This window comes from Microbulbifer agarilyticus (assembly GCF_020171345.1).
GTDB lineage: Bacteria > Pseudomonadota > Gammaproteobacteria > Pseudomonadales > Cellvibrionaceae > Microbulbifer > Microbulbifer agarilyticus_D.
Window position 1 is genome coordinate 57,672 of sequence record NZ_JAIUZM010000005.1, and the last position, 57,671, is coordinate 115,342.

The 57,671-nt window shown below is 55.6% G+C and carries 42 protein-coding genes (2 of these 42 cut by a window edge); 19 read left to right on the forward strand and 23 right to left on the reverse strand.

The window, feature by feature from the left end; translation table 11 throughout:
* The 3 genes from LCM31_RS15090 to LCM31_RS15100 form a co-directional block, all read left to right on the forward strand.
* On the forward strand, window positions 1–653 hold the final stretch of the coding sequence (locus tag LCM31_RS15090; protein WP_224871456.1) for an alpha-amylase family glycosyl hydrolase. It extends 1,105 nt beyond the left edge of the window; the window shows 653 of its 1,758 coding nt (coding positions 1,106–1,758); its start codon lies beyond the left edge, outside the window; the stop codon is at window positions 651–653.
* A gap of 343 nt (window positions 654–996) precedes the next feature.
* Window positions 997–6,654, forward strand: coding sequence for a PQQ-dependent sugar dehydrogenase (locus LCM31_RS15095; protein WP_224871458.1), 5,658 nt, complete (start codon window positions 997–999; stop codon window positions 6,652–6,654).
* Between the two features lie 18 nt (window positions 6,655–6,672).
* On the forward strand, window positions 6,673–8,115 hold the full coding sequence (locus LCM31_RS15100) for a DUF1552 domain-containing protein (RefSeq protein ID WP_224871460.1): 1,443 nt from the start codon (window positions 6,673–6,675) through the stop codon (window positions 8,113–8,115).
* Window positions 8,116–8,194: 79 nt separating this feature from the next.
* On the opposite strand, the gene LCM31_RS15105 is transcribed toward LCM31_RS15100, so the two are convergent.
* From LCM31_RS15105 to LCM31_RS15125, 5 genes are all read right to left on the reverse strand, one after another.
* Window positions 8,195–9,031, reverse strand: coding sequence for a DUF3014 domain-containing protein (locus LCM31_RS15105; RefSeq protein WP_224871461.1), 837 nt, complete (start codon window positions 9,029–9,031; stop codon window positions 8,195–8,197).
* A 207-nt stretch (window positions 9,032–9,238) separates the two neighbouring features.
* Window positions 9,239–11,155 carry an alpha-amylase family glycosyl hydrolase gene (locus LCM31_RS15110; protein WP_224871463.1) on the reverse strand — a complete coding sequence of 639 codons (1,917 nt, stop codon included), beginning with the start codon at window positions 11,153–11,155 and terminating at the stop codon, window positions 9,239–9,241.
* Between the two features lie 22 nt (window positions 11,156–11,177).
* Window positions 11,178–13,637: a glycoside hydrolase family 31 protein gene (locus LCM31_RS15115; RefSeq protein WP_224871465.1), complete on the reverse strand. Its 2,460-nt coding sequence runs from the start codon at window positions 13,635–13,637 to the stop codon at window positions 11,178–11,180.
* Between the two features lie 41 nt (window positions 13,638–13,678).
* Window positions 13,679–15,580 carry a glycoside hydrolase family 13 protein gene (locus LCM31_RS15120; protein WP_224871467.1) on the reverse strand — a complete coding sequence of 634 codons (1,902 nt, stop codon included), beginning with the start codon at window positions 15,578–15,580 and terminating at the stop codon, window positions 13,679–13,681.
* A gap of 220 nt (window positions 15,581–15,800) precedes the next feature.
* Window positions 15,801–17,726 (reverse strand): amidohydrolase, encoded by a 1,926-nt coding sequence (locus tag LCM31_RS15125; RefSeq protein ID WP_224871469.1) that lies wholly within the window; start codon window positions 17,724–17,726, stop codon window positions 15,801–15,803.
* Between the two features lie 307 nt (window positions 17,727–18,033).
* On the opposite strand from LCM31_RS15125, the gene LCM31_RS15130 reads away from it, so the two are divergent.
* Window positions 18,034–20,880 (forward strand): alpha-amylase family glycosyl hydrolase, encoded by a 2,847-nt coding sequence (locus LCM31_RS15130; RefSeq protein WP_404804562.1) that lies wholly within the window; start codon window positions 18,034–18,036, stop codon window positions 20,878–20,880.
* Window positions 20,881–20,991: 111 nt separating this feature from the next.
* On the opposite strand, the gene LCM31_RS15135 is transcribed toward LCM31_RS15130, so the two are convergent.
* Window positions 20,992–21,159, reverse strand: coding sequence for a DUF2986 domain-containing protein (locus LCM31_RS15135; protein WP_224871473.1), 168 nt, complete (start codon window positions 21,157–21,159; stop codon window positions 20,992–20,994).
* A gap of 166 nt (window positions 21,160–21,325) precedes the next feature.
* On the opposite strand from LCM31_RS15135, the gene LCM31_RS15140 reads away from it, so the two are divergent.
* Window positions 21,326–22,030 (forward strand): spermine/spermidine synthase domain-containing protein, encoded by a 705-nt coding sequence (locus LCM31_RS15140; protein WP_224871475.1) that lies wholly within the window; start codon window positions 21,326–21,328, stop codon window positions 22,028–22,030.
* Between the two features lie 28 nt (window positions 22,031–22,058).
* On the opposite strand, the gene LCM31_RS15145 is transcribed toward LCM31_RS15140, so the two are convergent.
* The 13 genes from LCM31_RS15145 to LCM31_RS15205 all read right to left on the reverse strand — a co-directional run bounded on the left by LCM31_RS15145 (window position 22,059) and on the right by LCM31_RS15205 (window position 30,454).
* Window positions 22,059–22,646, reverse strand: coding sequence for a DJ-1/PfpI family protein (locus LCM31_RS15145; RefSeq protein ID WP_224871477.1), 588 nt, complete (start codon window positions 22,644–22,646; stop codon window positions 22,059–22,061).
* 26 nt (window positions 22,647–22,672) lie between these two features.
* Entirely contained in the window at window positions 22,673–23,071 is a 399-nt protein-coding gene (locus tag LCM31_RS15150) for a hypothetical protein (RefSeq protein ID WP_224871479.1), read from the reverse strand.
* 41 nt (window positions 23,072–23,112) lie between these two features.
* Window positions 23,113–23,562 (reverse strand): hypothetical protein, encoded by a 450-nt coding sequence (locus tag LCM31_RS15155; RefSeq protein ID WP_224871482.1) that lies wholly within the window; start codon window positions 23,560–23,562, stop codon window positions 23,113–23,115.
* Window positions 23,563–23,609: 47 nt separating this feature from the next.
* Window positions 23,610–24,053: an FAD-binding oxidoreductase gene (locus LCM31_RS15160; RefSeq protein ID WP_224871484.1), complete on the reverse strand. Its 444-nt coding sequence runs from the start codon at window positions 24,051–24,053 to the stop codon at window positions 23,610–23,612.
* A 66-nt stretch (window positions 24,054–24,119) separates the two neighbouring features.
* Window positions 24,120–24,458, reverse strand: a complete 339-nt coding sequence (locus LCM31_RS15165; RefSeq protein ID WP_224871486.1) for a cupin domain-containing protein — start codon at window positions 24,456–24,458, stop codon at window positions 24,120–24,122.
* Window positions 24,459–24,494: 36 nt separating this feature from the next.
* Window positions 24,495–25,139, reverse strand: a complete 645-nt coding sequence (locus LCM31_RS15170) for a hypothetical protein (protein ID WP_224871487.1) — start codon at window positions 25,137–25,139, stop codon at window positions 24,495–24,497.
* 98 nt (window positions 25,140–25,237) lie between these two features.
* Window positions 25,238–25,912 (reverse strand): penicillin-insensitive murein endopeptidase, encoded by a 675-nt coding sequence (locus tag LCM31_RS15175; RefSeq protein ID WP_224871489.1) that lies wholly within the window; start codon window positions 25,910–25,912, stop codon window positions 25,238–25,240.
* A gap of 72 nt (window positions 25,913–25,984) precedes the next feature.
* Window positions 25,985–26,668: a nucleoside 2-deoxyribosyltransferase gene (locus tag LCM31_RS15180; protein ID WP_224871490.1), complete on the reverse strand. Its 684-nt coding sequence runs from the start codon at window positions 26,666–26,668 to the stop codon at window positions 25,985–25,987.
* A complete protein-coding gene (locus LCM31_RS15185) occupies window positions 26,665–27,105 on the reverse strand; it encodes a hypothetical protein (protein WP_224871491.1) in 441 nt (146 codons plus the stop codon). The genes LCM31_RS15180 and LCM31_RS15185 overlap by 4 nt, the downstream gene beginning before the upstream one ends.
* 82 nt (window positions 27,106–27,187) lie before the next feature.
* Window positions 27,188–27,706 carry a DUF4145 domain-containing protein gene (locus LCM31_RS15190; protein ID WP_224871492.1) on the reverse strand — a complete coding sequence of 173 codons (519 nt, stop codon included), beginning with the start codon at window positions 27,704–27,706 and terminating at the stop codon, window positions 27,188–27,190.
* A 136-nt stretch (window positions 27,707–27,842) separates the two neighbouring features.
* A complete protein-coding gene (locus tag LCM31_RS15195; RefSeq protein ID WP_224871493.1) occupies window positions 27,843–28,649 on the reverse strand; it encodes a hypothetical protein in 807 nt (268 codons plus the stop codon).
* Window positions 28,650–28,757: 108 nt separating this feature from the next.
* On the reverse strand, window positions 28,758–30,116 hold the full coding sequence (locus LCM31_RS15200; RefSeq protein ID WP_224871494.1) for a type II toxin-antitoxin system HipA family toxin: 1,359 nt from the start codon (window positions 30,114–30,116) through the stop codon (window positions 28,758–28,760).
* Window positions 30,110–30,454, reverse strand: a complete 345-nt coding sequence (locus tag LCM31_RS15205; protein ID WP_010130193.1) for a helix-turn-helix transcriptional regulator — start codon at window positions 30,452–30,454, stop codon at window positions 30,110–30,112. The genes LCM31_RS15200 and LCM31_RS15205 overlap by 7 nt, the downstream gene beginning before the upstream one ends.
* Window positions 30,455–30,808: 354 nt before the next feature.
* On the opposite strand from LCM31_RS15205, the gene LCM31_RS15210 reads away from it, so the two are divergent.
* From LCM31_RS15210 to LCM31_RS15245, 8 genes are all read left to right on the forward strand, one after another.
* Window positions 30,809–32,296 carry an MFS transporter gene (locus LCM31_RS15210; protein WP_222250756.1) on the forward strand — a complete coding sequence of 496 codons (1,488 nt, stop codon included), beginning with the start codon at window positions 30,809–30,811 and terminating at the stop codon, window positions 32,294–32,296.
* 210 nt (window positions 32,297–32,506) lie between these two features.
* Window positions 32,507–34,489, forward strand: coding sequence for an alpha/beta hydrolase family protein (locus LCM31_RS15215; protein WP_224871496.1), 1,983 nt, complete (start codon window positions 32,507–32,509; stop codon window positions 34,487–34,489).
* Window positions 34,490–34,557: 68 nt separating this feature from the next.
* Complete coding sequence (locus LCM31_RS15220) at window positions 34,558–35,937, forward strand: alanine/glycine:cation symporter family protein (protein ID WP_224871498.1); 1,380 nt, start codon at window positions 34,558–34,560, stop codon at window positions 35,935–35,937.
* A 293-nt stretch (window positions 35,938–36,230) separates the two neighbouring features.
* Complete coding sequence (locus LCM31_RS15225) at window positions 36,231–36,836, forward strand: bactofilin family protein (RefSeq protein WP_224871500.1); 606 nt, start codon at window positions 36,231–36,233, stop codon at window positions 36,834–36,836.
* 81 nt (window positions 36,837–36,917) lie between these two features.
* Window positions 36,918–38,129, forward strand: a complete 1,212-nt coding sequence (locus LCM31_RS15230) for a hypothetical protein (protein ID WP_224871502.1) — start codon at window positions 36,918–36,920, stop codon at window positions 38,127–38,129.
* A gap of 67 nt (window positions 38,130–38,196) precedes the next feature.
* Window positions 38,197–39,555, forward strand: a complete 1,359-nt coding sequence (locus tag LCM31_RS15235; protein WP_224871504.1) for a hypothetical protein — start codon at window positions 38,197–38,199, stop codon at window positions 39,553–39,555.
* Window positions 39,555–40,277 (forward strand): OmpA/MotB family protein, encoded by a 723-nt coding sequence (locus tag LCM31_RS15240; RefSeq protein WP_224871506.1) that lies wholly within the window; start codon window positions 39,555–39,557, stop codon window positions 40,275–40,277. The genes LCM31_RS15235 and LCM31_RS15240 overlap by 1 nt, the downstream gene beginning before the upstream one ends.
* Complete coding sequence (locus LCM31_RS15245) at window positions 40,277–41,365, forward strand: hypothetical protein (RefSeq protein ID WP_224871508.1); 1,089 nt, start codon at window positions 40,277–40,279, stop codon at window positions 41,363–41,365. The genes LCM31_RS15240 and LCM31_RS15245 overlap by 1 nt, the downstream gene beginning before the upstream one ends.
* A gap of 55 nt (window positions 41,366–41,420) precedes the next feature.
* On the opposite strand, the gene LCM31_RS15250 is transcribed toward LCM31_RS15245, so the two are convergent.
* Window positions 41,421–42,056 carry a L,D-transpeptidase gene (locus LCM31_RS15250; RefSeq protein WP_224871510.1) on the reverse strand — a complete coding sequence of 212 codons (636 nt, stop codon included), beginning with the start codon at window positions 42,054–42,056 and terminating at the stop codon, window positions 41,421–41,423.
* Window positions 42,057–42,616: 560 nt separating this feature from the next.
* On the reverse strand, window positions 42,617–44,275 hold the full coding sequence (locus tag LCM31_RS15255; protein ID WP_224871512.1) for an alpha-amylase family glycosyl hydrolase: 1,659 nt from the start codon (window positions 44,273–44,275) through the stop codon (window positions 42,617–42,619).
* A gap of 307 nt (window positions 44,276–44,582) precedes the next feature.
* Here LCM31_RS15255 and LCM31_RS15260 point away from each other — a divergent pair, with 307 nt between their 5' ends.
* Together LCM31_RS15260 and LCM31_RS15265 are read left to right on the forward strand one after the other, a co-directional pair.
* Window positions 44,583–45,770 (forward strand): hypothetical protein, encoded by a 1,188-nt coding sequence (locus LCM31_RS15260; protein ID WP_224871514.1) that lies wholly within the window; start codon window positions 44,583–44,585, stop codon window positions 45,768–45,770.
* A gap of 314 nt (window positions 45,771–46,084) precedes the next feature.
* On the forward strand, window positions 46,085–46,687 hold the full coding sequence (locus tag LCM31_RS15265; RefSeq protein WP_224871516.1) for a hypothetical protein: 603 nt from the start codon (window positions 46,085–46,087) through the stop codon (window positions 46,685–46,687).
* Between the two features lie 58 nt (window positions 46,688–46,745).
* Here the strand turns inward: LCM31_RS15265 and malT are convergent, their stop codons facing one another.
* Both malT and LCM31_RS15275 read right to left on the reverse strand, forming a co-directional pair.
* Complete coding sequence (gene malT, locus LCM31_RS15270) at window positions 46,746–49,472, reverse strand: HTH-type transcriptional regulator MalT (protein ID WP_224871519.1); 2,727 nt, start codon at window positions 49,470–49,472, stop codon at window positions 46,746–46,748.
* A gap of 160 nt (window positions 49,473–49,632) precedes the next feature.
* The gene (locus LCM31_RS15275; RefSeq protein ID WP_318247453.1) at window positions 49,633–51,435 is read right to left on the reverse strand and encodes a glycoside hydrolase family 9 protein; all 1,803 of its coding nucleotides are present in this window, start codon (window positions 51,433–51,435) and stop codon (window positions 49,633–49,635) included.
* Between the two features lie 352 nt (window positions 51,436–51,787).
* Between LCM31_RS15275 and LCM31_RS15280 the strand changes: the two genes are divergently transcribed.
* The 4 genes from LCM31_RS15280 to LCM31_RS15295 all read left to right on the forward strand — a co-directional run.
* The gene (locus LCM31_RS15280; RefSeq protein ID WP_224871521.1) at window positions 51,788–54,811 is read left to right on the forward strand and encodes a TonB-dependent receptor; all 3,024 of its coding nucleotides are present in this window, start codon (window positions 51,788–51,790) and stop codon (window positions 54,809–54,811) included.
* 164 nt (window positions 54,812–54,975) lie between these two features.
* Window positions 54,976–55,710, forward strand: a complete 735-nt coding sequence (locus LCM31_RS15285) for a SapC family protein (protein ID WP_224871523.1) — start codon at window positions 54,976–54,978, stop codon at window positions 55,708–55,710.
* On the forward strand, window positions 55,697–56,776 hold the full coding sequence (locus LCM31_RS15290) for a cupin-like domain-containing protein (RefSeq protein ID WP_224871526.1): 1,080 nt from the start codon (window positions 55,697–55,699) through the stop codon (window positions 56,774–56,776). The genes LCM31_RS15285 and LCM31_RS15290 overlap by 14 nt, the downstream gene beginning before the upstream one ends.
* A gap of 9 nt (window positions 56,777–56,785) precedes the next feature.
* On the forward strand, window positions 56,786–57,671 hold the 5' portion of the coding sequence (locus LCM31_RS15295; RefSeq protein WP_224871528.1) for a tryptophan halogenase family protein. The gene runs 635 nt beyond the window's last position; only the first 886 of its 1,521 coding nucleotides appear in the window; the start codon lies at window positions 56,786–56,788; its stop codon lies beyond the right edge, outside the window.

The following is a 57,671-nucleotide window of genomic DNA, read 5'->3' on the forward strand; positions in this document are numbered from 1 at the left end:
TCAACATGGGCTTCGCAGCCCACGCTTCCCAGGATATGGAAAACATCTTCAGCGACTACTCCAGCATTCTGCACGGTGGTGAGCTAGATGGTGTTGCCGTGTTGAACTACCTCGGTTCCCACGATGATCACCACTCGTTCGACCGCGAGCGTAAGCAAGTGAAAAGCGCGGCGCTGAAACTGATGCTGGCACCGGGTGGTGCGCAGATTTACTACGGTGATGAAATTGCCCGCCCAATGATTGATGAACAGGCCTATGGCGATGCATCCATGCGCGTGCCGATGGACTGGGACAGCATTCAGCAGAGCGAAACCAGCGAGATTCTGAGTCACTGGAAAAAGCTCGGTCAGTTCCGTCAGTCGCATATGGCGGTAGGTGCTGGTGTGCACAAGCAGCTGAACGAAGCCCCTTATATTTTCTCGCGTACTCTGGAGCGTGATGGCGCCGAGAGCGATCGAGTCCTGGTTGCCATCGATATGCCTGCAGGTGCGAAGAGCGTTGCAGCTGGTGGCGTATTTGCCGAAGGCGCAGTGGTAAAAGACTACTACTCTGGCAGTGAAGCGGTTGTTGAAAATGGCGAGCTGAAGTTTGATACCGCATTCGACATTCTGCTGCTTGGCGAAAGTAAATCCAGCCAGGTGAGCGTGCGCTAATTTTTGAGTAACGAAATTTCGAAGATGTTTTTCGAGTCCACATTTATCCTTGTGTGACCCAACCCTCTCTTTCTCGTCGAAAGGTTTGCCGATATCAAAGTTCTGATATCGGCTTTTTTTTGCCTGCCATTTATGCAAGTTGTGCATGTCTTCACAATTTTGGCGGGGCGTATGACTACGCCCCGGGGGGGAGGAGGTACGCCTCTGTAAAAAAGGAGTAACGTAAAAGCTCGCCCCAAAAAGGGGCGCGAAAAGCATGCTGAGAGGTCGTCAGCAAAATAATAAAAACCGCATGTATAAACATGACGGTCGTCCGGATAAAAATAACTCCCGGAGCACAGCGATGATTTCTACCCCGAAAAAAGCCGGAGTGTCACACTCCGTTGCTGATGTTTGCCTGCGTGTTTTTTTTGCGCTGGCACTACTCCTCCCGTTGAGCGCGAGCGCGCAAACCTGGTCTGAAGCCTGGTTCCGCGGCACCCCGAATAACTGGGGCACCACGGCGATGGAATACGATGCCGGTGAAGGTGTCTGGTTCACCGAACAGACGTTCGATGACGCCAACCCGCGCTTCAAGATCAGCCACTATCAGAACTGGGACGAAGCCTACCCAGCGAATGACTATCAAGTTGCTAATGGTCGCTATCGCATCACGTTTAATGATGCCAGCAAAGCGATCACCGTCACCGAGGTGGTCGAGCCTCCGCCCGGGGATTCCCCCACAAGTATCTGCTTCGATAATCCGGACAATTATGCCCAGCCGCATATTTATTTCTGGAACCCACAGCCGGGCGGTAGCCTGAACAATCTGCCGGGCTGGCCCGGCAATGTGATGACGGCATCGGGTGAATATTTCTGCTACGACTTTGAGCCTCATCTGAATGGCGGTGTGATGCCCGACTCACTGAGTGTTATTTTTAATAACAACGGTGCACCGCAAACTGCAGACCTCACCTACGATGGCAACCCCTGCTACATTCAGAACCAGTGGATGACTGCGGGTGCCTGTGGACTGGATTCAGAGCCGGTAGTCGATCTGCCACCTACCACGCGCCCATTGCTGGAACAGCCGCTGAATTTCCCGATTTCCGGTAATGTCACCGGCGGTAGCTACCGTTTCGAAATCGCCTACCCGAATCTTCAGGGTCAGTTTATGTCCCCGGTGATGGTGATTTCCGATGGCATTAACGATTCCATGTACGTGGTAGATAAATCCGGGTCCATTTTCATTTTCCCGAACCGGGAAGATGTGGCGCCCGGCGAAGTGAACACCCTGTTGAATATCGACAACGAGGTGCGCAACTACCACGAGCAGGGCCTGCTCAGCATGGCGTTCGATCCCAACTACGCCAGCAACGGATATATTTATATTTACTACATCCACGGCACCGACGATAACGAACGCGCCCCGGATGGCAGTTACGGCGACGCGATCCTCGCGCGCTGGACGGTAGATAACCCCAGCAACCCGACCCAGGTGGTTGCCAACTCCAATGTGGAAATCCTGCGTATCCCGCAGCGTGGTCCGGACCACAAGGGTGGCATGATGCAGTTCCACCCCGAGGACAATAACCTCTACCTCGGTGTTGGTGACGGTGCCTATGGCCACAGTGCCACCATGAGTTACCCGGAAGACCCCCGCACCAATAACGGTGCACAGGAAACCGATAACCTTCTCGGTACTTTTATCCGCATTAAACCGCTGGCACAGCCGGTGGACGGCAAGTACTACGAAATTCCCGCAGATAATCCGTTTGTAGGCGTACCCGGATTCCGCGAAGAAATCTGGTCTTATGGCCACCGCAACCCGTGGCGCTGGAGCTTCGATACCGAGGCCCCGTACACCCTGTGGGAAACCGAAGTGGGTCAGGCGGGCTTCGAAGAGGTCAACCTGATCGAAAAAGGGAAGAACTACGGCTGGCCGGTGTGTGAAGGCACCAACAACCGTGGTGACCTCGGTGGTGACCCCGCGAAAAACTGCAGTACCGATTTCGAACCGCCGCGCGATGGCTACGCTCACCCCACCGGTTACTCCATTATCGGCGGCGTGGTATATCGCGGAAATTCGCTGCCGGGCCTGAGCGGCCGATTTGTCTTCGGTGACTACGTTACCAAGCGCATCTGGTCGATCGTCGACGGCGAAGCCAAGGAGCTAATTAGCGAAGCTTTCCCAGAAAATATCGCCTCGTTCGGTACCGACCTGAGTGGTGAGACTTTGTTAGTCTCCACTTACGGTGTGGAGTACGGCGGCCAATCGACGATCTACAAAGTTGTCGATGACGATGCGCAAAGTGCGGTGATCCCGGCAAAACTTTCTGCCACCGGATTGTTCGCCGATGTGCAAAACCTGGTGCCGGTTACTGGCGTACTGGAATACGATCTGAACACCGATGGCTGGTTTGACGGCTCCGATACCCGTCACTTCATCGCCCTGCCGAACGACAGCCAGATCACATTCGACGGTACCAATAACTGGAACCTGCCGATCGGCTCGGTACTGGTAAAACACCAGAGCATTGCTACCGCAGATAACCCGGCCAAGCCCTTTACCACTTCTGTGCTGTTTCGGCAGGACACCGGTAATTGGCAGGCCGCAAACTATTATTGGAACAGCGACGGTAGCGACGCTGATCTGGTTACCGAATCACTCACAGTGATGGACGGCGGTATCGAGAACCGTCAGAGGGCCGTGCAGTCTGCCGCCGACTGCGGATCCTGTCACATCGGAAGTGGCAGTCGCGAGCCCCTGGCGGTACATACTCGTCAGCTGAACAAAAACTTCCAGTACGGCGAAGGTGCTGAAACCATCGCTAACCAGCTGGATGTGTTCAACAATATCGCACTGTTTACGCAGAATATTGGTGGTGTCGATACCCATGGCAGCTTTGTTGATGCGGAAGATACCAACGCCGATCTGGACGAGCGTGCGCGCGTCTATCTCGACACCAACTGTTCGCACTGTCACGCCAGCGGCTTTATGGATCTGCAGTACGACACGCCGTTGGACGAAATGCGTCTGGTAAACGTGGAAACCACTGGTGGTGCCGCACGCCTGCGTCCGTTCGATCATGCCAGCAGTCTGGTCTACATCTATCAGACCACCGATAACAACCGCATGCCTAAGGGCACCCTGTATACCAACCCGGTGGCAGAGGCCCTGTTCCGTAACTGGATCGACAGCGTCAACGCGCAGCAGGTTGGTATCGTGGTGCGCGCCGATGACAACCGCCTTAATGCGGGCGATGCGTTGAACGTTGATGTGCTGGCACTGTACGACAACGGCTTTACCGTACCGGTGGATGTCGCTCCGAGTGTGACTTCAAGCAATTCGTCGATCGTAACAGTCGAGTCGGTGAACCAAAGCGCTATCGTGTTGCGTGCTGGGACCACTGAAAATGGCACCGCGACGATTACCGTGCAGCAGGGTGGATTTACCGAAACCCTGAATGTCGAAGTCACGGGTATTGAAGTCAGCATTACCAAACTGGAAATCGCCCCGGGCAATGTCGCCCTGGATAGCAGTCGCCAGCTGGTTGCCTATGGCGTGCGTGCCGACGGTACGCGCGCAAATGTATACGGGCAGGTTGTTTGGTCCGTGACCAGCGGCCCGGCGACGATTGATCAAAGTGGTCTGGTAACCCGTAATGCGCAAGGCGCGGTTACGGTGCAAGCCGTGTTGGGTGAGTTAACCGCGGCGGCCACTCTGGAAGAGGGCTTCAACGGTATTGCTGTCCGTTACGACAACCCGGAAGATTGGGATCAGGTATTCGTTCATCTGTGGGTAACTGTAAATGGCCAGGACCAGGCGCTCACTCAGTGGCCTGGGCTGTTGATGTCCGGTCCCGATACCGAAGGTTGGTGGAGCCATTCAGTAGACGAAGCTGATCTGGAAAATGGTGAAGTCAATCTGGTGTTCAACAGTGGCAACGGTCAGCAGACCGGTGACCAGCGCAACATCAATGAGTCCTCCAGTTTCGTCGGCGGTGCCTGGGAACCTTGGGTTCCGGAAGCGCCGGTGGGTGGCGACACCTCACGTGTCTCAGTGATTGGCGGAACCACGGCTGATGGCGAGCGGGATTATGCAATCGGCAGTGTGATTACCGTGAATGCAGATGCGGCTCCTTTGGGCACCGAATTCGGTGGCTGGAGTGGCGATGCGACGCCTTACATCGTCGGTGATCCTTCGCAGCCTCAGGTGCAATTGTTGATTCCGCAACACGACCTGTCGCTGGTGGCACTCTTCCCGAGCAGTAATAACGACTACCAGGCCGGGCAGAATTTCTACGCGGCACAGTGTGCTAACTGTCATGGCGATCAGGGTCAGGGTGATGTTGCACCGGCTCTGGCTGGTACCGGCAGCAATTGGGATCTCAATGTGCTCACGCAGTACATCGAAGACTTTATGCCGATGGACGCCACCGCCAGTTGTGCGGGCGACGAGCCTGGTGCCTGTGCTTATGAAACGGCTCGCCTGATTGTGGACGAAGCCTGGAGCACGAGTAATTGTTCCGGCAACGACTGCGATGGCAGTAACCTCGATGCGCGTAACATGCGTCTGCTGACCCGTGAGGAATACCTCAACAGCGTCAGCGACGTCTTCGGTATCGCCTTCGATGAGTCTGTGATGGGACCGGTGCCGGCAGATGGCTTGTTCCGCAACTTCGACACTGCCTCCTTCCTCACGGCCGGCAACGACCGCACCCTGGGGTACGAGCAGGTTTCAGAACAGGTTGCCGACATGGCGGTTTCCCAGTTCGGCTTTAACAGCTTGATTGATGGCTGTGGCGATAACCGCTGTGTGGTCGACACACTTGGCTTCCGCCTGTTCCGTCGTCCGCTGACGACTCAGGAAATTGATCGTTACACCGGCTTGTACACCAGTGAGGACGATGGCCGTCTGGTCGTCCAGGCCATGCTGATGTCGCCGCATTTTATGTACCGTTCCGAGCTGGGTGAACTGGATAGTGCGACCGGGCTGTATCGCCTTAACAACTACGAAATCGCGACCCTGCTTTCCTACACCTTCTGGGTAACCGCGCCAGATGACACCCTGTTGCTGGCTGCGAGCGATGCAAACTTTGATGTGGCCGCACAGGTAGACCGTCTGCTGGCGGACCCGCGTGCGGAACGCGGACTGCGCCGCTTTATCTCCGGTTGGCTGATCAACAACCAGTATCCTTTCCCGGCGATCAGCAGTGCAGATCTGATTTCGGCATTCAAAGAAGAGACCGTCGGCTTCGTGCTGGAAAATATTCGCGGTAACAACGCATTCAGTGAGTTGCTCTCTGCGAATTACACCTGGGCGAACGGTGAACTGGCCGCGCACTACGGGTTGGAAAATACCAATGGTGACTGGTCTATTCGCAACTTCCCCAACGGTGACGCGCGCAGTGGTACTGGCCTGCTGGGTCACGGCAGCTTCCTCGCTTCCCGTACCAGCACGGTAAACCCGGCGCCGATCAAGCGTGGTGTTTATGTGCGCGAAGTGCTGATGTGTCAGGAGTTCCCGCCACCTGCGGCAGCCGACTTCAACGTAGTGTTTGAAGACAGCGACAGCAACCGGGAAGCCACCGCGCGGCATACCTCGGATCCGGCCTGTGCTGCCTGTCACCAGTTTATTGACGGTGTTGGCTTCGGCTTCGAGCGTTTCGGTAGTGATGCCCTGTATCGCACCATCGAAACCATCGGTACCGGTGAGCAGCGCGAAATTGACGATAGCGGCAGTATTAAGAGCCTGTACAGCGCGGCTACGGTGCTAGACCCGGCGAGCGAAAGCTACGACTTCTACTCGATACCGGAGCTGGCATCGCTGATTGCCAGCAGTGATCAGGGCGAAGCCTGCTTTGCACGTCAGTTCTACCGCTACGTGGTTGGGCGCGAAGAGGGCACAAGTGATGACCTGATTATCCACGCGGTCAGTGAAGACCTGCGCAATGGCGGTGGCATGCGTGACATGTTGCGTACGCTGGTTCTGTCTGACGCCTTCACTCTGCGTCGCTAAATTCGGGAGATAAAAACAATGAAACTGCTGAATAAACTTGGTTTTGCTTCCGTAAAGGAATCCACCAGCCAGTCGCGCCGCAAGTTCCTGCGCAACCTGGCACAGGCCGGTATGCTGTTGCCGGTGGCCAGTAGCATGCTCGGGCAGCGGGTATTTGCGAATACCGGCTCTGCGCAGCGCGTGCTGTTCCTCTACTATCCCAACGGTGTGGTGCCCTACAACTGGGTGCCACAACAGGGCCCGGGCACCATTAGTGGCAGCCAGGAACTGAGCTTTGGCTTGGGGCCGCTGTCTTCCTGGCACGATCGCATGATTGTGCTGCAGAACATGACACTGGATATCGGTAGCGGTGCCGGAGCCCACTACAACGATATGCGCGGCATTCTCACCGGTAACAATGAAATCAGTCGCGAAAGCGCCAGTATCGATCACTTGATTGCGGAGCAGTTGGGCAGCGAGGGTGTATTGAGCCTCGGCGTGCGTACCGGCGGCCGCTCCGACATCATGATCTCCAAGCCGCGCGGTTACGATAGCGGCGCCCGCCCGATTCCGAATAACGACCCGGCGGATGCCGCGCAGAAACTTGCCGTTGGTATTAGCGGTGGCGGCGGCAGTTCTGGTGGTAGTAGCTCTGGCGGCAGCAGCGGCGACAAACAGGCCTATTACGAAGCGATTCTCAACGACTTCGACGGCCTTGCCGAAGTTACTCTCGACAGCGCCCGTCGCGACAAACTCACACTGCATGAAAATGCACTGAAGCGTTTGCGGGATCTCGCCGGCAACCAGGTAGGCGAGTGCAGCTTCAACACCAATGTGATGAGCGACCCGTATGCCAGTTCCTCGAGCCAGCTAACACCCACCGAATGGCAAATGTTCCCGCATTTGGCGCGCGCGCAAATCGATAACATTGTGGGTGCTTTCTCCTGTGGCCTAAATCGGGTCGCCACCCTGCAGCTATCCAAAGGGGATGAGAACGGCAACCTGGTGAACTATTCGTTCGATGAGTGCTGGCAGATGTCGCAGGACGCCATTAGCCAGGGGATTCAGCACAGCTCTGATAGTGGTACCGTGGGTTCCATTACCCGCTGGTACAACGAATTCGCCAGCCACAGTGCCTCGCATCGCCCGGGCGATGTGCCGCACACCGCACAGGTGCGCTGGTATCACAGTCTGCTCGCCTACACCTTGCAGCAGCTCGAAAACAGCGGCTTACTGGATGACACCCTGGTGGTGATGTTCTCAGAAGTTGGTGATGGCTCGAAGCACGGGGGTGCAGCGGGTGCGGTGACCCTTGCCGGCGGTGCCGGTGGCGCCCTGCAAATGGGCCGGATCATCAATTGTGGCGACGGGGTCAACAACGGCCAGCGGATTTACGGCACGCATCAGCTGTTTGGTGATGTGGCCCGCTATATGGGGGTAACCAGTTTGCCGGAAAGCCACTGGTCTGGTGGGGTTGTGTAACCGCTTCGATCAGTCCAACACAAAAAAGCCCCGAATCTTCGGGGCTTTTTTATCTGCTTTGCGGAAAGGTTGTAGCGAACTACTGCTGCTCGGAAGGCATGTTTTCCAGTGCGCTTTTTAGTTCGGTCAGTTTTTCTTTCACTCGTGCCGCGTTGTCCGGCCCAATGCGAATCATCAGTTTGTGCAGGCCAGGCATCTTTTCCATTTTCTCGTCTTCGAATTTGTAATACACCGTGGGGCGGACCAGCTTAACCGGGCCGTCGACTTCCGGTGCGGCCAGTGCCTGATCGATGGCAGCGAGTAGCGCTGCGTGGAAGTTTTTGTTCTTGAGGCCGAGTTCACCATACGCCTGCTTCAGGCGTGGGTACCAGAACTGATACAGGTTTACCGCGGTGTCGGTATCCACCATGGCGAACAGGCGTACCGGTGCGTCGTAGCGCTGGTAGTTTTCCTGCGACAGTACATAAACCTTTTGTCCGTCCGGGCGGATCTCCAGTTCTTTTACTGCAATTTTTCCGTCCACGTTTTTAAACGGACGGTTCTTGTGCATTAGGTCGCCCTTGGTTGCCGTGTTTACGGCAGCTACCCATTTGCGCACCACTTCATCGGGCACAATCCAGCGGGCGAGTGTGCCATCGGCGGAGAGACTGACCAGATCGTTGGCGGCCTCTTTGTCGCTATCGTTCAGCGCGGGCAGTTTGCGCGGTTCTTCCTTGGGTGGGGTGGGTTCCGGCGCGGGGGGGATTACGGGTTCCGGCTCTTCCAGCTCAACTTTGGGCTGAACTTCGGGTACCGCCTCGGGCACGGCCACCGGTGTTTCGGGTCGGTTGGCTTCTTTAATCACAAACCAGTAAATACCGGCAATGACTGCTGCCGCTACCAGCACGGCAACCAGCCACTCTTTGATTCCACCCATATGACAATCCTCCCTTTAAAACGCCGTGCACCAAATTTGGCGCCCAAAAATCAGTGTAAACCACTGACTGTGAAGTCTAAGACAGTATCAGGTTGGAAAGGTTTCGGATACGGGAGCGTGTGGCAGGTAGGGACGAGGGGTGGGAAGAAAGTGCGGGGCGCGCAGAGGCGCCCCGCCCAGTATCATAGCGAGTATCAGAGCTAGAGATCAGTGCTCGAGCTTGAGGATCTGACCGGACAGCGCAGGCGCAGTCAGGGCGACGGAAGCGCTGAGGTCATCGGCGACCACCAGTTCCGTGCTACCTTCCTGCAACTGGTTGGTAAGGGTGTACTTACCCGGAGCCAGCTGCCACCGCTTGATCAGGTCAGATGGCACAGCCAGGTCCACCGCGCTGTCGCTACCGGCGAAGTTAGCAACCACCAGCAGGCGATCGTCACCGGCCCAGCGCGCAAAGCTGTACAGCTTGTCGGAGTAGTTTTCACCCTGCGCGCGGTTGTGGCGGTGCAGGTCCAGGTATTCACCAGAGAGTGCCGCACTCTGGCTACTGAAAGTCAGCAGCTCGCGGTAGAAGTCGCGCAGGGACTGTTCGCCGGCGGAAAGCTGTTCACTGTTGAACTGCCCTTCATTGTGCCAGCGGCGAATGCTGGGAACAGACCAGTAGTCGAAGATGGTGGTGCGGCTGGTCTTGCCGAAGCCGGCATCGCCGTCGCCCGGCTCGCCCAGTTCCTGGCCGAAATAGATCAGCGTCGGCGCACCGCTCACGGTAGCGGAAACCACCATGGCCGGGATACCTGCCTGCGGGTTACCGGCAAATTCCGGCGAGGCGATACGCTGCTCGTCATGGTTCTCCATAAAGCGCAGCATGTTGTCTTCGATACCGCTCAGGCTTTCCTGAATCTCCACCAGCGGATCGGTGCCGGCTTTGCCTTCCATCACCGCACGGATAGCATCGTAGGTGCCTACCTTGTCATACAGGTAGTCCATCTTGCCCAGGTGGATGTAGTCCCGGTACAGCTTCGGCTGGTAGATTTCTGCCAGCAGCAGCGCGTCGGCTTTCTGCATTTTAATGCTGGAATTCAGGTAGCTCCAAAATTCCACCGGCACCATGCCAGACATGTCGTAGCGGAAGCCGTCGACACCGAAGGCAAGCCAGTAGTCGGTGATCTGGCGGAATTTCTTCCAGCTATCCGGAACGTCCTGCTCCGCCCAGAAGGCCGCATGCGCACGGAAGTCTTTCTCCGCGTAGTCGGCCGGCAGCTTCGCAAAGTCGTAGCTGCCGTCCGGACGCACACCGAAGTTGATCTTCACGGTTTCGTACCAGTCGCCCTGCTGGGGCTGCGGGGCGCGGCTGCCGTTGCCGGTCCATTTGGCGGGTACTTCTTCAAACTCGCCATCCACCAGTGCATGGGCTTCACCGTTTAGCGGCTGGTAACCGTCGGTGGCCACAGGTACCTGAAAGGGCTCGCCGGGGACGTAGTAGAAGTTGTTGTCGCGCGCATAGGCAACGCTGCTGTCGTCGTCCGCGCCGAAGTCACGCACGCCCTCGGGTTTGGCCAGGGACTGGTAATTACGCGCAACGTGGTTGGGAACGATATCGATAATGACCTTGAGGCCGGCGGCGTGGGAGCGCTCCAGCAGCGCTTTGAACTCTTCCAGGCGCTTGCTCGGGTCGTTAGCGAGATCCGGGTTTACCGAGTAGTAGTCCTTGATCGCGTAGGGAGAGCCGGCACGGCCTTTCACCACGTCCGGATCGTCATTGGCGATACCGAATTCGGTGTAGTCGCGCACTACCGCGTGGTGCAGCGCCCCGGTGTACCAGATGTAGTCGGCACCCAGGTTGCGGATTTCTTCCAGCGCCTTGGGGGTGAAGTCGCTGAACTTGCCCACGCCATTTTCTTCAATGGTGCCCCAGGGTTTGTTGGTGGCGTTGGTGTTGCCGAACAGGCGGGTCATCACCTGGTAGATCTCCGGCTTGCCGGACAAGCTTTCTACAGAAGCTTCAACCGCTACCTCAGTATTGGACTGGGTCTGTGCACTTTCCGCTGCTTCCATCTTTTGGTCACAGCCACTCAGGGTGGCGGCTGCGACGGAAGAGGCGAGTATGAGCTGAATAAACTTTTTCATCTTCTCTCTATTCGCTTTTTGTTTACTGGGCGACCGAAAGGGACTGACTTGCGCCACTCCAGGGGAACTTCACGTGCAGCGTTTTTTCACGCTTGTTGTACCAGGCGGTGTTCTCGGTCAAATCTTTTTCGCGCTTCACCAGGGCGATGGTGTGCTCACCCTGCTGGATGGAAGCGGGCAGGGTTACGTTGTGCAACACCAGTTCCACATTGCGACTTTTCGGGGCGCCGGTGTAGCCGTCACCTTCACGGGTAAACGTGAAGTCGATACCGGTATCGTTGCGCTCGCCACTGAACAGCAGCTTTTCGTACTGGCCTTTGGCAAAGGCATCGGCGGTTACGCCATCGTCTTCGTACACCGTGCCGGAGGACTGTTGCACTGACTCGTGCGCGTAGTAATCCAGGCGCAGGTATTCGCTGGTGTATTCCTGGGTGTTTTTCATATCCGCCACGGTGGGGATGAACGCACCGGCGCGTACCAGTACCGGAATGGTTTCCAGGCTCACCTTGATCTCGGCCTTGTCGCCGCCGTACTGGTTGTCGTTCCAGTAGTCGAACCAGATTCCACCCGGCAGTTCTACAGATACGCTGCGGGTATCTTCCATCACCGGTGCCACCAGGAAGTCGTTACCCCACAGGTAGGCACTCTTGTTATCCATCAGTTCGAGATTGTTTTCGTTCTCGAAGAACAGCGGACGCATCAGCGGCATACCGGTCTGGCTATTCTCAAACGCCAGGGTGTAGTTGTACGGCAGCAGGCGGTAACGCAGCTTGATGAACTCGCGAGTAATGTTGCGGGTCTTGCGGTCGTGGAACACCGGCTCCGGAGCGATGTGCTCCTGTGCATGCGGACGGTACACCGGCTGGAAGGTGCCGTACTGCAGCCAGCGGATATACGGGGTGCGTTCAAAGCGCTCGCCATCGGCAAAGCCGCCCAGGTCGGAGTGGGTGTAGGCAAAGCCGAGCAGGCCCATTTGCAGGGACAGCTCAACCTGCGGTTGCAGGCCGCCCCAGCCGCGCGACACGTCGCCAGTCCACGGGATCATGCCGTAGCGCTGTGAACCCGGGAAACCGGCGCGCATCATAATGAAGGGGCGCTCGTCCGGGTTGTTGGCTTTTTCGTTTTCGAACAGCATCTGCGCCCAGCGGTGGCCGTAGGCGTTGTGGATTTCATCCGCCATGCCGATCGCGTGCACGGTGTCGGACGGGTGCACTTCCGGCTCACCCAGATCGCCCCACCAGCCGGAAACGCCCTGTGCTTTCAGGTCCTGATAAATATTCCAGAACCAATCGCGGCCGTCTTCGGAGAAAACATCGATCAGGCCGGTGTTGCCGAAGTAGAAATCAAACTGCTTGGGTTTGCCGGCGAGGTTTTTCGCCAGTGCGTTGCTGGCTACTGCCTCATCCCAGCGCTCGGAGGTGGAGAGAACAAACGGCTCGGTAACCAGGATGGTTTGAATGCCCTGTTCTTTCAGCTCCGCCATCATCTCGACTGGCTGCGGGAAGTTTTCTTTGTCCCACGCCAGGTTGCCCATGTGGCCTTTGATGTCCGGGCCAAACCAGTACAGGTCGAGCACCAGCGCGTCTACCGGAAAATCTTCGTCGTTGAAGGCCTGGATGGTTTCGCGCACTTCCTGTTCTGAGCGGTAGCCGAAGCGGGAGGCGAAATTGCCCAGCGCCCAGCGCGGTGGCATCGGCTGGCGGCCGGTAACGTCCACGTAGTTTTCGATCAGTTTGGGGTAATTCTCACCCGCCACCACGATGTAGGCACTGCGCCCACCCACGGCTTCAAACTGCATCACGCTGTCTTCGCTGGCACCGAGGTCCATGGTGCCGGTGGCACTGTTGTCGAACAGCAGTACGTATTTATTGCTGCTCATCACCGCCGGCATGGAGAAGTACATCTGCTCGGATTCGGTGGAGTAGCCGTAATGCGCCTTGTTGTACAGCGGCAGGCGATGACCGCGGCGGTCCATGCCCAGCACGCGCTGGCCACCACCGATTAGTTTCTCATCGTCGGTGAGGTTAAAGCGGAAGCCGCGCATGGTCTGGTTGGCGAAGAAGCCGTGCTCTTCACTCAACAGCGGCTTGCCATCGTGCAGGTATTCGATGGCAAACGGCGACTTGTGAATCACCGCGGTGATGTCGCCAAGGGAATAGCGCAGCGCTTCGGTAGAAACATTCAGTTCCGCCTGCACGTCTTGTTGCAGTTGCTGGTGTGCACGTGCGAAGGAGGGCAGGTGTTTCATGCCCTCGCGCTGGTAGTGCACTTCCAGTGCGCCAGAGTTCAGCGGGGTCAGGGTTACCTGGCTGTCGCTGGTTTCGATCACCAGCTTATCATCGAACAGCGTGTGTTCCTGGTAGCTGCGCGCGGTATCCGCAAATGCTGGTTGCAGGGCGGCGGCCAGCGCTGTTGTTAAAACAGTTTTCAGGCCGAGTTTTTGGAGCAGCCTGGTGGGCTTTTTGCTTTTCACTACTTTCATCGTCGCTTTCGTTTGTCTTTTTGTTTAAGTACGGTCGTTTTTTAAAATATTTCGGCAACCAGTACATCGCTTGGGGCGAGTACCAGTTCCTGCAGCGGTTGGGATTTGCCGCTGGTGATGTCGGTGGCAGTGGCCTTATCGCCAAGGACTTCCGCCATGTGCGCAACGGGTAATTCGCGCGCGCGGTCGCTCTTGTTGATGGCTACCATCACCGTTTCATTTTCGTCGTAGCGGAAGTACACGTAGAGCCCATCGATGGGGGCAAAGTGCTTGAGCTCGCCACTGTGAATTACGTCTTTTTGCTTGCGCCAGTTAAACAGGGTGCGCACATACTGTTGCGCTTCGCGCTGTTTGCGGCTCAGCTTTTTACCGGTAAACGCATTGACCTTGTCGCCCGCCCAGCCACCGGGGAAATCACTGCGTACCACGCCGTCGTCGCGGTGCTTGGGGCTTTTTGCGAGGATTTCATCGCCGTAATAGAACTGCGGGATGCCGCGCATGGTGGCGATATAGGCCACGGCCATGCGGAACTTGCCCATGTCTTCGTCCAGCTGGCTATACATGCGGCTCATGTCGTGGTTGCCGGCAAGGATGACCAGATTATTCGGGTCGGGGTAGAGCACGTCATTCGCCAGTGACTCGTACAGGGTGACGAGGCCGGTGCTCCAGGTTTCCGGTTTTTCCAGTCCATCGCGCAGGCCATAGAGCAAGGGGAAATCCATCATGCTCGGCACGTGGGATATATAACCGTTGCGGTTTTTATTGCCCGCCTGCCAGTAGGCTACCAAGGCCGCCTGTCGGGTCCACTCTTCACCAACGATGTTGAGGTTGGGGTACTCACGCATCAGGCGTGCGGACCAGTGGGTAAGAAAGTCCGCGTCGGAATACGCATAGGTGTCTACACGAATACCGGACAGGTCCGCATATTCCACCCACCAGATCGCGTTCTGGATCAGGTAGTTGGCCATGCGCGGGTTGCGCTGGTTGGGGTCCGGCATGGTGTCCACAAACCAGCCATCGGTGAACAGCTGGTGGTCCTTGTGGCTGGCATAGGGGTCCATGTGCACGGTGCGGGCGTGGTTGGTGTATTCGTATTCGCCTTTGGCGACGCCGTTGCCGTTCAGCCAGTCGTCCGCCGGCAGGTCATCGAGCCACCAGTGTCCGTCGCCAATATGGTTGGGCACCATGTCCTGGATAACGCCAATACCCTTGTCCTTGGCTGCCGCCACAAACGCGCGGAAGCTGGCGTTGCTGCCATAGCGGGAGTCGATGCGATAGAGGTCTGTCGCCGAATATCCGTGGTAAGAGTATTGCGGCTGGTCATTCTCGATCAGTGGGTTCGGCCAGATCTGGGTAAAACCCATATCGGCGATGTAGTCGAGGTGCGCCTGCATACCAGCGATGTCACCGCCGTGGCGGCCGTTCGGGTCGGCGCGGTTGGCTTCTTCTTTGGTATCCGCGGTGTTGTCGTTACTGGGGTCGCCGTTGGCGAAGCGGTCCGGGGTAATCAGGTAGATGGTATCGCTGGAGTCGAAGCCCTGACGTTCGGCGGAGCCGGCGCGGCGCTGCTTCAGCTCATAGCTCAGCGCCTGCTGCCAGTTGTCTTTGCGCAGTTGAATCTGCAGGGTGCCGGGCTTGGCATCGGCGGATACCGACAGGTTGATAAACAGGTAATTCGGATTCTGTTCGCGCTCGGTACCGATCACGGTCACGCCGGGGTAGTCGAGGCTGACTTCGGCACCGGCGATGTCGCTGCCGTGCAGCATCAGCTGCAGGCTCGGCTCGGCCATATTCGCCCACCAGAACGGCGGTTCGGCACGCTCCAGCTGCGGTGTTGATGAGAGGTCGCTCGCGGCGGCAATGACTGTGGACGGAACCGATACGAGAGTGGATGTCAGCGCAAACATCAGGCTGGCGGCCAGGCGGCGAGTGGGCTTGGACATGGCGGGCACCTGTAGAAATCCAGTCGGGCCGTCTCAACGCGCCTCCCGTTAAAGAGTTCGCCGAGACTTTCCGGTTATTTTCTCCATTGTGCCCAAGGGCTGCACCCTTGTTATCCCCCTCTGGTGAGGGGGAGAAAGACATTAATTCGTGCTCCTAAAAGAACCGATACAGAACCCCTGTAGAACCCATATTTGTGGCGGATAATCACCCCTCAGATGGTCAATTCATCTGCCCGAGCGCCTCGCCAAAGACACGGTTGGCCATGCAGATATCCCCGTGCCCCGCGGGGTGCTGGCTTGAGTGGCTGTGCCCCGCGTGAATTGCCTCGGCCAGCAGGCGTGCGGTGGCCTCATTGGGTACCGGCCCGAGCCCGTTTGCCGCGCTGTTGTTGTGCTGAATTGGCAGCTTGCGCCCCTCGTGTACGGTGCCCCAGATGGCAATATCCTTGATCTTGTCCGGAGCGATTGTCACCGGGTTGTCCGCAAGAACGGTGAAGTTCGCGAGTTTTCCCGGCACGATACTGCCAACTCTCTCCTCCAGACGCAGGGAGTAGGCCGCGTCCAGCGTGACCGCCTTGAGTGCGCCCAGGCGGCTGGCGCGTTGGTCCGGCCCTGCCACCCGGCCGGAAACGGTCTTGCGGTTGACGGCACTGTGCATCAAGAACAGCGGCTGGGCGGGGGCCATGGGCATGTCCGAGTGGAAGGAGTAGGAGATACCGGCGCGTTCGATATCGCCGATACGCACCATGTTGTCCGCCCGCTCCGGCCCCAGGCCGACCTTCGAGTACATGTCCCCAAGCATGACCAGGTAGTAGGGGTTGCCGCTGAAAATAGCCCCCAGCTTTTTCGCCCTGTCGATCTGGTCCTTGTCCGATACGGCAATATGAACGAGCACCGTGCGGTGGTCATGCCGAGGCTTGCGCCGCATATTGTCTTCCAGGTTATCCAGCACCAGATCGAGGCCGGCGTCGCCATTCACATGAACGTGGATCTGGTAACCCGCATCCCAGTAGGTTCGGAAGGCCTTGGAGAAGCTTTCCGGTTGCATGATCCACTCGCCGTGGTGGCCGTCGAGATAGGGCTCACGCAGCTGCATCAGCTGGGAATAGACCGCGCCGTCGGCAAACAGCTTGATCTGGTTGGGGGTGATACTAGTCATGCCTTCGCCCCAGCTCAGGGTCTTTTTGACCTCCGCGACGGCATTGTCCGGAAAGGCTTCGAAAATGGAGCGGCCATCGGGAATAAAGTAATAGCGGAACGGAGAATCCGGCGGCGACAGCACCGCGTTTTCCGCCGCCTGTAACTCCTTCGAATAGAGGCCGCCGGGCTCCGAGGCGAGAGTAATACCGTTAGCGTGCATATATTGCTGGGTCAGCTCCAATCCCTTGTGGAATTTCTGCGGGCTGGTGATTACCGACATTAATTTGGGGGCCCAGGCAAACATGCCGCTTTCCCAGAAGTGTCCCTTGGCCAGGTCGGTTTGTTTCTGTGCGGCCTCTGGCAATGCATCAATAAATGCCTGGTCGATACCCAGTTTTTCCAGCGCCTTGGTATTCATAAACGTTTCGTGCCAGGAGCGATGGATCACTACAATCGGCCGCGTGGTGCTCACTTTATCCAGCAGCTCTTTGGATAATTCACCGTGAAACAGCTGGTGGAAGCCCCAGGAAAACAATACCTCGTCAGGATCTTGCAGTTTTGCGTTGGCCTCCTTCAGGCGCGCGCGATACTCCTGTTCGTTATTCGCCGCGGGAATGGTGCCGTAGGGCATCTGCCAAGATTCGATGGCAATAATTTCCGACGACATGGTAAGCGCCGTCAGCATCGGATGATCGTGCTGCGCAATTAATCCCGGTACTAATACCTTGTCGGCAAAAGTGCGGTCCACGGTAAATTTTTGATCGCCCGCAGCGGCCCTTAATTCTGCCAGCGAACCTGTTGCCACAACGCGGTCACCTATTACGGCTACCGCCGTGACATTCGGTTTATTCGGTGAAAGCGTGACAATTTCTTTCGCTACAAAAATAGTGGCGGGCTCGGGTGGTGATGCGGCCTCCGCAATGGACTGCAAACTCACGCTCTGAGCCAGTGCGAACTTTGTCAGCAGTAAAAAACTGCCTGTAGCGGCCAACCGAAATAGGTTCATTAGCATCCTTTTCATCCGATTTTCCTGTGGCGCCACTTGAGAAAGTGCGTAGCAGCGCGATTTTTTTCAATCACGGTTAAATATCTGCTCAAGTTTAGAACGCGTTCCACGCTTGGGTTTTGTGTGAGTGCTTTCACATTTTTCTGCCTGTTTACCCGCCTTAAAAATGGTTTGTGCCTGATGGCCTGGCGCGCATTTCATCCACGCCCCGAACAGGGGGGAGGTCAGCCCCGCCATGAATTCGCACCATGCAAACAGGGTCCGTTTATGGCTCGAAATACCGCATAAAAATAACTCAGGTGAGATGATGAAAATGAATAGAAAAACCCTGGCGGTGGCCGGGTTGCTGCTATTTGCCAGCAGCGCCGCCCACGCCGAGTGGTTCTTGCGTGGTACCCATAACAACTGGCAAGCAGACCAGATGACCGATGTCGGCAGTAACACCATGCTGGCAGAAGACGTCGTATTTACCTCTGCCGGTCAATTCAAATTCGACCGCTGGGGCGACTGGAGTGAAAACTACGGTGCCAACCAGCAGCAAAACGGTCCCGACATCACTATTGCCGCCGGCACCTGGGATATCGAGTTCTACACCGATACCAAGGATTACAGCATTCAGCCTGCCGGTGCCCCCGATGCCGATAACGACGGCGTACCCGACAGCCAGGACCAGTGCGCAAATACCCCAGCCGGCGTTCAGGTGGACGCCAATGGTTGTGAAGTTGTAGTAACCCTGCAGCTGCATATTCGCGGCACACACAACGGCTGGGTGCCCGGTGACCTGCTGAGCGATATCGGCGGTGGTCTGTACAGTGCCTGCCGCAACTTCACCGCCGGCGACGGTGGTGGCGGCCCACGTTTCAAGATTGACCCGAACGGCGGCTGGGGCGGCGATGAATTCCCCGCAGCGGACGTATCCGCCAGCGGTTGGACCGAAGTTGTGGTTAACGGCAATAGCCTGAGCATTAGCAGCGTTACCACCGACATGGCTGCTAACTGTGGCACCGGTGTTACTGACACCGATGGCGACGGTGTGGCCGATGGCGCTGACCAGTGCCCCAACACCCCGGCTGGTGCCCAAGTGGATGCCAACGGCTGTGAAATTATTCCTGACACCGATAACGACGGCGTACCCGATTCCGCGGACCAGTGCCCCAATACTCCCGCCGGTGCCAATGTCGACACCAACGGCTGTGAGATTGTGCCGGACCTGGCCCTGCACCTGCGCGGCACCCACAACGGCTGGGTAGCGGGCGACCTGCTGACCCGCGTTGCCGGTACCGACAACTACGAAGCCTGCCGTAACTTTACTGCCGGCGATGCAAACGGTGGTCCGCGCTTCAAGATTGACCCGGATGGCGGTTGGGGAAGTGATGCCTTCCCGGCGCAGGACGAAGCGGCAAGTGGTTGGACTTACATTCTCGTCGATGGGGACAGCAACACCCTGATTAACGTGAACACCAGTCTCGGCGAAAACTGTGGCGCAGCCCCGGACGACACTGATGGCGACGGCGTACCCGACGGCACCGACCAGTGCCCGAACACTCCTGCCGGCACCAACGTAGATGCCACCGGTTGTGAAGTGACGGTAACCCCGCTGAGCGATTTCCGTAACCGCAGCATGTACTTCGTATTTGTGGACCGCTTCCACAATGGCGACACCAGCAATGACGGTGGTAACAACCCCGCCGGTACTTCCGCCAGCAAGCAGGCCGGTGGTCTGTCCGAGTGGAAGAAATACTGGGGTGGTGACATCCAGGGTCTGATCGACAAGCTGGATTACCTGCAGAACCTCGGCATTACCGCCATCTGGGTAACTCCGCTGAATGACAACATCGACAACACTGGCAGCGATGGCGCTTACCACGGTTACTGGGGCCGCGACTTCTACGAAGTGGACGAGCACATGGGTGACTGGGCGCTGGTTGATCAGCTGGACGCCGAGATGGAAGCCCGCGGCATGAAGCTGGTTCTGGACATCGCCCTGAACCACTCCAACCAGGACGACCAGTACGAGTTCGGTTCCCTCTACAAAGAAGGCACCTTCATCACCGACTTCCTGCAGGATGACGGTACCTGGTACCACCGCAATGGCGCCATCGCCGACTGTGGCGACAGCGACCCGAGCACCCAGTGCTTCGGTGAGTGGGACGACCCCTGGGCCTACACTAACAAGACCCTGTTCAACCTCACCGACTTTAACCACGGTGTAAGCAGCAACAGCGTTGCCGACCAGTACCTGATCGATGCCGCAATCAAGTGGATGCAGCACGGTGTAGATGCCTTCCGTATCGACGCCATCAAGCACATCGAGCCGAGCTTTATCAAACGCTTCAACGATGCTGTGCGTGCGGTTGATCCGGATGTGTACATCTTCGGTGAATGGTACGGTGCAGGCGCTGGCGACCCGGTCTCAATGGATTTTCTGACTTCTGCGAACGGCAAATCTGAGTTGTTGGACTTCAAGCTGCGCAACGAAATCGAAGCGGCGATCGCCGGTGACACCACCATGACCGAACTCAATGCCCACATTGAGTCCCGTCCTGGCGCGATGGGTGGCAACGGCCGTGAAACCTGGCAGCCGATCTTCCTCGACAACCACGACGCGACCCGCACCAGCGTATTCCTGCAGACCTCTGGTCCTGTGGATAACGGTCGTACTGGTAAAGGCTTCGGCAAGGCTCTGGCAGATGCCCGTCAGAACCTGGGTATGGCGCTGGTGATGACCCTGCCGGGAATCCCCACCATCTACTACGGAAGTGAGCAGAACTCCACCTGGTTCGACGCCAATGGCGACGGCCAGATCGGTCACGACCCGTACAACCGTGAAGCCATGCCGTCCTTCAGCGAAACCAGCGATGCGTTCCTGATGATCAAGGCACTGGCAGAACTGCGTGCACAGAGCCCGGCGCTGGCCTCCGGTAGCTACAACCAGCGCTGGGTGAACGGCGACATTCTCGTATTCGAGCGTGTTTCCGGCTCCGACAGCGTGATGGTTGCGGTAAATCGCGGTGGCAGCACCTCCATCAACGTGAGCAGCCTGAGCCTGGCCGACGGCCAGTACAGCAGCCTCACCAGTAGTGATGTGGTCAACGTGAGCGGCGGTTCCGCAGTACTGAACCTCGACGCAAACGAAGTGATCGTCCTGCACTAAGTTTCTGCAGACATCACAAAGACAAAAAGCCCCGGGGTAAAACCCGGGGCTTTTTTATTTAGCAAAAGATCGACGTATCTAATCCAAAGTAAATCTTTACGGAAAACGCGTTTAACTCTCCGTGTCGATATATGTCCCGCCTTCCTGTTCCTGTTCTTGCTCAATCTTGGCCCGCTCCGCCTTGGAGATATAACGCGGCTTCTTTTTCGGGTTCAGCTTGTCGTTGGCCTTCTTGGCCTTCTTCTTCAGGATCTGGTTGACCTTCTTTCTTCGGTTCATGGTTCGCTGGTGCTCGTACTGCTAAGCGGGGCTAGACTGGGGGTGGCCCCGTCACTCAGGACAGAAGGCGCAATGGGTCATCATAACGTCACCAGCCCAGCGAACCAACGTATGCTACAGTGCGCGCCCCGTCCAACGGCACAACCCCTTTTAGCGAGCACGCAGTATGAAACCCTGGATTGAACTCGGCACCGCCCAGATCCCCAATAACGGCGGTGTGCTTACCCTGCGCCAGCGGGACCAGGAGTTCTCCATCTCCCTGTCTGGCCCCCGTGGTGAGCTGATGAACAGCCGCCGGTTCAACAGCGAGCAGCAGCTGTCGGTACTGGGTTGTGCACATCTCAACAACAAAAAGAATGCCCGGGTGCTGGTGGGCGGCATGGGTATGGGTTACACCCTGGCGGCAGCGCTGGACGCGGTGACCGGTTCCTCGGAGGTGATCGTCGCCGACCTGATCCCGGAAGTGGTGGAATGGAACCGCGGGCCACTGGGGGAATGTGCCGGGCGCCCGCTGGATGACAGTCGCGTCGTCGAGCATATCGGCGATGTCGGCGAGTTGCTGGTGAACCGCAGTGGTGAATACGACGCTGTGCTGCTGGATGTAGACAACGGCCCCGAGGGGCTGACCCATTCCGACAACAACTGGCTGTACTCCATCGAGGGCACCAGCAGTATCTACAAAAGCCTGGTGCCGGGCGGTGTGCTGGCGGTGTGGTCGGCCTCACCGGATGCGGTGTACGCCAACCGGCTGAAAAAAGCGGGTTATCAGGTCGAGGTTAAAACCGTACGCGAACGCCCGGGCAAGGGCGCCCGCCACGCGATCTTTCTGGCCAAGAAGCCAGTTGGGCAAGGCGGGCGCAAGCGTCGCTAACCGACACGGGAGTGCGCGCTAAATCTGATTACAGCGCGCGTTTCTGCCAGTCGTACTCCATCTGCTTGGCGGTTGCTTCCGCCAGCGCTAAGTCGACGAGTTTGGCAACCAGATACAGGCTCATATCGATGCCAGCAGAAATGCCGGCAGACGTTACAAATTTCCCGTCCTCAACCCAGCGCTGCTCCGCCAACACCGTGAGATCGGGATAGCTTTCCTGCAGGTCCGCCAGATCTTGCCAATGGGTGGTCACGCGCAGGCCACTGACCTGCCCGGCCTCGGCAAGAATGAACGCGCCGGTGCACACCGAAGCTACATGGGGTGTCTTAGGAGCAATCTCAGCCACCCACTCAATCACTTTCGGGTTTTTCACCGCCTCCGTATGCACTCCGCCCACCACGATCAGCAGGTCCATCGGAGGGTGGTTGTCGAAGGTGAAGTGCGGGTTAATGCCATAGCCGCCGCGGGCCATCACCGGCCGTTTGTGCTGCGCCACCAAAAATACGTTAAAAGCATTTTGTGGGTTGGATAAGCGGCTGGCGGTAGAAAACACCTCGAATGGCCCCGAAAAATCCAGCACCTCGGCATTGTCATAAATAAAGATACCTATGTTCATGTCGGATCCCTCCCAATAAGAGAACGTTATTCAACCCGCTGCCAGACCTCGTATTCGACACGCTTGCCGTCTTCCCAGCGCTCGTTGTACCAGTGCGTATCTTCGATCCGAGTGGTAAACGCAAACTTCGCTCCGGCCGCCTGACCGAAGGAATTGTAGTGCAAGGTCTCGGTGTACTTTCCGTCTACAAGTTCGTAAGTGCCCGTTCCGGACGCCCAGAAGTCAGCGCCCTTCATAGAAGTAAAGCTGAAGTGAGATTCGGAGATCACCTTCAGTGCTTGCATATCCAGATCCTTGTACTCCACCAGCGTACCACTGCCGTCCACATAGTTACCGGAAACCAGTTTCCAAACGCCCACCAGCTCTTTCGCCACAGACAGTGAACTCACCAGTGACAGCGCAATTGCGATAGCGAATTTCTTCATCGTACTTCCCTTTAAACGATTAACAATATATGAGTAATTCATCAGCGATGGCCGCGGTGCTTGCTGTTGTTGGCCACCACTGCTGCACCAGTGGAGCCCACCACCGCACCGGCAAAGATCTTCACCAGGTCGATATAACCGGCAACATCTGGCACGGGCTCACCTTCCTCCGCCGCCAGCGAGATACCAAAGGCAATACCGCCAAACACGATCGCCAGCAGGGCAGAGATCAGTGTCACCGCAGAGAGCTGGTTCAAAATGTTCTCACGCCAGGAAGACTGCTGGGCATCGGGGAAGCGCATACCCGGCGCATACTCCTTGGCCGCCTCTGACAACGCGGCCGCCTTGGTCAGCTGATTATTGGCATCCGCCAGCAACTCCTTGGCGCGCACCACGATCTTCTCGCGGATTTCAAAAAGATGGTCATCCAGCCAGAGGTCATCGTCCAGCTTGGTACCCGTGTGTTTCCCCAACCCTACTGCTTCGGTCATTGTGGTAAGTGTCCCTGTGAGATTGTTATTTGTTATTGGTTTTCGTTTCATTGGTCGTCGGTCTTGTTATTGGTATTGCCGCTATCGGTATTGTCGTTAGCTGTTTTATCGCTATCCGTTTTTCCGGCCGCCTCACTGCGTTCAATTGCCGCCAGCTCCTCTGCAGTGAGTGCCTTGTACCCGCGCCACATGGGCCAGCCATAACCCCAGCGGAAGTCTGTGGGCAGGTAGGGGGTGCCGCCAATGCGCACACCGCCGAGCATCAGCAGGGCAATCTCTTCCTCACCGGTTTTCTCCACACAGGCCTTCAGCGCCTCGTCCGCCGCCTCGCGCTCCTCAAAAGTGCCGCCCTTCCAGTAGGCATAGTCGTGCGCGGTACAGCACTCCAGCCACAGTTCTTCCTGCTCGATGGTTCCGTCAGGGAAGGCACTGCAGCCGTCGGATGTGAAGGGCTTGATTTCCACAGCAAGTGACTGAGTGCTGGCTAACATCAGCAGCACTAAATACACGAGTCTTGTAGAGGAGAGGAAATACATAGGCATTGCTACAGTTTACCGTTAATCAACTATCACGCGATCCCCATGGCTCGGAGCGGTAGAGGTAGCGGTAAATATTAGATCTTCGCCGTGAGTATTGCGAAGTTGATGCGGTGTGCCCGCGGGTACATGGACTCCCTGCTGGGGATGCAATGAGTGTGTCGTACCGTCTACTTCAATTGTGGCAATGCCGGATAGTACAAAAAAGAACTGCTCTGCGTGGTTATGGAAGTGGCGTACCTCGCCACAGCCGGGAGGCACACGCTCCTGAATCACACTTAGGTTAGGCGATCTCACCAGGTGCCAGCCATCGCAGGCATTACCCCATTGATAGTGTTCTGCGTTTTCAGTAGAAATCATCGTTTAGTACTGCTTATTCACCAAATTAAACGTGTATCACTCGGGAGTGTCTTCCGCTATAGCGGACCAAGCTTCGTGGGGCACTATGTCAATGCCGAGTTCAGCGTAAGTGTCGCTGGGGCGCCAGCTTCGATGCTTCTTATTGAGCAGATCATCCTCCCCACGAGTTATCCACACTACTCGGTAGAAATTTACCAGCAGGTGATAATAGGTCGACTTGTCCAGAGGCTCGTGTGAGTGGAATACATCCCTGAAGAAAGAGATTGGAGTCCAGTGCTCGTAGCGAAGCTTTTTAAATACTTCTCTGGTTGCCTTGTCTTTTACCTCGAAAGGTAACTTGCCAGTGATGTCCGAGTAGGAATCACATTCTTTGAGTAACTCGAGCGCGGCCTCCGAAATAAATGGGAAGTCCTTCCAGGGCCACTCGCGTACGACCTCGTTGCCTACAAATGCCAGAAAGCGGTCGCCGTAGAGATCGGTGTTTTCGAAGTATATCTTGTGCAGTAGCTCTAGGACTTCTGCCAGATGTGACATCCGCTTGCGAATGTTTTGTGCAATTTCAGCATCTGCTACGAGGTTAGAGTTGGACGAATCTACAGCTGGGCGCCTGCTCATTTTCAGCTGTTTGGTGCCGTGCTGCTCCCAGTGTTTTCTGACCGAATTTGCTTTTTCTTTGGACATTGTTGTATCGAATTACTGGGTTTGGTCAACGTCCGGCAGTTCCGCCGAAGGACATGGCAGTTGTTTTGGTGGCCGATTTCAGCACCTTGTTGGTATTGCTATTTACAGGGTATGGCGAAATCAACATGGTAATGCTCATCATGCCTGACCCATGAACGTTTCTTGGAAAATTGGATGTTTTCCTTCAAATGCCGCGCATACTTGGTTTTATACAAATTTGGTTGCAATTTTGGATCGAAAATTACTCGCCATAAATCGTGGCCGTGTTCTTTGGCTTGTTTGTGCAAAGCCACAACGTGGGCGGCAATTGCCTCGTAATCTATATACATTCCATCGTAGTGGTCATTTGCATCAAATTCGATGCTGTAGCCTAACTTGTTTAATGGGTTTGTTGGTAAGTGAACAGATTTTCCATTCTTGTCCTTTACTGGCGTCATGAAGTCAACTGAAAGACCGTTTCGATGAGTTTTGTGAGGCTTGAATTGACCTCCTTCTTTAAACCCCGTCTCTGCATATTTGTAGACTTTCGTTGGCTGATCTGTTTCTAAGTCCTTATATGCTGAAACTACGATATCCCTTACTTCTGAATGAACGTAAGTGCGGCCAGCTAGTCCCGCCATTGCACTGTAGCTTACGAAGTTCTTTCCTTCAGATGGCAGCTTTACGCCATTAGAAAGGCTGCCATTGGACGTCGTGCCAAAACATGTGCTCGTCTCGGCCCATGCTATCAGCGGAAACAAGAGTGTAGTTGTAAGAAGGTATTTTATGTTCATGTGGTGCTTAGGCCCAAAGCAGCGGCGCGATTATACGTCCGCTGCCTTTGTTTGTCTGGTAGCGTTTTCTTGCTAGTTGCGCAATATAGATACTAACCACCGACTCAAAGACGAATTGAGTGAATCTCTATCTTTATATATAGCAATTTGAGAGTTTGATACGTCAAAAGTGATATCTTCCTTACTGCGAGCTACTAGCACCACCTTTTTTCCTAGAGCATGTGCTATACCTAGCTCGTAAAATACATTGGGATTCCTTCCGGATATATTTGCAACTACTATTTCGGATTCAAGCATTGCTGAAATAATATGTGATAGCACATTTGACTCTGCCAGCACGGCGTCTCCGCGAGTGCAGGTATAATCGTGATCAATAAAGAAAGACTTTATCCATTCATAGCTTTCATCAAACTCAGGGTGAAATGGCGTCAACACAAAAGCAGACTTATCTTTGACTTGGATATCCTTGCTTACTCCCATTGACTCGAGAAAGCTAGATGAGTGTGTGGCATTTCCTTCCAATACAAGGTGATTAACAGTACTGAACCTCTCTTGACTTCTCAGCATCGATTCGTTTAATTCGAAAAGTTTGCGCTCCATTTCTAGTCTGAATTTATCTTCCTTGTAATTTCTATCTTGGCGTAAGTATTTATCTAATACGTTGCGTAATATTAAAACGCCAAAAGTAACGACTAAAAGCGTTGGGATAGTCTTTATGAATGATTCAGTGAGCATATATGAAATTTGGTCAATCATTGCACGCCTCCAAATTTCATTAGCTGTATCGAGAAATTAAGCATCAAAATAGCAATACCAAAAGACAAAAAGAGATATGTTCCATTTTTACGATCGATCACCGCAATATTTTCAGCATCGATGTAGTTGTAAACTCCAATTGAAATGGCCAGCAAAAATAAATATGCAAAGGAAATCACGAATATGGCAAGCGCATAAGTGTGATTTGTAATTGCGGCTGCAAACACGAATGAACATGACATCATTTTTATTTCAATTGGTATCGAAACTAGAGATTTATACACATCCATGCCATCAGGCTTATTCAATACGTAGTTTCTTAATGAAAAGTGAGAAACCAAAAGTATCAATGGAAATAGCCATCCACCATTATCAATCAACCACAAGGTTATTCCTTGTAGCCAAGTTGACATGTTGTCGACTTGTAGGAACTCCAATCTTATCTCCTTAATAAATAGTTATTAGTTGTGAGCTGTCCTTCGGAGGGTCACAGGCCCGTAGCTTTACTGCCTTGTATTGTTATGCTTTTTGGGTCACCACTGCAATGTCCAGATGGCGATTAACTGGAGCGACGGTTTGGGCTCTATTCTTAATAGAAGCGTCAAGCACAACCATTCCAATATTAAAGCAAGCTCTAAGGTCGATGCTTTTATGATCTGCATTAGCCTTTTTAGGAAGTTGTAGATTAGAAATTGCTATTTTTACTTTTGGATTTTCAAAATCACAATCAAACAAATTATGTGCAAATGCATTTCTTATATCCCTCAACAGATTAAGGTCATGCATCTCCTCTTCACTAATCAGCCCCAAGCTAAAGCAAAGGTTAATTTTATTGGCAAAACTACTTTTTTTAGCAATTCCTTTTGAAATAGCTGAATCTTGAACAAGGAATGCTAAAAGAAGCCGTTCAAGAAGCACATCAAAAGCAGCGCTCGCAACAAGAGCCGCATTCCTGTCAGATGTATTAAGTACCTCATTCCATAGAGGCCCATTTTCTGTGAGTGAAGTAAACCTACTTGTATCATTCTCGATTTTCATTGCCTTCTCGAAGATGGCGCCGCAAGTGGCTGCGTTTAAAGCGGAGCGACTTTTGTGTGTAAAATTCTAGTGCAGCGGGCATGTACAAAAGGTGCATAGATTTAAATATCGCGCTTCATTACCTTATTTGCTGTATTTACGCGGTTTCAAGTTCCGGTTTTATCGCTAGAAGTTTCTGAACAACAATATCTATATCATCTTCCATTTCTTGGAAGGTAATTCCAGACTCCATGAGTGATGCAGTTGCCTGCCTAATCAAAGAAAGGCTTGGCTTTTTAAGCCCGTAATCTTCTCTAAATTCTCGATCGAACAATTCATAAAGAACGCTTTCGTACGCATCCCATGATTCAAATTTAGGCTCGTCTATTTCAATTATCTTCTCTGATTCGGTTCGAATAATCTTAATCGCTTGCTCGTGTGTTAGGTTTTTAGGGAGTTTCAGGCCAAAAAACTTGAAGAATTCCTTTTGAATAGAAGTCGCTGGCCTAGTCGCCCAGGCGGAAATATTTTCTTCCTTTGAAAATATCATGCTGACTTCATGTCTCGCTTGAGTTTGTTTTATGCCCCGAGTGGGAACTTTAAAAAACTTAAGCACTTCAATATTATCTTCCTCCGCTGGTTCCTTTAGCCCAATCAAATCCGATGCTTGGCCCTTTGAAAGTTTTTGCTTTGAGAAAGAGACTCCATCTTCTTTTAGCCTTTCTATCTGCCTTTCAGTTGCGCGTTCAAAGTACCAATCTTGGAAAATTTCTCTATTGCCTGTTTTGTAATGTTCTTGTGCAAGCCTCCATCGTGACTGCAACCAGTCAGAATCAACTGCTGTGTTGTTTTTCCTTGCATTCCCGGAGTTTTTCACTTTTGAATTATTTTTATTTGACTTTGAGCCTGGTTTAAAGAGTAAAAAAAATAGAAATATAAGTATTAATAAGGTTGATAATTCCATGAGTTTCTCTCTTGCAGCTAATAGTTTTGTTCATAATCCTCATATATAGACATGCTATCTAAATATGGATGTCTAAATCTGGATATGGCGCCGTGGTGAATTTTGCACTTACAGCGCTAGCCTGAGGTTCCCCTCTACTTCATCAATTAGCGACTCCGGCACATTGTGCTCCATTGCCAGCTGCCGCCAATTCGCAACTTGCTCCACAATCTCCTCAACAACCCCATCAATCTTCCGCTTGCTAAACAGCGGACTCACCGCTTCCAGGCTGTATAAATCCCCGCGAGTAAAATCATCTCGCTTGCCGTTCAAACTCATCCAGTGAGTGTTCACCCAGCGGCTGCCGGGTTTGTAGCTGTAGGCGAGGTCGTAGGCGGGGGCCAGTTGCCAAGTTTTGCCGTTGAGTTGGAAGGCGAAGTTCTTGGCGTGGTCGTCGTGGTTGCGGGCGACGATGTTGAACACCATGCGCCGCAGCAGTTGTTCCGCATCGGTGGCGGGGAGTTTCAGTTGCCGCGCCACGGCGAACAGTTCGCCGTAGGAGTAAGAGCCGGGCACCTTGTAATCCACGTGGGCAATGCCGTTTAAGGTCTGGATATGGGTCTTGTGGTTGCCGCGGCGGTCGAAGCGTTCGGTAATAAAGTGCCGGCGGTCGCCTTCGGTGAGCAGGTGGCTGGGCATCATGTGGATGCCGCAGGCGGTGGCCATTTTGTAGTAGACGTATTCCATGGCGCCGAAGCCCATGGGGTCGCCGAAGGTTTGTCTGTTTTTGTTGTGTTCGCTTACGCCGTCGAACTTCATCAGGTAGTGGGTGAAGCCTTCCGGCACGTCGGTCTGCCCGGAGCGCACTTCGGTGAAGTCCTGGTTAAACGCGAGTACCGCCTTGGGGCGGGCGCCGCCGGCACTCATGCCGACAGAGAGCAGGGCGAGCATTTCTTCCGGGTGGGCGGCGCGCTCGTCGTTGCCGTTCGGGCCTAAATTCACCTGAAAGCCTGCACGGCTGTCGAGCACTTCCTGGGCAATACCCACCAGTTCGTCGATGGCGATGTGTTGGGAGGCGTTCAGGTGTTTGAGGCGGGTGGCGGGGGCGTATTCCAGTGCGCCCATGCCGCGCTTGCCGGTGTATTGCAGCCGTTGCAGCGGGGTGATGTCTGCGGGCTGTTTGCCCTGGGCGGCCATCCACGCGTTCAGTACCGCGTTGCCGAAGTCGTCCGGCAGGGAGTCGGCAATCATGCCGTTCAGGCCGCGGTAGGTGTCGAAGCTGAGCTGTGGGAAAGAATAGATGCGCTTGGCCAGCGGCATCTTGATCGGCGACAGTTCGATGCCGGTGTCGATGAATTCGGGGGTGTATTCAAAGGCGCCGAGGCCGGTGTCGGTATCAAAGCTGACGGCGCCGACGTTGTGGCTCTTGGCCTCGCCATCGGGGCCGTGGCCGTCCGGCAGGTGCACGCTGATGACTTCCATTACCATGCGGTTGTGTCCTCATCCGTGTCTTGATCGCCTTCTTGCTTGTGCTGGCCGGAGGCCCGTTGCCGCTGTTTGCCCTGGAGCTTGGCCAGTTGTACCGGCGAGGGGGGCTGGGGTGGCAGGAAGTTATCCAGCTGGGTGGTGAGGTCGAGGGCCTGGAGTATGGCGACCAGCGCTTCCAGCTGGACCTTGCCTTTCTCCGCATTCATTACCGCTTTGCGGCCCACGCCGGCACGCTCGGCCACCTCCAGTTGGGTGAGGTCGAGGTTGAGGCGGGCCTGCTTCAGGCGCTGGCCGAGGAGCTCGGCAACGGCGGCAGGGGATTTCGCGGTGTAGTCCATAATGTCCTTTCTATGGGATTTTAAGCCGCTTTTGTTCGATTATGTCCCAATTTTAGGACTTTGTTAACACTTTATTTTTAGTCCCTAAATAAGGACTTTATTAATTTTTATTCGATTAAGGTATCTATATGGGGACTTTATGGATTCTTGTGCATTTTGCGTGTTGCTGGCATTTTGTACACTTTTCCGGCGGGTGTACCCCCAACTCCGCCCCCTCTAGGGAGGATGGCTGGGCTTGTGATGGCTGACAGAATTCATCCACAACCAGAAATACGGTAATCAGCGCACAGTGCGCAGGCGGCAATTGGCCGGCCAGCGCGTGCGCTAGCCCACAATAAACAGGCGAATACAGCGATGAAGAAACAGCCCAAGCTTCCCTTTTGGCAGGTGTGGAATGTCAGCCTCGGTTTCCTCGGGGTGCAATTTGGTTTTGCTCTGCAAAACGCCAACGCCAGCCGAATCCTGTCGGACCTGGGTGCCGACCTGCACTCCCTGTCCCTGTTCTGGATCGTCGCGCCGTTGATGGGCCTGATCGTACAGCCAATTGTTGGCTCTGCGTCTGACCGCACCTGGAGCCGCTTCGGCCGTCGCAACCCTTACATTTTGTTTGGTGCCATTGCTGCGGCGCTGGGGATGGCGTTTATGCCGAATGCCAGCATTGTGGTGGCCTTTATTGCACCCATCCTGTTTGGTGGGGTGATGCTGGCGCTGATGGATGCCGCCTTCAACGTCACCATGCAGCCGTTCCGCGCGCTGGTTTCCGACATGGTGCCTTCCGAGCAGCGCACCGTGGGTTACTCGGTACAGTCCCTGCTGATCAACATCGGCGCGGTCATGGGTTCCATGCTGCCGTTTATCCTCACCAACGTGATTGGGCTGGAAAACACTGCGCAGGCCGGTGAAGTTGCGCCTTCTGTTATCTGGGCCTTCTATATTGGTGCTTCTGTACTGCTGGGCTCGGTGCTGTGGACTGTGTTCCGCACCAAGGAATATCCGCCCGAAGAGTACAACGCGTACAAAGGTATCGACGCGGAAGAAGTGGCCCGCGAGCGCGCCGAACGCAAATCCCTGCCCCAGCGCCTGGCCGGTTTCTTCGCCCTGCTGGTGAGCATGCCGAAAACCATGCGTCAGCTGGCAGTAGTGCAGTTCTTCTCCTGGTTCTCCTTGTTCATTATGTGGGTGTACACCACCCCGGCGATCACCCAGCACGTGTGGGGCGTGGAAGCCAAGTGGTTTGATCACGATTACCTCGCCACCGTTGGCGAAATCCCCGCGCACATCGCCGCCGCCAAAGGCGCCGCTGGAGACTGGGTGGGTATTATCTTTGCCGCTTACTCCCTGTTTGCCGCGCTCTTCTCCATCGTACTGGCGCGCGTAGCGCACACCATCGGCCGCAAGCCGACGTACGCGCTGTCCCTGCTGCTGGGTGGCCTGGGTTACATGAGCTTTGTACTGTTCAAAGGTGGCGATGCTACCCAGGTGAACCTGCTGATCACCGAAGTAACTGTACCGAGCGGTGCCGTTGGCCTGATGCTGCCGATGATCGGTGTGGGTATCGCCTGGGCCGCAATCCTGGCGATGCCATACGCGATCCTGTCTGACTCGCTGCCAGCGGCGAAGACCGGTGTGTACATGGGTATCTTCAACTTCACCATCGCCGCCCCGCAGATCCTGTCTGCACTGGTAGCCGGCCCGATCCTGGCGACCGTGTTCGACAACCAGGCCATCTACATCATTATGCTGGCCGGTGTGTTTATGGTGTGTGGTGCCATCTCCGTGTTCTTTGTGCGCGAGCCTGAAGCCGAGCCGGAAACGGATAGCGGTGAGGCTGCCGCAGCGTAAAGCTAAAGCATCGATTGCTGATTTTAAGCCCCTGTAAAAGGGGCTTTTTTTTGCCTGTTCGTTTTGTAGCAGGAGCCGTATCTGGCGCTGTAATGGCGTGTAAGAGCACATTTTGCGCCATTTGCGATATATTGTTGCGCTGATAAGCCGTTTTAAAAAACGCCGTTCTCTAAGTTTCACTTTTCCAAATAAGAGCAAGGAAAGATCCCAATGACGTTGCTGCGCTCGTTGTATACCCCGTTGGCCGTTGCCTGGTATGGGTTGGTTGTTGCCGTGGCGCTTTCTTTTCAGGTGCAGGCAAAAGAAAGTGCGTTGAGTGCCAAAGATTACGGTGCGTTGCCACAGAACAGCATGTTGGCGGTTTCTCCCAGCGGTGAGCGCCTTGCCTACCGGACCACCGGTTCTAAGGGTGAGGATTATGCGGTGGTGATTTCGTTGGTCGATGGCCAGCAGCTCAACGCTATTGACCTATCAAATATCACGCCTGAGCGAATGTACTTCGCCAACGAGAATGAAGTGATTGTTGTGGCCTCTACGGTACGCAAACTCTTTGGCTACCGTGGCAAGATGGATTTGAGTACTGCCTACGCGTTTAACTGGCGTAGCGGTGATATACGTCAGATGTTGACCCCGGGAGACGTTATCTACACTGGGCAATCCGGTCTTGGCAGGGTCATCGGCCTGTCTCCAGACAATAAATACGCCTATATGCCCGCGTATGTTCCCAAAGATCAATACGACAATAACCCACGTTTTTCATTGGTAAGAGTGGATTTTGAGAAGCCTAAGCGTCCCAAGGTGCATTTCAAAGGTCGCACTTCATCCAGAGACTTTTTCGTCGATGAAAGCGGCGAAGTAATTGCCCACGAGTTGTTCGACAACAAGAACAATGTGCATCGCCTGATGGCCCGTCGGGGTGATGAGTGGGAAGAGGTCTATCGAAAAGAAACTGAGATTCCGGTGGTTTCGTTTACTGGGCTGAGCCCCGATCGGCAAGCCATAATATTCCTTGCTACAGCAAAGGGGCGTGATCGCAAAAACTTCTATGCGCTGTCACTGGCGACCGGCGAAGTTGTTGATCTTGGTTTTGGTCGTGATGATGCAGATGTCGAGCGTACATACAAAACTTTGGACCGGAGAGTGTGGGGGCTACGCTACTCTGGGCTCACACCAAGCTACCACTTTTTTGATGAGTCTATTAGTCAGCGCATGGAGGATATTCAGTCCTATTTCGAAGGCCACTCAGTGTGGCTGCGTGACTGGAGTGATGGCTGGGAGCACCTCATGGTGTATGTGGAGGGCACGAACTCTTCCGGCGAGTACTATTTATTCCCGAAAGAGGGCGCGCCCATGCGCCTATTCGCTGCGCGCCCCAATATTAAAAGTGCGCAGGTGCACCCGATCGCGACCATTAACTTCAAAGCTCGCGACGGTCTCATGATACCCACTCTACTAACGCTACCGAAGAGCAAGGTGGATGACCTGAAGAGCCTGCCTGCAGTGATCATGCCCCATGGCGGTCCAGCCTCCTATGATCGCGTTGGGTTTGATTGGTTGGCGCAGGCGCTGGCCAATCGTGGGTACCTGGTCGTTCAGCCGCAGTTCCGCGGTTCCACTGGCTTTGGTCACGCACATTACCAGGCCGGACAGGGCGAGTGGGGGAAGAAAATGCAGGATGACCTCTCCGATGCGGTAGATATGCTGGTGCGCAAAGGCATAGTGGATGCGGAACGCGTGTGTATTGCCGGTATGAGTTATGGCGGTTACGCCGCGCTTGCCGGCGGTGCCTTTACGCCAGAGAAATATCGCTGCGTGGTTTCCGTAAACGGCGTGAGCGACCTGGAGCAGATGCTGCGCACGGAAAAGCGTGACCATGGCCGACATCACTGGGTGGTTGCCTACTGGGAAAAGCTGATGGCCGATGGCGATGCAGACAAAGACACCCTGCGCGCAGTGTCCCCCTCACGGCACTCGGAGCAGTTCCAGGCGCCGGTGCTGCTGATTCACGGTGAAGATGACGTTATCGTGCCGTTGAAGCAGTCCAGAGATATGTACAAACGCCTGAAGCGGGAGAAAAAGCCGGTGGAGTTCGTTGAACTGGAAGATGAAACCCACAATCTGGAAACGCCCGAAGGCCGCATGCAGACCGTCGAGAAAATCGTCGCTTTTGTAGACAAGCATTTGCAGCCTTAATTTGAGATTTTAAGGTGATTGGGCGAATATCGTCGGTTTGCTGTAAACCGACGACTTCGCCCATTTTTATGTCCTTTCTCCAATCGCTCGAATCCGCCCTCAATACCTTTGTCGCCTACGCTTGGGGTACACCGCTGCTAGTACTGCTGGTTGGTGGCGGCCTGTTTCTGCTAATCAGCTCGCGCGCACGCCCTTACCGCCATCTTGGCCACAGCATCGATCTGCTGCGCGGTAAGTACGATGATCCGAACGATCCCGGCCAGGTATCCCACCGTCAGGCGCTGTCCACCGCACTTTCCGGCACCCTCGGCCTCGGCAATATTGCCGGGGTGGCCATTGCCATCAGTGCCGGTGGTCCGGGGGCGATTTTCTGGATGTGGGTAACTGCGCTGGTGGGGGTTGCCACCAAATTCTATACGGCCACCCTGGCGGTGATGTACCGCGGCCGCGATAGCAGCGGTGAGATTCAGGGCGGGCCCATGTATGTGATTCGTGAAGGGTTGGGCAAGCACTGGCGCCCGCTGGCCTATCTGTTTGCCATTGCTGGCCTCGCTGGCCTGCTGCCCTCGTTCCAGTCCAACCAGACGGTGCAACTGCTGCGGGTGTCCTTTGCTGAACCCCTGGGGTGGGTAAATCCGGAGAACACTTTCCTGTTTGATTTAACGCTCGGCGTTGTGCTGGCACTGGCAGCACTGGTGGTAATTTCTGGGCGTATTCAGCGCATTGGCCGTTTTGCGGTGCGCATTGTGCCGGCCATGGTGATTTTCTATCTGTTGCTGACCCTTGGGGTGATTGCCTACTTCTGGCAGGGCATTCCCGATGCATTCGCGCTGATTATTAGCGACGCATTTACCGGTAAAGCGGTTGCCGGTGGCGCACTGGGTGCAGTGATTGCTACCGGCGTTAGCCGCGGAGCTTTTTCCAACGAGGCCGGTATTGGTACCGAGTCTTTGGCTCACGGTGCGGCGAAAACTACCGAGCCAGTACGCGAAGGCGTGGTGGCGATGATCGGGCCGATCGTGGATACGTTGATTGTGTGTACCTGTACGGCGCTGGTGATTCTGCTGACTGGTGTTTGGCAGCAAGGCGAAGGCATGGAAGGGGTTTCCATGACCGCGGATGCGTTTAGCAGCGTGTTTGGCGGCTGGGGCCCGGTACTGTTGCTGGTCATGGTGGTGCCGCTGGCATTCAGCACTATCGTTACTTTCTGGTACTACGGCATGAAGTGCTTCGTGTTTCTGTTCGGCACTCGTTTCCAGGTGGTATACACAGTGCTGTATATGCTGCTGATTATTCTGGGTGCCGTGCTGTCACTGAACATCGTAAACAGCCTGATTATCGGTATGTATGCGGTAATGGCGATTCCCACCATGTTGTCGACTATTCGCCTGTCTGGTCGGGTCAATAAAGCAGCACATGACTATTTTGTAAAAACTCCCGGAGCCTGATTTCGAACCAGAGTTATCGCCGTAAATTTCGTGCGATTTTTCGGCATTATTTTGGCGTGCGCGATACTTGTGCTTTTTGCCTGCAAGCGCACCTGAAACGAGCGTGTTGCGCGCTTTTTATGCGAATGGGTTAATTAGTCGCTTGGCGCGTAAAAATTTATTGTGAAGGGCCTCACAAAGTGGGCCGGTGGCCGGTTTTTTTGTCTCACTCGCTATGGGAACTGTCACCAAAAAACGCTACAAACGTCGTTTAACAAAAATTCATAAGCTCTCTACGGTTATTAGGTGGAACAATGGCGAATCCTCTCGACCCCAAGCCAGATGCAAATCTGGATTCCAACTCTTTTCTTTCTGGAATGAACGAAGGTGGTGCATCTGAGCGTCCTTTCGCGGACAAGCTCGACGCATCCATGGCGAAGGATCGCTCCGTAATCGGTAAAAATATCAAGTTCCGTGGCGAACTGATCGGCACCGAAGACCTGCACATTGAAGGCACCATCGAAGGCACCGTTATTATGGAAGGTCACGACCTGTCCATCGGTCGCGAAGGTGAAATCAACGCGAACATCCACGCGCAGAACATCGTGATCAACGGTACCCTGACTGGCGACGCGCTGGCCGACGAACTGATCGAAATCCGCAACACCGCTGTAGTGAAAGGCAACCTGATTGCCCCGCGTATCCAGCTGGACGACGGTGGTAAGTTCCGCGGTTCCATGGACATGGTCGACACCGATGACGAGATGAAAGCCCGTCATTCCGAATTCAAAGACAAGCTGGTTCACCCGAACCTGCCGCCGAAGGACGAGGCGCCGCGCGCACCTGCGGCGAAAAAGTCTTTCGCTCCGAAAGACAGTGCCAAGGATCAGGCCAAGGAAGCGGAGCTGGCTGACAGCTAATCCCCGCTGCAACGCCGCAGGCTCTCCTGCGGCGTTGTGTATTTTCCCTCTGGCTCACGCCCCGAATTCTTGCGATAAACAATGCAACACCGTTCTTTTGGCCTCGCTGCGTTAACGACCGAGATGGTCAAAAGTGGGGACCGAATCCTCGACCTCGGGCCACTCTCGTCCGGTACTACCCAGGCTTTTCTTGGCCTTAACTGCCAGTGTCACATTGAAGACCTGGTGGAATACCTGGCGGACAACCAGCACAGCGACGATCCGCTGCAAGCGCTGGAAGATCACCTGCTCCCCAAGCCCGCGAACTTAAAGTTCGACGTCATCCTGTGTTGGGACCTGCTCAACTTCCTGGATCTGGATGTTATCCAGCACCTGATTCGCCTGCTGCAGCCGCACCTAAAGCAGGGCACCATCCTGCATACCATGCGCTACACCGGCCGCAACCAGCCGAACAAGCCGCGGCGCTTCCGCCTGCAGGAGAACTTCTGCTTCGAATATGTGGATGACCCGAGTTATCCACAGGTGGCGTCCAAGGGACACTCCACGGTGACTCTGTTGAAATGTATGGATCGCTTCAGCCTGTTCAACTCGCTGATGAAGCGCGAGGGCATGGACCAGAACGTTACCGAGCATTTCCTCGAGTACGACAGCACCACCTCGCGCAATCAGGTGCGCAGTGGTGGCGCCTCCGATGTGAGCGCTTACTTCCGCCAGGTGCGCGACGACGAACAGGTAGCGTTTGCCGGTATCGGTAAAGCCCTCGCCGCCCTGCCTGCCGGTGCCACGGTGCTGGATTGCGGCCGCAAGAACGGCCGTAATATCGATGCACTGAAAAAGAAGGTGGGCTCCCTATATGTGGAAGACCTGCACGCATCCCTGGCCTGGCGCAAGAAGATGCACGGCGAAGGCAGCGGTTTCAGTGAGTCCATGTTCAGCTTCGACCCCGGCACCAAGCTGGACGGGGTTTTTCTGTGGGACCTGCTGAATTTCTGTAGTCCGCAACAAATTGAAGCCCTGGGCGAACTGCTGGCCGGGCGTATGAACCCCGGTGGCCAACTGCATTTCCTGGTGTACAAAGCCAGCCAGCAGCCGGAACGCCCGGCGATGTACGAGGTGCTGGAAGACGAGCGCGTAGCGGTGACCGGTATTGCCGATGGCCGCAGTAACCGCAGCCTCGGCAGCACCGCCGACCTGATGCGCCTGCTGCCCGGCTACCGCCTGTTCAGCCACCACCTTGCCCGCTTGCCCTCCGGGGACTCGGTGCAGGAATTTGTGTTGCAGTTAAAGGGCTAGATGCTCTAACCAAGAAACAGAAAATCAAAAAAATTAAATCGAGTAGATTTCACACGAGATTGCTTCCATGTCTGAATTTTTGCGCTCTGTCTTTGTTGCCCTGAGTCCGGATGCGGTTACCGAAGGGTTCCTGTCGCTGATGCTGGTGCTGTTTGCACTGGCGCTGGTGTGCCGCTTTGTGCGTCGCGCGGATGAGTTTGTCGAGCAGGCCCCGGGTCTGCTGACCTCACTGGGTATTCTCGGTACCTTCACCGGGGTGATTATCGGCCTGTTCGAATTCAGCCTGGCGGATATCGACGAAAGTATTGCCACCCTGCTGGACGGTTTGAAAACCGCGTTTATCACCAGTGTTTGCGGTATCGGCCTGTCCATTGTGCTGCGTGCATTGACCCGGTTTATCCCGGTACCCGGCGATGTGGCCGAGGTAACGGATCTGGCGGATATTCGCGATGCCCTGCAGCAGTTGCAAGGCGAGCTGGTACAGGGCCAGGAGCGTCAGCTTAAGCAAAGTGAAAACCAGTTGAGCGACTTTTCCAAGCAGGTGTCGCAGGCACTGGTGGAGCAGATGGAACAGGTGGTGGTGCGTTTTAACGAGCGCGTGGAAAACCAGTTCGGCGAGAACATGACCCGCTTCGGCGAAAACTTCGCGCGCTTTGATGCCATGGTGGAAACTCTTACCCAGGAATACAAAGCGCACGAAGAGCGTGTGGAATACTGGTCCGAGCACTGTGACACGGCAGTGATGGGGTTGGTACAGGTAGCGCGCGACCTGCAAACCATTCACCAGCAGCTGGCGGAAGTGCCGCAGTTCTTTGACGGCATGGAAAGCGTCAATGCCCAGGCCCGCGAGCAGATGCAGGCGGTTACCGAACAGCTGGACCGCTACCGCGGTGTTGCGGCGCAGATGCAGAATGTATTGCCGCACCTGGGCGAGCGTATCGATCAGTTCGTGAAGGGCATCGATGTGGTACAGCAGGTAATGACCAGCGACATGCAGCAGTCACTGGTGAGCATCGCCAAGCAGAGCGAGTTGCTGGGTGCACAGATTCAGGCGGTGTCCGGTGCCTTCGAGAAAATGTCGAGCCTGGATGCGGACTTTATTCAGGGCCTGGTGCAGGATTCTGTCACTACCCACCGCAACGGTATGCAGGAGCTGGCGCTGCAGCAGGCACGTACCCACCAGGAAATGGTGGATGCCCTCAGCCATGTTATCCGCAAGAGCCTCGGCGACGCCGAGAATTCCATCGGCAAGCAATACCAGCTGGTGGAGCGCAAGATGGAAGAAGAAGTCGAAGGCGTTATGTCGGCCATGGGCCAGGCACTGGCGACCATCAGCGGCCAGTTCACCCGTGATTACCGCCAGCTGGTGGCGCAGATGCAGCGCCTGAACCAGTCTGCGGAACGTGCCCGTGAGGAAGTCGCCTGATGGCAGCGAGGCCGGGGTTTACCCGCTCCGGGGCAATTACCCGAGGTGACGGTGAGTCCTCGTGGATCAGCGTGTCCGACCTGATGGCCGGCCTGATGATGGTGTTCCTGTGCATCGCTGTGGCGATGATGCGCTCGGTGATGATCGAGCGGGAAAAGATTCGCACTATCGCCATGTCCTACAAGGAAAACCAGCTGGCGATCTACGAATCCCTGCAACAGGAATTCGCTCCAGATCTGGCCCGCTGGGGCGCCACCATAGATCGCGACACGCTGACGGTTGCGTTCAATAACTCCGATGCGATGTTCGATACGGGGGAGGCCGAGCTCAGCGCCAGCTACCAGGTGGTGTTTGAAGAGTTCTTCCCGCGATATATGAATGTGCTGGTGCCGTATCAAGATTCGGTGGATGCGGTGCGCATTGAAGGCCACACCAGTTCCGGCTGGGGTGAGAGCCTTGATCTGAATGCCATGTATTTCAATAACCTGCGTTTGTCGCAGGATCGCGCGCGCTCGGTGCTGCGTTTTGTGTATACCCTGGGTGAAGTAACCACTCACCACGCCTGGATGATGCAGAATGTGGCGGCTGTCGGGTATTCTTCCTCCCGTCCGATATACAATGCGGATGGCAGTGAGAATATCGAGCAATCCAAGCGAGTGGCCTTCCGCGTGATCACCAATTCCGAAACCAAGATCCACAGCATCCTCGAGGAGTCCTTCTGATGGGACGCTTCTCCCGGCATTTTGAGGCGCTGACCCAGGCGATTTCCGGTATGGGGAGCTCTGGTGATACCGCTGTGGCAGAGGCGCCCGCGGCAAAAGCTGCAGTGCCGGAAGAGGTAAATGCGGCGCAGGACAGCTCCATCGAGCAGGCGTTGCTCAAGGGTATGGAAGTTACCCTGGGTGACCTGGATCAGACCGAGCACGGCTGGTTGTATCGCGGGCACCCGGTGATGGTGTACGCGGTGGATGTGGCTGCGGTAGATGACCTGCAGGTGCGCAAAGAATTCTTTCATAGGGTGCACCTCGCCAGTTGTTGCGGGGCACTGGAGGCATCGGACCAGGTGGTATGGATTGGCACCGCCCGCGAAGCGCTGGCAGCGCCCGGCCTGGAAAGTGCACCGCACGCCTGTGAATACTGTCTGGCCAAGGTTAACCACCGCGGTTATCGCGGTCTCGGGCCACGTGATCGCAAGCGTGTGACTGAAGCGTTTAATTTCCACTGGCATGTAAGCCAGTACGCGCAGGAATTTTTCACTGCAGGTGTCGCGCATTTCTGGTCACCGGGCAAACAGGCCCGCGCGCTGGACCAGATCGAACCCGGTGCGGCCGACAGTGGCACCTGTGGTTTTTGCGAGTGGCAGGTACCGGCCGACAGTGGTTGGTTTGTGCCGGTCGAGCGCGGCACCGAACTCGGGCTATCTGTCGATGCGTGCGTGCTGTGCGCGCAGCAGCAGGCGATGGGTGTGCTCACCTTGCCGGATGACAGTGCGCTGGCCGCGAGCCAGGTGCGTTATGTGGGCCAGGCGGCAGCACAGACCTCAGCCTCCGAGGGGGAGGCACAAGAAGAGCGCAGCTGGAATCAGGTGCGTCGCCAGCTGCCACTATCCTGGCATCCGCTGTGTGAGCAGTTGGAGCGCAACCTTTCTGCACCGGTTCTGTTTCAGCGCTTTACCGGGTATGAGGGTGTGGCCATCTTGGCATGGCCAGAGCATCGTCGCGGTATTGTCGCCAGTGCGGAAGACCGAGAGTTGCTGCCGGAAGGCTGGGACTTCTGGACTATGCAGGATGTACTCGGCAGCCTCGGCTGATTGATATACGAAAACAGATATAGAAAAGGGCAGCGTAAGCTGCCCTTTTTTGTACTTACTGACGCACCGTTACCTTGGTACCGATGGGCGCATTTTCATAAAAGATTTTGGCCATATGCCAGGGCAGGCGCACGCAGCCATGGGACTCCGGACGGCCGGTAACTTTACCGGCGTGCATGCCTACCGCGCCATTGAAGCGCATGAAGAAGTCCATAGACGCACCGCGGAACACAGTGCCCGCTGGGCGTTTATCTTTGCGCACATCCACGCTGGATTTGCGTACATATCCGGCCCGATCTACGTACTGGCCAAACAGGTTGGAGCGGTGATCAATATTTTTTTCCGAGACGCGGAAGCTGCCCGTCGGAGTACGGTAGCCGGCAATACCGGTTGCGATGGGGGTAATACCCGCGAGGCGTCCACCCTTGTAGAAATAGGCCCGCTGTTCGCTGATATCGATAATGATATGCGGCGCTCCACCAATCACATCCCGGCGCCACCAGGCACTGCCATCGGTCATGGATCTGTGCTGCTGGTAGGGGTAGGGATAGTCACCGGCTTGCGCCACTGGAGCAAAAACCGCGGACGCGGCCAACACCAAGCTGGCACCGATGGCGATTTTCTTGAAAAAGTTTTTAATCGAGAAGAAGTTTTTAATCGAAAGTTTTCGTGAATTGGAAGAGCCTTGCATGCATACCTCATCTGCTCGCGAGAGCAACTTGCAGGTCGGCTGTGCGGCAAAGCTTGCAGAAAGTTGGGTGCCCTTTTTTCAGGGCGAACGAACCCCTGCACCGCTATGCACAATTTCGACCTTTGAATTTCCCCAAAGCGACGCGCCGGTGTGTCCCGGTTTGGCCGCGGGATGAGCCTGCCCATCGACCCGCATGGCGCGGACCTCTGGGCAAGTGAGAGGCATAGTAGGGTCTGTTTTTGGCGCTTTTTACATTGAAATGGAATGAGCAGAGGTGTCGATAGAAATAAAACTCAGCAGTCACGGGCGAATGCGAGGCAAAAAAAAGCCGGCTAAACAGCCGGCTTCGAAAAATTCCAGAAAACTGGAAATCGTGCTTCGACGAGAGAGCAACTTCGTTAACGATCTTATTGAGAGGTACTCCTTTTGAACCTGCATTTCGCGAGTGGTTCGCCGCAGAAGGGGTACAGGCGTTAACGGGAACGCCAATTTTTCAATAAAGTCAGTGTTTTTTCCTTTCCTTCTGTGAGGCTATTTTTCGCTGGCTTGCTTGTCAGGGCTTACTTCTTCAGGAAGACCCGGGCCGCGGCAGCCGGCAGTTCGATCTTGCTGCCGCTCAGTGCGCCCGCAAAACCTTCTGGAGTAATATCTTTGCTACCGACAAACGCTTTCGGCAGGTCGATTTCCGCCGCTTCCTGACCCAGGTTCAGGGCAACAAAGTAACGCTCTGCGTCGCCTTCACCTGCGCGCTCGAAGACCAGCAGATCGTCGCCGGTTTCCAGAATGTTCTGGCTGGCGGTGGCCAGGGCGTTCGGCAGCTCCGCGTGCCACTGCAGCAGGGCGCGGAAGCGGTTCAGCATCGCGTGCTGGTCGTCTTCCTGTACGGAGGCGGCCAAGTGGTAGTGTTCTTCAGCAACCGGCAGCCAGGGTTTTACCTTGGAGAAACCCGCGTTGATTTCGCCACCGTTAAACCACGGCATCGGGGTACGACAGCCATCGCGGCCTTTGAATTCCGGCCACAGGTTGATGCCGTACGGGTCCTGCAGGTCTTCGAACGCCACGTCCGCTTCCGGCAGGCCGAGTTCTTCGCCCTGGTACAGGCACACGCTGCCGCGCAGCATCAATTGCATCAGCAGGAACATCGGCGCGCGCGCCATAGAGGTTTCGCTGTCGAAACCTTTGTTCCAGCGGGTGAAAGAGCGCGGTACATCGTGGTTGGAGATGGACCAGCAGGGCCAGCCTTCTTCGATTACCTGGCGATTCTTCTCCAGGGTGTCACGCAGGAACTGCGCGCTGCAGTCTTCGGACAGCAGGTCGAAGGAGTAGGCCATGTTCAGGCGGTTTTCCGTGGTGTACTCGGCCATGATCTTGTGGGTGTTGTCGTCGCCCACTTCGCCCACGGTCATGGCACCCGGGTACTCTTCCAGCAGGGCGCGTACGCGCTGCAGGAATACCAGGTTTTCCGGCTGGGACTTGTCGTGGATGTGCCACTGGTACTCGTAGCTGTTCACCGGCGGCAGGCCGTTCTTGTCCAGTTTCACCGGGCGTGCCGGGTTGTCCTGCAGAGACTGGTTGTGGAACGCGTGGTTGATGGCGTCCAGACGGAAGCCGTCGACGCCACGGTCTAGCCAGAAGCGCAGATCTGCAAGCAGTTGTTCCTGAACTTCCGGGTTGTGCAGGTTCAGGTCCGGCTGCTCCTTGAGGAAGTTGGTCAGGTAGTACTGGCGACGACGGGTGCACCAGCGCCAGGCGCTGCCACCGAAGTTGGACATCCAGTTGTTGGGCGCGCTGCCGTCTTCTTTGGCGTCTGCCCACACGTACCAGTCGGCCTTGGCGTTGTCGCGGCTGGCGCGGCTTTCTTCGAACCAGGCGTGCTGGTCGGAAGTGTGGCTCAGGATCTGGTCGATGATGACCTTCAGGCCCAGAGAGTGCGCTTTCTCGATTACCCGGTCGAAGTCGCCCAGATTGCCGAAGATCGGGTCAACATCGCGATAGTCAGACACGTCGTAGCCGAAGTCTGCCATCGGTGACTTGAAGAAGGGGGAGATCCAGATCGCATCCACGCCCAGGGATTTCACATAGTCGAGCTTCTCCACGATACCGGGCAGATCGCCGATGCCGTCGCCGTTTGCGTCGCAGAAGCTGCGCGGGTAGATCTGGTAAATAACGCCGTTGCGCCACCATTCCCCGTTAGATTTGTCTTTGTGAATACCGCTCATGCCAGAGTCCGTCAATGGATACTTATTAGGTTAGGGTGAGTATGGCGATACGGGAGGCGGCGTACCTCCCCCCTGATCGGGGGGGGAGGGGGAGAATGTGGCGGCTTAAATGCCGTCTCTGACCGAAAGGTCGGTCATTTCTGGGGGCGGATCTGGAGGAGGCCCCCCCTCAATCACCGCCCTCAGTCTACCCCAAAGCTGGTACCGGTGTGCCTGCAATAATTGGCTCCGCAGCTTGAACAAGAATATCGCGCTCTTTAACATCTTTGGCGCTTTCAAATGGAATTGAAACGACGCAAGGATTTGCATGAGCGCACCAACTTCCCCCCAGACCCTCTCCCCCCAGAACACCGCCTTAATCGCTGGAAGAAATGCCGGTAAACCGATTCGCTGTGTAACCGAATATCAGGAAAGCTTCGAAAAGTTGCAGCGGGCAGCAAATCGGAATCACCATTGGGCGCGCATTGCGATTAAGGAGCTAAATGCCTTAACCACGGGTATGGCGGGAAAAAACAATGTGTACGTTCGTCCCGGCGAACGACAGCTTTCAACCGGTGATGAAAAATACTATGTGTTCTTGCCTGGTTTAAAAGCCACGGCTGTGCGATGGCCCAATGATCAGTTTTGTATTACTGAATTGGTTATGGATGACAACTACTATCGAGTGCAAGGACAGGGCGATGAACAAACGCGACTTGGCACTTACCGAGTTTCGCAGCTCCAGCGAACAGGTGAGTGGCAGGCGAGATATGTGGAAAACGGCCAGGTAACTAAGCAGGTTGGGCGCCTCGTGACGGTAGCAGATGCGGACTACGGCTCTGCAGACGAAGCTGCGACTTATAGCGTTCCCGGGGCGTTGACCTTCTTAGGAGATAACACTGCAACAGTGAGAAGAATGGGGTGTGATATGCACTATACCCCAGGAAAGAAACACTTCGGTGGCATGCTGCGATATAACCCGCTATCGATAGATTCTGGCCGGAGTTCAGCCGTCCATTTGGCTGCTACGATGGAGTCCGCCCGAGATATTGACTCTGTCGCTTGGGTTTCGGATTTCGGTGGCTCTGCCGTACTGACCCAAGCGATGCAAATATTGGTAGATAAGGGTGTTTCACTAAAAGGTCACACCATATATTTGAATAGGCCTCGTACTTCGCCTGCTAAAGCGTTAAAACTCGCTCACGAATTAAAACTTACCTTAAATAAAAAGTTCGCAAATACTGGGGCAAACCTTCAGGGGGCTTTAAGTCAGTTTTCTGTTGCAGGTAGGCGAATGAATAACATAAATGATCCATATGGTCGCGGTCAGCATGCAATGGCTTGGTTTAAAGGTGCTGTGACATTATCAACTCCCGTTGGGATCGGTGCAGCCTTAGCTAGCGGCCCGGCAATTGCAATGCTAGGAAGTATAGCTACTGCTATAGGTGGGGCTGGGGCAATATATGCGATAGGTCAAAGTGTGGCGGAAGATGTACGACGCCGATATAAACTGTAGGGGTGTCTCGAATGCGAAATATATTTAAATATCCCCCGATAGAGTGGCGAAAACGGAATGAATATGTGGCCCCTCAAGGTCCCTTGTATTCTTGGGCGACCAGTACCGATATTTCTATCGCTGGATCGCGCTTAGGAATAAAAGCACCTAGTCACAGCCCGAGGCGTGCGGCTGCCAAACCGGTAAGTGCATATCCTGGGTATGACGTAATATTTGATTCTCCAGCTGGCCTTCATACTGATTTGACAATACCGGGCGGGCGATGGGGAGTTGCATGTGTCTGGTCTCGCCGCTGGGCATTTTATGGGCCCTGGATGACGGGCTGTAAAGGTGAGCTAGTTACTGCAATTGCCGTTATTGGAAGGTCAGATGAGCATCGTAATTTGAATATTTCTTTCCTAAGCCCAAATGCTTTTGAAACGATTCTGATGCAATATTTAAACGACTGTTATGGGACAGAAAACTGGGAAGGTGAACGGTCTCATGTGCCTCGCTTTCACGGTCCTGTAGATTGGAAGCGTCACACCCACCTTCCTGTGCCAAGCGCAAGCTTTAACATATGCAGTCGTGGGGAAGATGTGGGTTGTCTTTACGTGCGAGATCACTTGTTTGCGTTTCCCGTTAGCGACCAATATTTTGTCCTGGTAACCGCAACCCAGCATCACTATAGCCGTGATGAGAGTGGTGATCTGGCTTTTGATGTAACTCCGATGCAAGATCTTCAGAATCAGGTGCTTCAAAGTATCAGTTTGGAGCTTGGCCGAGAAGCGAAGGCGAGTGTTGATAAAATCAAGGCGGAACTAGGCAGTCTTTATATGAGCAAGGATTTCGCCCCATTGAAGTGGCCCACTAATATCTATCCGCCCGAAGCTGATAGTAGCCCAGAAACAAGGCAAGTATTAAGAGGCGAAGTCTAGTTACTGGTAGGCTTCTTTGGAGAGCAAAAGGCCGGTGTGAAATCACACCGGCCTTTTTTTATGGCTTGTCTTGCACCGAGCGCAGTAGTTGTTCCGCCAGCGCAATCGCCTGCTGGCGATCCTTCACATCGAGTTTCTGATACAAACTGCGGATGTGGGTCTTGATGGTGCTGGGTGCTACCTTGAAGTGCCGCGCGATACGCTCGTTGGAAAGTCCCGAGTGAATCGCATTCAGCACCTGCCACTCGCGTGGGGTGAGGGGAGAGTGACGCAGGAAGTCGGGCACGGCATCGCTGGCGAGGATTTCGCGCACGATGGTTTCGTCTAGCTCGATGCGGATGCCGCCACCCAGTTCCGGTTGTTGCTGCGCGAGCTTGATGAGTTTCTGTGCCTTCTCGGTCTGGGCTTCGTTCAGGGCCTGCTCGCCGGTTTCTTCCAGCGCTGCTTTCAGCAGGACGATCATCGGCTTGCCGATTTGCAGGAAGCTCGCGTTGAGCTCGCTGTCGAGCATGATGGTGAGTGCGGCACGCAGGTTTTCCAGCGCTTTTTCGCGGCGCTCGCGCAGCCAGGCAAGATGGGCGGCGAGAACATGGTTACGCAGCTGGTCGGTTATCAGACCACACTCTTCCGCGACCTGTTGCAGGCGGCCGAGCAGGCGGTTGGCATCGGAGTAGCGGTGCAGAGAGATCAGCGCGCGCACATGGTTGCGACCGTAGCACTGCTCAAAATGGTTGCTGGGGCGGTCGGCGACCGGTTCTGCCTGTTCCTGCCAGGTGGCGATGGCCTCGGTATTTTCCAGGGCTTGCCACACGCGCATACGCGCTGCATCGGCATTGGCGACCCAGTCGCGGTGATACTGTTCACCGGAGAGCAGGTGCTCAACTCGCTCCATCCATTCAAGGCACTCGTCTTTGTCACCGCGCGCCAGGGCCACTTTCAGTAGCAGCGTGTATTCCGGCAGTAGCCAGCGCTCGCCCACTTTGCGGTTAATCTGCATGCCGCGGCGGGCAGACTCTGCGGCGCCGTCCAGATCGCCAGCTTCCCATTGCAGCTGGCCTTTCAGGCGATATATAAATTCGGAAATCGGCAGGCCTACCAGATGATGCTCTTCCACCAATCGCTGCACGCGCGCCTGTAGCGCCGCGGCCTTTTTCAGCAGGCCGTTGGCGAAGGCGATTTCCGTCTGCTGGCACACAGCCCAGGCGGCGTTGGGGATGTCCTGCTGCGCGAGGGTGGCCTTTTCCACGGCCTCCATATGGTGCATGGCCTGGTCCAGCTCACCCAGGCAGAAGCTGGTTTCACCGATCACCAGCTGCGCGGCAATGCGCTCGCTGACCTGGTCTTTGGGGAGTAGGTCGAGGGCTTCCTGTGCGTACTCTTTGGCCTTGAGGATCTGCCCGCGGGACACGGCTGCCTGCGCGCGCATCGCGGCAAAGGCGCCTTCAAAGTCTTCCCACTGCTTGGGGTCTTCCCGCTGCAGCCAGCTTTCCGCCGCCGCCAGCAATTTGTTGCAGCGCTCGTAATCGAAGCTGTCGCGGGCGAGGCGCGCCGCCAGCAAGGTGAACGAGGCGTGGCGTTTGATCAGGTCTTCGCCCAGCCAACTGAGGCTGTCATTGAGCACCCGGAATTGGCCTTCGCGCAGGAACTGTTCGCCCTGTTCAGCGAGCAGGCGGTGTACCCGCTCGCGGTCTTCCGCCTTAAGCGCGTGGCGCAGGGCTTCCAGAGGTTGCTGCAGCTCTTGCCAGGTGTCACTGGCGGTCTGGTGCAGTTGCGTAAGCTCGCTGCCGTCGGAAAGCTGGCGCTGCAGGAAGCGGGCAAATACCGGGTGGAAGCGAAACCACTGGCGGCTGGAGTCCTGCGCTTGCAGGAACAGGCCGCGACTGGCCGCGGTTTCCAGCTGTTGCTGGCCGCCAGTCTGGCCACTGAGGCGTTCTGCCAGCAGGCCGTTGACGCGGGTGAGGATGGAGGTGCGCGCAAGCAATTGGCGCAGCTCTGGCTCCAGCCGCTCCAGCACCTCTTCGGCGAGGTAGTCGAGAATATGTGCGTGGCCCTGCTCCAGTTCGCCCAGGTAGCGATCCACTTCTTCCTGGTCGCGCACCGATAGCGCGAACATTTGGATGGCCGGCGGCCAACCTTCGGAAAGCTGGTGCAGCTGGGCGACGCGGTCGCTGCCGAGGGTAAACGGCAGGCGACGAGCGAGTAGCTGGGTGGTTTCGTCGATGGTGAGCGCCAGGTCTTCCGCACCCAGTTCCAGCAGTCGACCCTGCAGGCGCAACGCGCCGAGGCCCAAAGGCGGCTGGCTGCGACTGGTGATTACGATACCGATACCTGCAGGCGCATGGCGCAGCAGAAAGCGGGTGGCATCGTGGACGATGGGGTTGTCGATCTGGTGGTAGTCGTCGAGGACGATCCGCAGCTCACTGGGGAGCTGACGCAATTCCGCCAGCATCTGGCTGATCACCAGGGAGGGATCGAGATTGTGCTGGGCGGCGAGAATCTTGCTGGTTTCCGGCACGCCGTTGCCGGTGGCCCGGTGTACGCTTTCCACCAGATAGCGGCAGAACTGGCCGGGTTCGTTGTCGCCGCCGTCCAGAGAGTACCAGGCAACCGGATTGTCTTGTTCGAGCGCCCAGGAGGTGACCAGGGTGGTCTTGCCATAGCCGGCGGGGGCGGTGACCAGTAACAGTTGGTCACTCTGGCTCTGTTCCAGCAGCGACAGCAGCCGAGGCCGCTGCAACGTGTGTTCTGGGCAGTCGGGAAGGCTGTACTTGGAGGCTAGGAGCATGGCATCGACCAATCAACAGGACATTGACCGGGGTTCCCACACACCTAAACCCCGGGAGGCACAATTGTACAGTCTTAGTGTGCCACCCCGGAATTTCGTTCACCTCCCCCTTGCAAGGGGGGGAGGCGGGGGGGCACTTTGCGACCAGCTGGTCGCAGGGCTAGTGGGCGTCCTCGGAATCCGAATCTATCTGGTCGCGCTGGTTTTCCAGAGCGTGCAGGCCGTTAATCAGGTACGCAAAGGGCGCATTCCAGTTGATGGCGATTTCGTTGCTGGCGAAGCTGCACACATCATCAATAAAGGATTCATCGGCGATGTCGCTGGCGTAGTTGCAGCCATCGTGCTGGCCCGGGTTGGGCCCGCCGACAAGAAACCCGGGGAGGGGTGGAAGCTCCGGGCGCGCGGCAGTGAGACGGTGGTGTGGGTGCTGCGGGGTGCGGATGCCGAAGCCGGTGACAAACGAATAGCCAGTGGCGTTGCGTCCGAGCAGGTAGTCGCGCGTGTCTTCGGCACTGCGCAGGAAGTCTGCGTTACCGGTAATGCGGAAGGCTTCTAATAACAAAATGCCCTGATTAGCCGCCACTGAATTGCTCCCCCAAACGAAATACTTGGGATCGCTGCTGATGGGTGAGCGGTAGGCGTTGCGCGTGCTTGCCAGGGTTAGGTCGAGGGCCGCTTGCACCAGGTTATCGGCCACCCTTCTTTGCCACGGGGTGCTCTCTTTAGGGAGCTTGCCTGCATTGGCGAGCAAACTGTAATACCCGAGCCAGCGCACATCGCCCCAGCTTGGCAGTGCGTATTCGATGGGAGTGGTGCGGATAACCTTCCAGTATTGTGGCTCGCCAGTGGCGAGAAACAATTCCGCGGCAGCCCAGAGGTGTTCGTCGGTAAAATGTTCATCGCCGTAAGCGCCAGTTACGATGTCTGGGTCAAACTGTTGGTTCAGCTGGTCCTGTCGGTACGCCACCGCGGGGTTTTCCTCTGCCCATTGCCAAGCTGCCCGCGCCGAATTCAGGTAGTGTGCGGCCTGCCGCTGTTCAAACGGTGCGAATACTCGTGCGGCCTGTGCCATAACGGCGGCGAAGTCCAGTGTTGCCGCAGTACCTTTCTGCACCATGTAGCGCGTTTTTGTGGCGAGATGTGGGGCTACCATGCCCTCAAAGTTGGCGCTGGTCAGTTTGTGGTAGACGCCGCCGTCATTGGGGTCTTGCATGTTGGCGAGCCAATCCAGGTTGTAGCGCACTTCATCGAGAATATCGGGCAGGGGATTGTCGGACTCGGGAATATCCAGCGAGCGCGTTGAAAAATATTCGGGAAAGCGTTCGTACGCACTCATTAAAGTGCCCATCGTGATACCACTATTGACGACATACTTGTTGTAGTCACCGGCGTCATACCAGCCCTTGGGTGCCGACACGACAGTACCTGCCGGGCGCTCGGGACTGGCGGCGGAGGGGTGGATCAGAATTTTGTCATCCGCGTGTCCTGCAGGTCTGGCCCAGATACCTGCGTAATGCTCTTCAATGGGCATGGAGGCGCGCTGAAAGTAAAACGCCTTGAGGCTGGCATCAGCCAGAGCGTCGTAAAGCCCACTCCCAACTTGAAACACTTCGCGCTGCCCCTCGGGTATTTCTATTGCGTAGGTGCCGGGCGCTTGAATCGCGCTGAAATCTGCTCGCCAGCTCTTTGTACCCCCTAGGGTTTTCTCTTGCGATGCCTGCATCCTGCCGCGCAGCGCCGCTTCATCTGTGGACAGATCCCGTATGACGAAAGTGCCAGGATTACTGTCTGCGAGTACGACCGCCAATTTATTGGCGGCTGGCAGGAATCCAAGTTGATTCATACGGATCGGATTTTCAGTGGTGGTTGAGAGTTTTTCTGTTGGTGCATTCGCTCCAACACTACCGGCGAAAGCCATCCATAAGGAAAAAGTGAGTGCCTTTGTTCTTGTATTGGAAATCATGTGGGCTCCAGGCCGGTGGGACGGAAATATGGTTCTGTACCTGATTAGGACGTTTCAGAAGCCGTAATCGAACACGGATTTTCGGTATCGCCTGCCGTTTACCATTTTTTGTTTGACCAGGGGGGGACTATTGCCCCTGCTCGCGCGTCCTCCTGAGTAGATAGGGCAAAGTTTCACGCTTGGCTGTGCTTTTGAAGTGTGGATACCCGCAAGGGGCGTCCTATCCGGCACCGCCGATACGGTGCCTGCATTGCAAACAATAACCTTGAAAAATAACCAGAGTCGCCGTCCGTCCCGAGAGAGAGCAGCTTTGCGTGGGGCGAAGACGGGAAATGCGAAGAGGGAAATCCGAATGTTCAAACGCACAAAACTGTCGGGTGCGGTGGTCGCTGCCATCGCCTCAATGACTTGCGCGCCACAATTGCTCGCCCAGGAAGATACCCTGGAAGAGGTAAGCGTTGTCGGCATCCGCGCCTCCATGGACCGCGCCATGGATATCAAACGGGATTCGACCGGTGTGGTGGATGCCATTTCTGCTGAAGATATGGGTAAGTTCCCGGATACCAACCTGGCGGAATCCCTGCAGCGGATTACCGGTGTGTCCATCAATCGCGTAAACGGCGAAGGTGCTGAAGTAACCGTGCGTGGTTTTGGCCCAGACAACAACATGGTGACCCTGAATGGGCGAACTATGCCTACTGGTACTACTTACGGCGGCGGTAGCGGTTCTGACGGTTCTACCAAAGCTGGCGGTACGCGCGCATTTAACTTCGCGAATTTAGCTTCAGAAAATGTGAGTGGTGTTGAGGTATACAAAACCAGCAAAGCTAACGTGGCGACTGGCGGCATTGGTGCCACCATCGATATTAAAACGACCCGCCCGCTGGATAACCCGGGTCTTACCGCCAGCGCCGGTGTAAAGGCGGTGGCAGATACCACCAACCGCTACAACGACGATATCACACCGGAATTTTCCGGTATTGTGAGTTGGGCCAATGAAGAATCCACCTGGGGTGCATCTCTGGCGCTGAGCCATCAAAAGCGCGATTCCGGTTACTCCGGTGTGACTGTAAACAACTGGAATATTGGCGTTTGGGGGCAGGATGACCTGTACAATCAGAACCCGGTAACCGACGCTGATAAAGCGGAAATTGTGAATGCGCCGGACGATGGTCAGCTGTATGCGCGCCCCAATGACTTCCGCTACGCGTTCTCCGATACCCAGCGCGAGCGTCTCAACGGGCAGCTCACTTTGCAATTTCAGCCCACTGAGAAGCTCACCGCAACCGTTGACTATCTCTATGCAGACAACGACATCGAAGAGCATCGCGGTGAGGTGACCAACTGGATTCAGAATGGTTCCAACCTTGCCCGGGTAGTATTTGATGATTCTGAAATTGCTACACCGCTGTCTATTACTGAGGCTTACGGTGGTACCGTGGATATCGGCTTTGAGCAGCAGTACCGTGCCCAGAGCAACACGCTCGATTCCCTGGGTGTGAACTTTGAATTCGAGGTGAATGACGCGCTTACCCTGGCGTTTGATGTGCACGACTCCACCATGGAAAGCCTGCCCACCGGGCCAGATCGTGCCGGTGAAGTCGCCATTGGTCTTGGTTCGCCCACCGTGACTGGAAAAACGCTGGACTTCTCTGGAACCACGCCGCAGTACACTCACAACACGACCGTAGCGGGCAATGCGTTAACCGCAGAAAATGTAGGTTCCTCTATTCTTCGCGTGCGCGGCGCCGGCTCTGTTAACGATATTACCCAGGCGAAATTCGATGGTCAGTTCGAATTCGATAACGGTCGCTTCGACTTCGGCATCGAAACCCGCCAAATGGAAATGAATGCCTACCAGACTTCTGGTGTAAACCAGGCGCTGGGTAACTGGGGTATTGCAAACCCAGGGGAATTCCCGGCGGATATGCTCGACGTGATCAACGTGGCCAGCGAGTTTGAAGACTTCAATACCGGCAGTAGCCCGGTAACCGCATTCCGCGGTGACGCCGTCGCACTGACCCGCTACGCCAACACGTTGTACCCGGATACCTGTCTGTGTGTATCGGATACCAATACATTCAGTGATGTTCTGGAAGAAGATACGAGCGCGGCATATTTTCAGATCGGCCTGAATAGCGAATTGAACAGCATGCCGGTGAACTTCCTCGCCGGGGTTCGCTACGAGACAACCGATGTGTCATCTCAGTCGTTGGTTAACCCGATTCCATACCTGGTCTGGGAAAACAACAATGACTTTGCTCCGGGCGCTGCTGGTGATCAGGAAGCCTGGTCTGAGCGCGCCAGTTATGACAACCTGCTGCCAAGCCTCGATTTCGATATTCAGTTCACCGAGGATCTGGTGGGCCGCTTCTCTTACAGCAAGTCCATCGCCCGCGCAGGTTACGGTGACCTGAAAGTGGCCCCAGGCAATTTTGAAACCGGTGGCTCTACGCTGAATGGCGCAATCCCGACTGCGACATCGTCGAACCCTGGCCTGCTACCACTGGAGTCCAACAACCTCGACTTGTCGATGGAGTGGTACTACGGCGATTCCAGCTACGTGTCGCTGGGCTTCTTCGAGAAGCGTGTGGATAATTTCATCGGTACCGGTCAGGTGGATGAAACCCACTTCGGTATTCTCGACCAGACTGCTGGCCCGCGCGCGCTCGCCGCTCAGGCTGAACTGGAATCCCTCGGGCTTTCTACCGACGACACCAATCTCTACGCGATGGTCGTGTTGATGGAGCACCCGGAAGCCATTACCGATAATCCGACTGTGTTCCCGAATGGTGTTTTTGAAGGCACCACTGAGCAGCTACTGTTGCTGGGTGAAACCGCTGGGTGGGATATCATCCCGGAAGCGGGCGATCCGGAAATGGTGTTCCGTACCAGTAAACCGATTAACAACCGTGAAGCGAAGATCCACGGTGCAGAACTGGCCGCGCAGCACTTCTTCGGAGAGACTGGTTTTGGTATCCAGGCCAACTACACCATCGTGCGCGGTGATGTAGGATTTGATGACCTGGGCCTGCCAACAGAAAACCAGTTTGCCCTGACCGGCCTCAGTGATACCGCAAACGTGGTATTGGTTTACGAAAACTTCGGTTTGCAGGCGCGACTGGCTTACAACTGGCGGGATAAATTCCTCACTGCGACCAACCAGGGCTCCTCCCGTAACCCGCGTTATGTGGACACCTTCTCGCAAATTGATATGAGCGTGGGTTATGACCTGACCGACCAAATTGCCCTGTCTTTTGAGGGGATCAACATCACTGGTGAGGACATCAAGGAGTACAACCGTAACGAACGCATGGTTCGTTATATGGATGACCTTGGTGCACGGTACCAGATCGGGGCCTACTACAAATTCTGATGATTTTGAAAGTAAGGTCTGTTGTATGACGATGCAAAAAGCCGCTGGAGACAGCGGCTTTTTGTGCATTGAAAATACCGGCAGTATTGACTTATCGTCTTATCAAAGACGGCTTTAAATCCCTGAAGAAAGTACAGCTTCCACAGAATAATAACGGGGTGACTATGAAGACGAATTATGTGCTGCTGAACAATGTTGAGCACGCGGATCTTAAGGTTTTGCCGCATTTCTCCAACACGCTCGGTGATGGCGCTGCTGTCGTACGCACCTTTCCTACCGAGTTCGAAAATATTCAACGGGAATATCCGATCCTGCTCAGAAAGGATGCGCAAAGTGGCGATTTTTATGCAGTTGCGATTCTCGGTCTCCAGAAAGGGGAGAACCTCTTTCTGGATGGCGATGAGCAAAGTGTAAATGGTTGGGCCGGAAATTATGTGCCCGCGATGGTTGCCCGCGGTCCGTTCATTATCGGATTTCAGGAATCCCGGGATGGCGATATTCAGCAACCGATGATCTATGTGGACGAACAAAGTCCCAAGCTGAGTCGCGACGAGGGTACTCCGCTGTTTCTGGAGTTTGGTGGCAATAGCGCTTATCTGGAGTATGTCTCGGGGGTGCTTCGCACCATTCACCAGGGTGAAGATGTTGGCCGCCGTATGTTTGCTGCTCTGAATGAAGTGGGGCTGCTCGAGCCGGTATCGATTAATGTTGACCTCAAGAATGGCGACAAGCACCAGCTCTCCGGCTACTACACGGTGAGCGAGGATCGACTGAATACTATGAGCGGAGAGAGCCTGGAGGCGTTGAATGGCGCGGGGTATCTTCGCGGAGCCTTCCTGATGCTCTCCTCGCTCGGCAATATCGAACATCTGGTGGCACGTAAAAATGCCTGCTTGTGAAGCGCCCGCAGCGGAGCGCCCCGCGTGTGTCAGCAAGCTTGTGGATGAAATTGCCATTGGCCCAGAAATGCGAATTCCTGCGGGGCTCTTGGAGTGCAATACACCGGTAGTACTGAGAGGGCTGGTAAAACACTGGCCGCTGGTGGATGCAGCGGACCAGTCTGCCGAGGCTGCGGTGGATTATCTTAGTGGGTTTTACAATGGAAAACCGTGTTTGGTGAATTTTGGCTGCAACACGTCCGGTCGCTATTTCTACGATGACGATGTACGCCAGCTGAATTACGACACCCTGCGTGCCCCCATTGATGAAGTGCTGCAAAAGATTCTGCAGATCGTGAATGGCTCCGGGGCGAGCGAAGGCGGATACGCCTCCTACTATATTTCTTCGGCTTCGGTGGATGGCTTTTTCCCCGGTCTGCGTGCGGGAAATGACCTGCAGATCCCCCGTGCTGAGGCAAGTTACCCGCTCGCGCCGCCGCAAGTGAAAATCTGGATTGGCAACCGTTCGGTGGCCAGCTGCCACTATGATGCTCTGGACAATGTTGCCTGCTGCGCAGCAGGGCGCCGGCGGTTCACGCTGTTTCCTCCCGATCAATTCAAGAACCTGTACTTCGGCCCGCTGGATCTAACACCCGGCGGGCAGGCCATCAGCATGGTGGATTTTGCCGAACCAGATTTTGCGCGCTTTCCCCGGTTTCGCGAGGCAATCGCGAATGGCTTGGTAGCCGAGCTGGAACCGGGTGATGGCCTGTACATTCCCAGTATGTGGATGCACCACGTGGAGGGGCTGAGCCCATTCAATATTTTGGTGAATTACTGGTGGGACGACGCTCCCCAATACACAGGTTCAGGAATGAACGCGTTGTATCACGGCATTCTTTCCTTGCGTGATAAGCCCGAGCATGAAAAAGAAGGGTGGCGGCAGCTGTTCGAGTACTACGTGTTTGGTGATGCTGAGCGCGCGGGTGCACATCTGCCCGAGCACGCGCGCGGGGTGTTGGATAAGTTGGATAATGCCAGCGCACGCCAGCTGCGTGCCATGCTGATTAATCGATTGAATCGCTGAGGCCGCTATATGAATACGCAAAACAACCAGCAGGCCGACGTAGCGGTAAAACGCATTGTAATTGCCGGCGGTGGCACCGCAGGCTGGATCGCCGCCGCCGCCCTGTCGAAAAAACTGGGTGACCTGCTGGAAATTACCCTGGTGGAATCCGACGCGATTGGCACCGTGGGCGTTGGCGAAGCTACCATCCCACCACTGCGCACCTTCCATCACCTGCTGGGCATCGATGAACAGGAATTTATGCGCGCGACCGGCGCCACCGCCAAACTGGGGATTGCATTCGAAAACTGGGGCCGTGAAGGTGAGCGCTATATTCACTCCTTTGGCAAAACCGGCACCAGCGCCTGGATGTGTGACTTCCATCATTTCTGGTTGCGCGGCCGGGAGATGGGGTTCGATAGCGATATCGGTGACTTTTGTGTCGAGCACCAGGCCGCGGAAGCGGGTCGCTTTGCCACTTCGGCGAAATCCAACATCAATTTTGCCTACCACCTGGATGCCACGCGCTACGCCGCCTTTCTGCGGGAAATTAGTGAGGCGCACGGGGTCACCCGTGTTGAGGGTCTGATTCGAGATGTGCGCCAGGATCCAGCGAACGGGGATATTCAAGCGCTGATGCTCGAAGATGGCCGTGAAATAGCCGGTGACCTGTTTATTGATTGCAGCGGTTTTCGCAGTCTGCTCGCGGGCCAGGCTCTGGGTTGCGAATATGAGGACTGGTCCCACTGGCTCCCGTGCGACCGAGCAGTGCCCCTGCAAACCTCAGCCACGGAACCGGCAATGCCCTATACCCGCTCTATTGCCGAGAAGGTTGGCTGGCGCTGGCGGATTCCGTTGCAGACGCGTGTGGGGAACGGCTTGGTGTATTGCAGCCAGTATCTTTCCGATGATGATG

Bases quoted from the DNA above. Each gene is read 5' to 3' on its own strand.
- LCM31_RS15150 (WP_224871479.1), bottom strand. From the start codon at position 23,071: ATGAAGAAATTCGCTATCGCAATTGCGCTGTCACTGGTGAGTTCACTG.
- LCM31_RS15155 (WP_224871482.1), bottom strand. From the start codon at position 23,562: ATGACCGAAGCAGTAGGGTTGGGGAAACACACGGGTACCAAGCTGGAC.
- LCM31_RS15250 (WP_224871510.1), bottom strand. From the start codon at position 42,056: ATGCAAGGCTCTTCCAATTCACGAAAACTTTCGATTAAAAACTTCTTC.
- LCM31_RS15290 (WP_224871526.1), top strand. From the start codon at position 55,697: ATGCCTGCTTGTGAAGCGCCCGCAGCGGAGCGCCCCGCGTGTGTCAGC.
- LCM31_RS15160 (WP_224871484.1), bottom strand. From the start codon at position 24,053: ATGTTAGCCAGCACTCAGTCACTTGCTGTGGAAATCAAGCCCTTCACA.
- LCM31_RS15170 (WP_224871487.1), bottom strand. From the start codon at position 25,139: ATGTCCAAAGAAAAAGCAAATTCGGTCAGAAAACACTGGGAGCAGCAC.
- LCM31_RS15245 (WP_224871508.1), top strand. From the start codon at position 40,277: ATGGGACGCTTCTCCCGGCATTTTGAGGCGCTGACCCAGGCGATTTCC.
- LCM31_RS15120 (WP_224871467.1), bottom strand. From the start codon at position 15,580: ATGTCCAAGCCCACTCGCCGCCTGGCCGCCAGCCTGATGTTTGCGCTG.
- LCM31_RS15285 (WP_224871523.1), top strand. From the start codon at position 54,976: ATGAAGACGAATTATGTGCTGCTGAACAATGTTGAGCACGCGGATCTT.
- LCM31_RS15235 (WP_224871504.1), top strand. From the start codon at position 38,197: ATGTCTGAATTTTTGCGCTCTGTCTTTGTTGCCCTGAGTCCGGATGCG.
- LCM31_RS15100 (WP_224871460.1), top strand. From the start codon at position 6,673: ATGAAACTGCTGAATAAACTTGGTTTTGCTTCCGTAAAGGAATCCACC.
- LCM31_RS15180 (WP_224871490.1), bottom strand. From the start codon at position 26,668: ATGATTGACCAAATTTCATATATGCTCACTGAATCATTCATAAAGACT.
- LCM31_RS15260 (WP_224871514.1), top strand. From the start codon at position 44,583: ATGAGCGCACCAACTTCCCCCCAGACCCTCTCCCCCCAGAACACCGCC.
- LCM31_RS15110 (WP_224871463.1), bottom strand. From the start codon at position 11,155: ATGAAAAAGTTTATTCAGCTCATACTCGCCTCTTCCGTCGCAGCCGCC.
- LCM31_RS15190 (WP_224871492.1), bottom strand. From the start codon at position 27,706: ATGAAAATCGAGAATGATACAAGTAGGTTTACTTCACTCACAGAAAAT.
- LCM31_RS15215 (WP_224871496.1), top strand. From the start codon at position 32,507: ATGACGTTGCTGCGCTCGTTGTATACCCCGTTGGCCGTTGCCTGGTAT.
- LCM31_RS15165 (WP_224871486.1), bottom strand. From the start codon at position 24,458: ATGATTTCTACTGAAAACGCAGAACACTATCAATGGGGTAATGCCTGC.
- LCM31_RS15140 (WP_224871475.1), top strand. From the start codon at position 21,326: ATGAAACCCTGGATTGAACTCGGCACCGCCCAGATCCCCAATAACGGC.
- LCM31_RS15200 (WP_224871494.1), bottom strand. From the start codon at position 30,116: ATGGTAATGGAAGTCATCAGCGTGCACCTGCCGGACGGCCACGGCCCC.
- LCM31_RS15135 (WP_224871473.1), bottom strand. From the start codon at position 21,159: ATGAACCGAAGAAAGAAGGTCAACCAGATCCTGAAGAAGAAGGCCAAG.
- LCM31_RS15125 (WP_224871469.1), bottom strand. From the start codon at position 17,726: ATGAACCTATTTCGGTTGGCCGCTACAGGCAGTTTTTTACTGCTGACA.
- LCM31_RS15220 (WP_224871498.1), top strand. From the start codon at position 34,558: ATGTCCTTTCTCCAATCGCTCGAATCCGCCCTCAATACCTTTGTCGCC.
- LCM31_RS15255 (WP_224871512.1), bottom strand. From the start codon at position 44,275: ATGAGCGGTATTCACAAAGACAAATCTAACGGGGAATGGTGGCGCAAC.
- malT (WP_224871519.1), bottom strand. From the start codon at position 49,472: ATGCTCCTAGCCTCCAAGTACAGCCTTCCCGACTGCCCAGAACACACG.
- LCM31_RS15205 (WP_010130193.1), bottom strand. From the start codon at position 30,454: ATGGACTACACCGCGAAATCCCCTGCCGCCGTTGCCGAGCTCCTCGGC.
- LCM31_RS15095 (WP_224871458.1), top strand. From the start codon at position 997: ATGATTTCTACCCCGAAAAAAGCCGGAGTGTCACACTCCGTTGCTGAT.
- LCM31_RS15145 (WP_224871477.1), bottom strand. From the start codon at position 22,646: ATGAACATAGGTATCTTTATTTATGACAATGCCGAGGTGCTGGATTTT.
- LCM31_RS15225 (WP_224871500.1), top strand. From the start codon at position 36,231: ATGGCGAATCCTCTCGACCCCAAGCCAGATGCAAATCTGGATTCCAAC.
- LCM31_RS15115 (WP_224871465.1), bottom strand. From the start codon at position 13,637: ATGAAAGTAGTGAAAAGCAAAAAGCCCACCAGGCTGCTCCAAAAACTC.
- LCM31_RS15275 (WP_318247453.1), bottom strand. From the start codon at position 51,435: ATGATTTCCAATACAAGAACAAAGGCACTCACTTTTTCCTTATGGATG.
- LCM31_RS15265 (WP_224871516.1), top strand. From the start codon at position 46,085: ATGACGGGCTGTAAAGGTGAGCTAGTTACTGCAATTGCCGTTATTGGA.
- LCM31_RS15175 (WP_224871489.1), bottom strand. From the start codon at position 25,912: ATGAACATAAAATACCTTCTTACAACTACACTCTTGTTTCCGCTGATA.
- LCM31_RS15130 (WP_404804562.1), top strand. From the start codon at position 18,034: ATGAAAATGAATAGAAAAACCCTGGCGGTGGCCGGGTTGCTGCTATTT.
- LCM31_RS15230 (WP_224871502.1), top strand. From the start codon at position 36,918: ATGCAACACCGTTCTTTTGGCCTCGCTGCGTTAACGACCGAGATGGTC.
- LCM31_RS15195 (WP_224871493.1), bottom strand. From the start codon at position 28,649: ATGGAATTATCAACCTTATTAATACTTATATTTCTATTTTTTTTACTC.
- LCM31_RS15210 (WP_222250756.1), top strand. From the start codon at position 30,809: ATGAAGAAACAGCCCAAGCTTCCCTTTTGGCAGGTGTGGAATGTCAGC.
- LCM31_RS15240 (WP_224871506.1), top strand. From the start codon at position 39,555: ATGGCAGCGAGGCCGGGGTTTACCCGCTCCGGGGCAATTACCCGAGGT.
- LCM31_RS15280 (WP_224871521.1), top strand. From the start codon at position 51,788: ATGTTCAAACGCACAAAACTGTCGGGTGCGGTGGTCGCTGCCATCGCC.
- LCM31_RS15105 (WP_224871461.1), bottom strand. From the start codon at position 9,031: ATGGGTGGAATCAAAGAGTGGCTGGTTGCCGTGCTGGTAGCGGCAGCA.